This is a genomic window from Dehalococcoidia bacterium, assembly GCA_022451965.1.
Taxonomy (GTDB): domain Bacteria; phylum Chloroflexota; class Dehalococcoidia; order Lucifugimonadales; family Lucifugimonadaceae; genus TMED-70.
On the sequence record JAKUNJ010000008.1, the window covers coordinates 1 to 57,671 of the forward strand.

At 30.2% G+C, this 57,671-nt stretch carries 58 protein-coding genes, 2 tRNA genes and 1 riboswitch; of the genes, 34 read left to right on the forward strand and 26 right to left on the reverse strand.

Annotation, left to right across the window (positions count from 1 at the left end):
* The 3 genes from MK083_05340 to MK083_05350 form a co-directional block, all read right to left on the reverse strand.
* On the reverse strand, positions 1-436 hold a 436-nt coding region (locus MK083_05340), incomplete at its 3' end, for an NADH-quinone oxidoreductase subunit B (GenBank protein MCH2673879.1).
* A gap of 65 nt (positions 437-501) precedes the next feature.
* Positions 502-900, reverse strand: a complete 399-nt coding sequence (locus MK083_05345) for an NADH-quinone oxidoreductase subunit A (GenBank protein ID MCH2673880.1) — start codon at positions 898-900, stop codon at positions 502-504.
* Between the two features lie 50 nt (positions 901-950).
* Complete coding sequence (locus MK083_05350; GenBank protein ID MCH2673881.1) at positions 951-1,223, reverse strand: Rdx family protein; 273 nt, start codon at positions 1,221-1,223, stop codon at positions 951-953.
* Between the two features lie 96 nt (positions 1,224-1,319).
* Here MK083_05350 and MK083_05355 point away from each other — a divergent pair, with 96 nt between their 5' ends.
* Positions 1,320-1,937, forward strand: coding sequence for a GNAT family N-acetyltransferase (locus tag MK083_05355; protein MCH2673882.1), 618 nt, complete (start codon positions 1,320-1,322; stop codon positions 1,935-1,937).
* Here the strand turns inward: MK083_05355 and MK083_05360 are convergent.
* The gene (locus tag MK083_05360; protein MCH2673883.1) at positions 1,934-3,130 is read right to left on the reverse strand and encodes a threonine synthase; all 1,197 of its coding nucleotides are present in this window, start codon (positions 3,128-3,130) and stop codon (positions 1,934-1,936) included. The genes MK083_05355 and MK083_05360 overlap by 4 nt on opposite strands.
* Complete coding sequence (gene lipB, locus MK083_05365) at positions 3,130-3,840, reverse strand: lipoyl(octanoyl) transferase LipB (protein ID MCH2673884.1); 711 nt, start codon at positions 3,838-3,840, stop codon at positions 3,130-3,132. Before lipB ends, MK083_05360 begins: the two co-directional genes overlap by 1 nt.
* Before the next feature lie 43 nt (positions 3,841-3,883).
* Here lipB and MK083_05370 point away from each other — a divergent pair, with 43 nt between their 5' ends.
* Entirely contained in the window at positions 3,884-4,552 is a 669-nt protein-coding gene (locus tag MK083_05370) for a peptidylprolyl isomerase (protein MCH2673885.1), read from the forward strand.
* Positions 4,553-4,554: 2 nt separating this feature from the next.
* Here the strand turns inward: MK083_05370 and MK083_05375 are convergent, their stop codons facing one another.
* The gene (locus MK083_05375) at positions 4,555-6,609 is read right to left on the reverse strand and encodes a hypothetical protein (protein ID MCH2673886.1); all 2,055 of its coding nucleotides are present in this window, start codon (positions 6,607-6,609) and stop codon (positions 4,555-4,557) included.
* Between the two features lie 83 nt (positions 6,610-6,692).
* On the opposite strand from MK083_05375, the gene MK083_05380 reads away from it, so the two are divergent.
* Genes MK083_05380 through MK083_05400 form a run of 5 tightly spaced genes read left to right on the forward strand, consistent with a single transcriptional unit; the run spans position 6,693 to position 11,507 of the window.
* On the forward strand, positions 6,693-7,886 hold the full coding sequence (locus MK083_05380; protein ID MCH2673887.1) for a mandelate racemase/muconate lactonizing enzyme family protein: 1,194 nt from the start codon (positions 6,693-6,695) through the stop codon (positions 7,884-7,886).
* Positions 7,883-9,073 (forward strand): mandelate racemase/muconate lactonizing enzyme family protein, encoded by a 1,191-nt coding sequence (locus tag MK083_05385; protein MCH2673888.1) that lies wholly within the window; start codon positions 7,883-7,885, stop codon positions 9,071-9,073. Before MK083_05380 ends, MK083_05385 begins: the two co-directional genes overlap by 4 nt.
* Positions 9,070-10,227, forward strand: a complete 1,158-nt coding sequence (locus tag MK083_05390; GenBank protein ID MCH2673889.1) for a mandelate racemase/muconate lactonizing enzyme family protein — start codon at positions 9,070-9,072, stop codon at positions 10,225-10,227. The genes MK083_05385 and MK083_05390 overlap by 4 nt, the downstream gene beginning before the upstream one ends.
* Positions 10,221-10,814: a molybdopterin-dependent oxidoreductase gene (locus MK083_05395; protein MCH2673890.1), complete on the forward strand. Its 594-nt coding sequence runs from the start codon at positions 10,221-10,223 to the stop codon at positions 10,812-10,814. Before MK083_05390 ends, MK083_05395 begins: the two co-directional genes overlap by 7 nt.
* The gene (locus tag MK083_05400) at positions 10,815-11,507 is read left to right on the forward strand and encodes an FAD-binding oxidoreductase (protein ID MCH2673891.1); all 693 of its coding nucleotides are present in this window, start codon (positions 10,815-10,817) and stop codon (positions 11,505-11,507) included. It abuts the gene before it with no gap.
* On the opposite strand, the gene MK083_05405 is transcribed toward MK083_05400, so the two are convergent.
* Positions 11,504-12,502, reverse strand: coding sequence for a zinc-binding dehydrogenase (locus tag MK083_05405; GenBank protein MCH2673892.1), 999 nt, complete (start codon positions 12,500-12,502; stop codon positions 11,504-11,506). The genes MK083_05400 and MK083_05405 overlap by 4 nt on opposite strands.
* A gap of 15 nt (positions 12,503-12,517) precedes the next feature.
* A tRNA-Ile gene (locus MK083_05410) sits at positions 12,518-12,593 on the reverse strand.
* 122 nt (positions 12,594-12,715) lie between these two features.
* Here MK083_05410 and MK083_05415 point away from each other — a divergent pair.
* The 5 genes from MK083_05415 to MK083_05435 are packed head-to-tail and all read left to right on the forward strand — an operon-like array spanning position 12,716 to position 16,682.
* Positions 12,716-13,813 carry a mandelate racemase/muconate lactonizing enzyme family protein gene (locus MK083_05415; protein MCH2673893.1) on the forward strand — a complete coding sequence of 366 codons (1,098 nt, stop codon included), beginning with the start codon at positions 12,716-12,718 and terminating at the stop codon, positions 13,811-13,813.
* A gap of 37 nt (positions 13,814-13,850) precedes the next feature.
* The gene (locus MK083_05420; protein ID MCH2673894.1) at positions 13,851-14,978 is read left to right on the forward strand and encodes an XdhC family protein; all 1,128 of its coding nucleotides are present in this window, start codon (positions 13,851-13,853) and stop codon (positions 14,976-14,978) included.
* A gap of 3 nt (positions 14,979-14,981) precedes the next feature.
* A complete protein-coding gene (locus tag MK083_05425) occupies positions 14,982-15,587 on the forward strand; it encodes a nucleotidyltransferase family protein (protein ID MCH2673895.1) in 606 nt (201 codons plus the stop codon).
* The gene (locus MK083_05430) at positions 15,580-15,900 is read left to right on the forward strand and encodes a hypothetical protein (GenBank protein MCH2673896.1); all 321 of its coding nucleotides are present in this window, start codon (positions 15,580-15,582) and stop codon (positions 15,898-15,900) included. Before MK083_05425 ends, MK083_05430 begins: the two co-directional genes overlap by 8 nt.
* A gap of 17 nt (positions 15,901-15,917) precedes the next feature.
* Positions 15,918-16,682, forward strand: coding sequence for a glucose 1-dehydrogenase (locus MK083_05435; GenBank protein ID MCH2673897.1), 765 nt, complete (start codon positions 15,918-15,920; stop codon positions 16,680-16,682).
* A 6-nt stretch (positions 16,683-16,688) separates the two neighbouring features.
* On the opposite strand, the gene thiD is transcribed toward MK083_05435, so the two are convergent.
* The gene (thiD, locus tag MK083_05440; GenBank protein MCH2673898.1) at positions 16,689-17,489 is read right to left on the reverse strand and encodes a bifunctional hydroxymethylpyrimidine kinase/phosphomethylpyrimidine kinase; all 801 of its coding nucleotides are present in this window, start codon (positions 17,487-17,489) and stop codon (positions 16,689-16,691) included.
* Between the two features lie 64 nt (positions 17,490-17,553).
* Here thiD and MK083_05445 point away from each other — a divergent pair, with 64 nt between their 5' ends.
* Positions 17,554-18,429 (forward strand): SMP-30/gluconolactonase/LRE family protein, encoded by an 876-nt coding sequence (locus tag MK083_05445; protein ID MCH2673899.1) that lies wholly within the window; start codon positions 17,554-17,556, stop codon positions 18,427-18,429.
* Between the two features lie 8 nt (positions 18,430-18,437).
* On the opposite strand, the gene MK083_05450 is transcribed toward MK083_05445, so the two are convergent.
* From MK083_05450 to MK083_05460, 3 genes are all read right to left on the reverse strand, one after another.
* Positions 18,438-19,397, reverse strand: coding sequence for an ABC transporter substrate-binding protein (locus MK083_05450; GenBank protein MCH2673900.1), 960 nt, complete (start codon positions 19,395-19,397; stop codon positions 18,438-18,440).
* Entirely contained in the window at positions 19,397-20,158 is a 762-nt protein-coding gene (locus tag MK083_05455) for an ABC transporter permease (GenBank protein ID MCH2673901.1), read from the reverse strand. The genes MK083_05450 and MK083_05455 overlap by 1 nt, the downstream gene beginning before the upstream one ends.
* A complete protein-coding gene (locus MK083_05460; GenBank protein ID MCH2673902.1) occupies positions 20,159-20,905 on the reverse strand; it encodes an ABC transporter ATP-binding protein in 747 nt (248 codons plus the stop codon).
* Positions 20,892-20,992, reverse strand: a riboswitch (TPP riboswitch). (Overlaps the previous gene by 14 nt.)
* Before the next feature lie 103 nt (positions 20,993-21,095).
* Between MK083_05460 and MK083_05465 the strand changes: the two genes are divergently transcribed.
* A complete protein-coding gene (locus MK083_05465) occupies positions 21,096-21,731 on the forward strand; it encodes a hypothetical protein (protein MCH2673903.1) in 636 nt (211 codons plus the stop codon).
* On the forward strand, positions 21,728-23,188 hold the full coding sequence (locus MK083_05470) for an MFS transporter (protein ID MCH2673904.1): 1,461 nt from the start codon (positions 21,728-21,730) through the stop codon (positions 23,186-23,188). Before MK083_05465 ends, MK083_05470 begins: the two co-directional genes overlap by 4 nt.
* Here the strand turns inward: MK083_05470 and acpS are convergent.
* Entirely contained in the window at positions 23,158-23,517 is a 360-nt protein-coding gene (gene acpS / locus MK083_05475) for a holo-ACP synthase (GenBank protein ID MCH2673905.1), read from the reverse strand. The two genes, MK083_05470 and acpS, sit on opposite strands and share 31 nt — an antisense overlap.
* Before the next feature lie 75 nt (positions 23,518-23,592).
* Here acpS and MK083_05480 point away from each other — a divergent pair, with 75 nt between their 5' ends.
* From MK083_05480 to MK083_05520, 9 genes are read left to right on the forward strand one after another with little or no spacing between them, the layout of a single operon-like run.
* Positions 23,593-24,468 (forward strand): bifunctional 5,10-methylenetetrahydrofolate dehydrogenase/5,10-methenyltetrahydrofolate cyclohydrolase, encoded by an 876-nt coding sequence (locus MK083_05480; protein MCH2673906.1) that lies wholly within the window; start codon positions 23,593-23,595, stop codon positions 24,466-24,468.
* 56 nt (positions 24,469-24,524) lie between these two features.
* Positions 24,525-25,538, forward strand: a complete 1,014-nt coding sequence (gene pdhA, locus MK083_05485; GenBank protein MCH2673907.1) for a pyruvate dehydrogenase (acetyl-transferring) E1 component subunit alpha — start codon at positions 24,525-24,527, stop codon at positions 25,536-25,538.
* Between the two features lie 24 nt (positions 25,539-25,562).
* Entirely contained in the window at positions 25,563-26,543 is a 981-nt protein-coding gene (locus MK083_05490; protein ID MCH2673908.1) for an alpha-ketoacid dehydrogenase subunit beta, read from the forward strand.
* 19 nt (positions 26,544-26,562) lie between these two features.
* On the forward strand, positions 26,563-27,852 hold the full coding sequence (locus MK083_05495) for a 2-oxo acid dehydrogenase subunit E2 (GenBank protein ID MCH2673909.1): 1,290 nt from the start codon (positions 26,563-26,565) through the stop codon (positions 27,850-27,852).
* Complete coding sequence (thyX, locus tag MK083_05500; GenBank protein ID MCH2673910.1) at positions 27,849-28,514, forward strand: FAD-dependent thymidylate synthase; 666 nt, start codon at positions 27,849-27,851, stop codon at positions 28,512-28,514. Before MK083_05495 ends, thyX begins: the two co-directional genes overlap by 4 nt.
* 25 nt (positions 28,515-28,539) lie before the next feature.
* Positions 28,540-29,316: a type III pantothenate kinase gene (locus MK083_05505; protein MCH2673911.1), complete on the forward strand. Its 777-nt coding sequence runs from the start codon at positions 28,540-28,542 to the stop codon at positions 29,314-29,316.
* Complete coding sequence (coaBC, locus tag MK083_05510; GenBank protein MCH2673912.1) at positions 29,297-30,484, forward strand: bifunctional phosphopantothenoylcysteine decarboxylase/phosphopantothenate--cysteine ligase CoaBC; 1,188 nt, start codon at positions 29,297-29,299, stop codon at positions 30,482-30,484. The genes MK083_05505 and coaBC overlap by 20 nt, the downstream gene beginning before the upstream one ends.
* 10 nt (positions 30,485-30,494) lie before the next feature.
* Entirely contained in the window at positions 30,495-30,749 is a 255-nt protein-coding gene (locus MK083_05515) for a hypothetical protein (protein MCH2673913.1), read from the forward strand.
* Between the two features lie 7 nt (positions 30,750-30,756).
* Positions 30,757-31,410 carry an RraA family protein gene (locus tag MK083_05520; GenBank protein MCH2673914.1) on the forward strand — a complete coding sequence of 218 codons (654 nt, stop codon included), beginning with the start codon at positions 30,757-30,759 and terminating at the stop codon, positions 31,408-31,410.
* 13 nt (positions 31,411-31,423) lie between these two features.
* On the opposite strand, the gene valS is transcribed toward MK083_05520, so the two are convergent.
* From valS to MK083_05540, 4 genes are read right to left on the reverse strand one after another with little or no spacing between them, the layout of a single operon-like run.
* Positions 31,424-34,051 (reverse strand): valine--tRNA ligase, encoded by a 2,628-nt coding sequence (gene valS, locus MK083_05525; GenBank protein ID MCH2673915.1) that lies wholly within the window; start codon positions 34,049-34,051, stop codon positions 31,424-31,426.
* Positions 34,052-34,098: 47 nt separating this feature from the next.
* Positions 34,099-34,812 (reverse strand): hypothetical protein, encoded by a 714-nt coding sequence (locus tag MK083_05530; protein MCH2673916.1) that lies wholly within the window; start codon positions 34,810-34,812, stop codon positions 34,099-34,101.
* Positions 34,813-34,819: 7 nt separating this feature from the next.
* The gene (gene secA, locus MK083_05535; protein ID MCH2673917.1) at positions 34,820-37,405 is read right to left on the reverse strand and encodes a preprotein translocase subunit SecA; all 2,586 of its coding nucleotides are present in this window, start codon (positions 37,403-37,405) and stop codon (positions 34,820-34,822) included.
* A 4-nt stretch (positions 37,406-37,409) separates the two neighbouring features.
* Positions 37,410-38,357 carry a ribose-phosphate pyrophosphokinase gene (locus tag MK083_05540; GenBank protein ID MCH2673918.1) on the reverse strand — a complete coding sequence of 316 codons (948 nt, stop codon included), beginning with the start codon at positions 38,355-38,357 and terminating at the stop codon, positions 37,410-37,412.
* A 145-nt stretch (positions 38,358-38,502) separates the two neighbouring features.
* Between MK083_05540 and ispH the strand changes: the two genes are divergently transcribed.
* Genes ispH through MK083_05565 form a run of 5 tightly spaced genes read left to right on the forward strand, consistent with a single transcriptional unit; the run spans position 38,503 to position 43,583 of the window.
* Positions 38,503-39,423, forward strand: coding sequence for a 4-hydroxy-3-methylbut-2-enyl diphosphate reductase (ispH, locus tag MK083_05545; protein ID MCH2673919.1), 921 nt, complete (start codon positions 38,503-38,505; stop codon positions 39,421-39,423).
* A complete protein-coding gene (locus MK083_05550; protein MCH2673920.1) occupies positions 39,420-39,968 on the forward strand; it encodes a DUF192 domain-containing protein in 549 nt (182 codons plus the stop codon). The genes ispH and MK083_05550 overlap by 4 nt, the downstream gene beginning before the upstream one ends.
* Before the next feature lie 31 nt (positions 39,969-39,999).
* Positions 40,000-40,674, forward strand: coding sequence for a 2,3-bisphosphoglycerate-dependent phosphoglycerate mutase (locus tag MK083_05555; GenBank protein ID MCH2673921.1), 675 nt, complete (start codon positions 40,000-40,002; stop codon positions 40,672-40,674).
* Positions 40,675-40,732: 58 nt separating this feature from the next.
* On the forward strand, positions 40,733-41,959 hold the full coding sequence (locus MK083_05560) for an MFS transporter (GenBank protein ID MCH2673922.1): 1,227 nt from the start codon (positions 40,733-40,735) through the stop codon (positions 41,957-41,959).
* On the forward strand, positions 41,946-43,583 hold the full coding sequence (locus MK083_05565; protein ID MCH2673923.1) for a formate--tetrahydrofolate ligase: 1,638 nt from the start codon (positions 41,946-41,948) through the stop codon (positions 43,581-43,583). Before MK083_05560 ends, MK083_05565 begins: the two co-directional genes overlap by 14 nt.
* Here the strand turns inward: MK083_05565 and MK083_05570 are convergent.
* Entirely contained in the window at positions 43,580-44,575 is a 996-nt protein-coding gene (locus MK083_05570; GenBank protein MCH2673924.1) for a DUF3500 domain-containing protein, read from the reverse strand. The genes MK083_05565 and MK083_05570 overlap by 4 nt on opposite strands.
* A gap of 92 nt (positions 44,576-44,667) precedes the next feature.
* On the opposite strand from MK083_05570, the gene MK083_05575 reads away from it, so the two are divergent.
* The gene (locus MK083_05575; protein ID MCH2673925.1) at positions 44,668-45,537 is read left to right on the forward strand and encodes a TIGR01777 family oxidoreductase; all 870 of its coding nucleotides are present in this window, start codon (positions 44,668-44,670) and stop codon (positions 45,535-45,537) included.
* Here the strand turns inward: MK083_05575 and acnA are convergent.
* Positions 45,530-48,175, reverse strand: coding sequence for an aconitate hydratase AcnA (gene acnA, locus MK083_05580; GenBank protein ID MCH2673926.1), 2,646 nt, complete (start codon positions 48,173-48,175; stop codon positions 45,530-45,532). The two genes, MK083_05575 and acnA, sit on opposite strands and share 8 nt — an antisense overlap.
* Before the next feature lie 76 nt (positions 48,176-48,251).
* Here acnA and MK083_05585 point away from each other — a divergent pair, with 76 nt between their 5' ends.
* On the forward strand, positions 48,252-49,517 hold the full coding sequence (locus MK083_05585; protein MCH2673927.1) for an MFS transporter: 1,266 nt from the start codon (positions 48,252-48,254) through the stop codon (positions 49,515-49,517).
* Positions 49,518-50,276 (forward strand): TatD family hydrolase, encoded by a 759-nt coding sequence (locus MK083_05590; protein ID MCH2673928.1) that lies wholly within the window; start codon positions 49,518-49,520, stop codon positions 50,274-50,276.
* Here the strand turns inward: MK083_05590 and MK083_05595 are convergent.
* From MK083_05595 to MK083_05615, 5 genes are all read right to left on the reverse strand, one after another.
* On the reverse strand, positions 50,273-50,773 hold the full coding sequence (locus tag MK083_05595) for an EVE domain-containing protein (GenBank protein MCH2673929.1): 501 nt from the start codon (positions 50,771-50,773) through the stop codon (positions 50,273-50,275). The genes MK083_05590 and MK083_05595 overlap by 4 nt on opposite strands.
* Before the next feature lie 31 nt (positions 50,774-50,804).
* Positions 50,805-51,626, reverse strand: coding sequence for a phosphate ABC transporter permease PstA (gene pstA, locus MK083_05600; GenBank protein MCH2673930.1), 822 nt, complete (start codon positions 51,624-51,626; stop codon positions 50,805-50,807).
* A gap of 3 nt (positions 51,627-51,629) precedes the next feature.
* Positions 51,630-52,541, reverse strand: a complete 912-nt coding sequence (gene pstC / locus MK083_05605; GenBank protein ID MCH2673931.1) for a phosphate ABC transporter permease subunit PstC — start codon at positions 52,539-52,541, stop codon at positions 51,630-51,632.
* A gap of 79 nt (positions 52,542-52,620) precedes the next feature.
* Positions 52,621-53,784 (reverse strand): ATP-binding protein, encoded by a 1,164-nt coding sequence (locus MK083_05610; GenBank protein MCH2673932.1) that lies wholly within the window; start codon positions 53,782-53,784, stop codon positions 52,621-52,623.
* A 168-nt stretch (positions 53,785-53,952) separates the two neighbouring features.
* On the reverse strand, positions 53,953-54,669 hold the full coding sequence (locus MK083_05615; protein ID MCH2673933.1) for a response regulator transcription factor: 717 nt from the start codon (positions 54,667-54,669) through the stop codon (positions 53,953-53,955).
* 358 nt (positions 54,670-55,027) lie between these two features.
* Here MK083_05615 and MK083_05620 point away from each other — a divergent pair, with 358 nt between their 5' ends.
* Positions 55,028-55,207 carry a hypothetical protein gene (locus MK083_05620; protein MCH2673934.1) on the forward strand — a complete coding sequence of 60 codons (180 nt, stop codon included), beginning with the start codon at positions 55,028-55,030 and terminating at the stop codon, positions 55,205-55,207.
* Complete coding sequence (locus tag MK083_05625; GenBank protein MCH2673935.1) at positions 55,192-56,478, forward strand: MFS transporter; 1,287 nt, start codon at positions 55,192-55,194, stop codon at positions 56,476-56,478. The genes MK083_05620 and MK083_05625 overlap by 16 nt, the downstream gene beginning before the upstream one ends.
* On the opposite strand, the gene MK083_05630 is transcribed toward MK083_05625, so the two are convergent.
* A complete protein-coding gene (locus tag MK083_05630; protein ID MCH2673936.1) occupies positions 56,461-57,498 on the reverse strand; it encodes a lactonase family protein in 1,038 nt (345 codons plus the stop codon). The genes MK083_05625 and MK083_05630 overlap by 18 nt on opposite strands.
* A gap of 59 nt (positions 57,499-57,557) precedes the next feature.
* A tRNA-Pro gene (locus tag MK083_05635) sits at positions 57,558-57,632 on the reverse strand.
* Positions 57,633-57,671: the final 39 nt, after the last annotated feature.

Genomic DNA, 57,671 nt, shown 5'->3' on the forward strand with positions numbered 1-57,671 from the left:
GACATCCTGGTACATAAACATCTACAGGAACAATATGATTTACACCTGGTACAACCGAATAGCTTTCATAATAAGGACCGCCTGAAGTAGCACATACACCCATTGAAATCACCCATTTTGGTTCAGCCATCTGATCATAAAGTCTTCTAAGAGGAACCGCCATTTTCCAAGTTACAGTGCCTGCAACAATCATAAGATCTGCCTGTCGAGGTGTAGCTCTAAAAACTTCCATTCCAAATCTTGAAATATCAAATCTACTCATTGCAGTAGCTATCATTTCAAAAGCACAACATGCTAGTCCAAATTGAAGAGGAAATAAGCTTGATTTTCTAGCCCAGTTTAGTAGTTGATCGACAGAAGAAACAACTACATTTTTATCTAAATCATCATTATTGATAATAGGTTCAGGGAAAGGAGAAACATGAGTCGATTTCATTGAGTTTATTAGTCCACCCTCTTCTCTATCTAGATCTTTAGTTGATAAATCTAGTGGAACTCTTTCTATTTTATCCATTCTAAACATCCTTTCAACCAAACATAAATAAATGAAACTGTAAGCACTGTTAAGAAAACTAATATACCAACAAAAGGTAATAATCCCCAAACATTAGTTATGTAACCATGACTTACGGCCCATGGAAATATCAAAATGGTTTCAACATCAAAAGCTACAAAAAGAAGTGCATAGTAAAAGTAACCAAAGCTGAATAATGAAGGTTTTTCACTGAATGCAGGATGACCTCCTTCATATGCAGATTTTTTAATCTTAGTTTCTCTACTTGGTGTTACTCCAAACTTTGTACCTAGTTTTGCAGTTGCTAACATTCCTATTGGAACTGCAACTGATAATGATACGAACAAAAGCAACAAACTATATTCAGTTAAATAATGTTGACTCATTTAATGTAAATCTCCTGAAATTTACTAATAAATAATACTTTATTTTATGATTAGACTTTAGATAGAGATTCTAATTTGTTAATTACCTTTGCTTTCAACTCTTTAGCTTCCATTATATCTGGTGACTTTCCTTGAGATTTTTTATCCCACATTACTTCACCATCTACAGTTACCTTAAAAGCTCCGGCTGTACCTGGTTTCAAAGATATTGCAATTGCAGTTCCTGCAGCTTGAAATAGTTCACTTGTCATCCAAGCAGCTAAATTAGCATAACCACATGGTACACAATATTCTATCTCTGCTTCCATTTTCCAATCAGCCATAATTATCCCCTTTAAATCTTTTTTTTTATTTTCTACAATTTACTATAATCTTATAAAAGGTAAATAATAATGCAACACTGCATCTAAGGCAAATTTATGAAAAAAAACGACATTATTAATCTTAGGAACGTAACCAGAGCTGATATACCTAGATTAATTGATTGGCTAGAAGATAAAGATGTATATGAAAATTGGTTTGGAAGATATACTTATAATGAGACTGCACACCTTGGCTATGAACCTAACAAAATGTTAGATGCCACAGAAGCAGAATGGAACGAGGTTTTTCATGATCCTCATCATGAACCTCATAGATCTATATTTTCCATATATTTGAATGATAATCATATAGGAGAAGCTCAATTATCTATTGATGAGTCACTAGGAGATGCTCAGTTATCAGTTCTAATTGGAGATAAATCTGTTTGGCACAAGGGATATGGTACTGAAGCAGCATTAGCTTTGCTAGAGCATAGCTTCTTAAACCTTGGTATGTACAGAGCTTGGGTTGATATTCCAGAATTTAATATAAATGCCGTAAATCTGTTCAAGAAAATAGGTTTTATTCATGAAGGAACTTTTAGAAAAAGTAGACCTAAAAATGGTCAAAGATATAATTCAGTAATTATGGGTATACTTATAGATGAATACTCTTCAAAATATCCAGATGGAATATCAAGTCATGTAATTGAATGGGACGGTAAAGAACCTTAGTCATCCCAAAATTTTTTCTGCATAGCATCTAAATATTTATAAGCAGATCCAGTATTAACTACAACAACCTTATCATCATCCTTAATAAATCCATTATCCCTTAACTTTTTTGTTGCAATAAGTACAGCTCCTCCTTCTGGGGCAGCAAATATTCCTTCCTCCTTTGACAAAAGTGAAACACCTTCAAGCATTTCTTGATCATTAATTCTGATTGCAGTTCCATTACTTTGTTTTAAGATATTAAAAATTATAAAATCTCCTACGGCTAAAGGAACTCTCATACCTGCAGCTAGAGTCTTGGGGTTAACAAATGGCGTGGCATACTCTTCATCTTTTTCAAATGCATCAACTAATGGAGAACAACCTTCTGCTTGTACACATATCATTTTAGGTTTTTTATTATCTATCATACCCATTTCTTCTAATTCATTTATAGCCTTCCATATTCCAACTATTCCTGTTCCTCCACCAGTTGGATAAATAATCACATCTGGTACTTCCCAACATAATTGTTCTATTATTTCTAATCCCATTGTTTTCTTACCCTCAACTCGGAATGGTTCCTTGAGAGTTGAAATATCAAACAAATCATATTTTTCAGCGGCTTCTGCTGATGCTTTACCTGCATCTGAAATAAAACCATTTACTAACTCAACTTTAGCTCCAAATGCTATACATTCCATCTTATTTGCCAAAGGCGCATCCTTAGGCATAAAAACATTAGCAGACATTTTTGATTTTGCTGCATAGGCAGACATAGCTCCCGCAGCATTTCCTGCCGATGGCATAACTATTCCTTCAATACCAAATTCTTTAGCTTTAGATATTGCAGCTGATAAACCTCTAGCTTTGAATGAGCCTGTTGGGTTATTACTCTCGTCCTTGACATAAAGATTGTCAATTTTCAGAAATTTTGAAAGATTATTCATTTTCATCAAAGGTGTGTTGCCTTCTCCTAAACTAACAATATTATGCTCATCGAAAATAGGCAGTATTTCTTCATACTTCCACATATCGTTTCTTCTGCTCTTAAGTACATCTTTTGTCATAGTTTTTTTTGCTTTATCAAGATTGTATCGTGCCAGTAATGGCTTTTGAGAAGAAGGGCTCAATCTTCTTGGAATATCGTTAGAAAAAGTATCTCCAGTTAGAGAGCATTGGAGGTATTCATATGTACTAAGAGTTTTTCCCATTAATTTATTTCTAACTTTATTTTTGAATTTAATAATCTATTCATAGTATCAATTATTTCTAAAGAAATATCCTCTAAATTATATTTTTTTCCTGTGATATTTGATAGAGAAGATATTTCTAAATTTGGCATCCCACAAGGTGTTATTTTCTTAAAAATACTCATATCATTATTGATATTTAAAGCAAATCCATGCATAGAAATATTTTTTATAATCTTTAGTCCTATTGCAGCAATTTTTTGACCTTTAGGGTTTACATCTTCATCATATTTTTCATTGGGATCTCCATTGATCCAAATTCCTCTTCTTTTTTTTACAGTGTGAGCAAATAATTTATACTTAGATAAAGTTTCAATTATTACTCTTTCAAGAAATTCTACATACTCCAAAATACCCGAAAAATAATTTTTTATATTAATTATGGGATAACAAATTATTTGTCCAGGGTTATGAGCTGTAATTTGACCTCCTCTTGAAGATTTAACAAAAAGAATATCATCATAACTTAAGTTTAATCTTTCAATCTCTATTTCGGAAATTTTTTCTTGAGAACCAAAAGTTACTACATTATCATGTTCTAAAAATAAAATATGTTCATTTTGTTCTTTTTTTTGAACTAATAAGTTTATTTTTTCTTGAAGCTTAATTGCTTCAAAATAATCAATCTTACCTAAAAAAGATGCTTGAATATTTTTTTTATTTTTAACCATAATTAAAACTTATAATTTATTATTTATATTATAGGAGTTTGATATGAAGAAAAAAATTACAATGTTTTCAAGAAATATACTTATGACATATTTCATAGTTTTATTTTCAATAATAATCATTTCTTGCTCAGATAATGATGAAACAATAAATTTATCAAAAAGTAGCAATCCTTCTCCTCCATCAGGTAATATAGATCAAACTAAAGAATATTCAGCAATTTTTGATACGGAAGTAGGATCATTTGAAATTTTACTTTTTGACGATAAAGTACCATTTACAGTTGAAAACTTTATTAATTTATCAACTATTGGATATTATGACGATACAACTTTTCATAGAGTAATACCTGGTTTTATGGCTCAAGGTGGAGATCCCTCTGGTACCGGAATGGGTAATCCAGGTTATAAATTTGATGATGAATTTCATGTAGACCTGAGACATAATTCAGAAGGTATAGTATCGATGGCTAATTCTGGGTACAACTCTAATGGAAGTCAGTTTTTTATTACTTTTGAACCCGTGCCATTTTTAGATGCATTTGATGGAAATAATAACCCTAAAGAATGTGTTAATATGAATGTATCTTGTCATGCTGTTTTTGGAAAAGTTATATCAGGAATGGATGTTGTAAAAAAAATAAGATATAGAAATCCTGCAACCGATCAACAAAGAGGGACATCTATTAACACAATTAGAATAATGGAAAAATAAGTTTAGATGTTCATGTAAGGTATTTCTTTCATAAACCTCACTTGCTTTCCTGTTGAACCTATCCACTTTCCATCAGAAATGGAATGCCTGCCTATAATTGGTACAGAGTTTAATCTAATGCTTGGATCTTTTTCAGAAGGAATTACATTTATAAATATTTCGTTTTCAAAAAATTCAAAAAATCCGCCTTGATATGGAAGCTCACTTATATTTTTAAAATATATTCTTTTAGGATGAATCATCTTAAGGATTGAATTTCTCTTTATTTGTGAAAAATCGACTATTATATTATTATCTACATCTGTCATGAAACCATAAATTTTTGCTCTTCTTGTGAAATTTAGAACTAGAATAGAAATAATCACTACGGCTATCAATATTAGGAACCAATAATAGTATCTTAGGCCAAATATATATAGAAAATTTGTATTAGTAGTTATAGAGATAAGAATTGGTTCAGAAGTATATTGTTGATCTAAGAAAATTGTACTGAGATTAATCCCAATCGAAGTCTCATCTTTAGTTTTTATCTCAGATAATGCATAAATATTAAATTCATAAGATTTATCTGAATCTGGTATTTTTATGGGTTCTACTCTAAATTTTAAATGATTTATTGATTCATCTAGACTCAGCTTTATTTCCTCAGGGGTAACTAAAAAAGGATAAGTATTTACAGAAGTTTGTAATTTTAATACTTTTATTTCTTGGTTTGATTTACCAGACAGATCATTAATTTCAGTGATTTTGATTTCAGGATAATATTCAATCTTAATTTGATCTTTCTTAATTACTGGAGTTGAAAGATTTTTCCATTGCAAAATATACTCAATATCAACTACTGATTGTTTAGATATGCTTGGTAATTTTGCAGTATATATTCCATCAGAAGCAACTCTGTCTCCTTTTTGACCAATATCACTCATTATTTGAATAGTTTCAATACCTTCGAAATCTCTAATTCTGACTTGGAGTTCAGCATCTGAAATATTCAACAATTCATTATCTATATAAGCACCAACTTCAAGTATAATTTCAGAATTTATAGGATAAATTTTTTCACCATATGTTCTCAATTCTAGTGGATTTGATGAATCTGTGTAAATTTCATATTTACCTAATGATCCATTTGTTATGATTGTCCATGTTCCTGAATCTGGATTATTAATGTCTAAAAATACTATTTTGTCTAACTCCCAAAAATTATAATCCGAGTTTTCCTCTAATTCGGTACCTGAAGGAGTTATTAGAGAAATTTTTGTTTCAATGTCTTGCCTATAGATTCCTATTCTCAATTTTTCAACTGTAGGAGCGACATTTATAAAATTTGAAAGAGGCTTAGAATCTAAATTCGTATCAACTAAAAGAATAGGCTCATCTAAGAATATCTTTATAAAATCTGTAAAAGATTTATTAGAGCCAAAATCTATAAAATCACCATTAGTTTGAGCTGATATTTTAGAAAAGAATTCTCTATTTTCAGCTAATGAAGATGGCATAGACATTACATTTAATGTAATTTCAGAAGATTGATATAAGTCTGCTAAATTATTTAACTTTATATTTGATGAATCCTCTAGAGTTCCTGTTTTCAGTGGAGATATTAAATAAAATTTTGAGTTAGAAACATTTTTATTTTCTGCTATTTGTGTAAAACCATCAGATATTGCTAGATAATGATTAGGGTTATCTGAATCTAACTTTTTATCTATTCTAAATAAAAATTCTTCTATAGATAAATCTACATTTTCTTCATCAATTTTTAATCTTTCACCATTCATAGAACCATAACTTTGAATAATTACAGATACGTTTTCTTTAATTGAATAGTAGTTAGCTATTTGAAGAATAATATCTTTTGAAGTCTTATAATCTTCATTATCATTTAAGTTATCTGTATCATAAGCAATAAATATCGTGGTATCAGTTTCTTCCTCAGCAAAAATTTGAGATGTATTGAGAATGTAAAATAAAATGGCAAAAAAGACCAATCCAAGAAAAAAAATCTTACTTAGTATGTCATAATAATTTATATATATTTTTAGAGAATTGTTCATTTTTAAATAATATACATTTTCATTCTAAAATTCCCTAAATATTTGAATCAAGATAATACTAAAACTTATAAAAAAATATTCAAATGAAAATAAAAAAACTAAAAACTACATTGATTGAGTATAATTTAGACAGAATTATGGGAGATGCTAACTCTCCAATGGGTAGAAAAAAAGCAAGTAGCTGTGTAGTTGAAATCATTACAGACGAAGGGCTTAGAGGTATTTCTTTAGGTGGTCAAAATTCAATCCCCCAAATTAATTCAATTTTTGAAGAAATTCTTATAAACAATGATCCAAAAGCAGTAATGAGTACATGGAAAAAAATGATTGAAAAATTTTTTAAGGGCGGCCATGATGGAATAGCTAATGAGGCAATATCTGTTGTGGATGTTGCATTGTGGGATCTTAAGGCAAAGATAAACGGTGAACCTCTGTGGAAAACACTAGGTGGCAATAATGAAAAAGTTAATGTTTATGCCTCAGATATTGCCCTTCCAATTAGTGATGATGATTTATTTGAGTGGTATACAAAAATGTCAGATGAATTTGGCTTTAAAGCAGGTAAATTAAAAGTTGGACTTGATCAAGACTCAGACCTTAGGAGGCTTGAATTAATGGAGAAAGCTCTATCTAAAAATTGTGATAATCCTATTCTTTATGTCGACTCTAATGAGTATTGGTCACCTAAGCAAACAATAAGAAAAATATCAGAAATGGAAGAAAGGTTCTCATTAGGATGGATTGAAGAGCCTGCTCGAAGATGGGATTTCTTAGGCTTGAAAAAAGTTTCAGATTCAATCAAAACACCTGTATGTGCTGGGGAGAATCTTGATACTCTAGGAGATTTTCTTCCTTATTTTCATCATAGATCTGCAGATGTAATTCAAGTTAGTCATGGCATGACTGGAATTACAGGTGCAATGCAAATAGCTGATGCAGCTTATGCACTTGAATTACCTGTTACATTAGGAGGTTCATATGGAATTATTCATGCACATATAGCCAATGCTATTCCAAATTGCATTACAATTGAAGTCCCTCATCCAGAGCCAGAAACAAAAGTTTTTTCATCTGATGTAATAATCAAAGATGGATATGCACTAGTTGGTAATAAACCCGGTTTAGGTGTTGATATAAATTATGAAGAACTTACTAAGCACAAAGTAAAATCTGTGTCACAAAAAGCTGGCCCAAGTCCATTTGGAAGAAGACTCGGAGCTGGACTCTACGAAATACCTCCCTCTAAGGAAGAAATAATTAAGGGACAATCAAAATGAAGATTATTGATTATAAATTAGAAAAATATAAAGAAATCATGGATCGTCCATTGGGTGATTCTAATGGTCCATCAGGAGATGACTTAATATATTCGAATATATTAAGAATTGAAACTGATGAAGGTATAACTGGTATTGCACCATTAGGAAGTGATCGTGTAAAAGAATTTTTCCCATTATTAGAAGGAAAAGATCCTAGAGAAGTTTTTTCAATTTGGAAAAAGATGATAGATTTTGTGTTTAAACAAGGAGATGAAGGAGAGGCTCATTCTGCGTTATCTGCAATAGATATCGCACTTTGGGACCTAAAGGCAAAAATAAATTCTGAGCCGTTATGGAAAACACTCGGTTCAAGTGATCCAAAATGTAAAATTTATGCCTCTGATATTGGATATAATCTTACAGATGAAGAACTTTACACTTTTTTCTCTAAAATGGCAGATAAAGGGGTTGATTCAGCCAAAGTAAAAATTGGAATTTCATTAAAAGATGATCTAAGAAGGATTGGAATTGTCTATGATGCCTTATCTAAAATTACAAAAAGACCTAGAATTATGATTGACTCTAATGAATATTGGTCTGTAAAAAAAGCTATTCAAAGTATTAATAAAATTGAAGAAAAGTTTGATATTTTCTGGGCAGAAGAACCTGTAAGAAGGTGGGATTACAAAGGGCTCAAGATGGTTTCAGATAATATTAAAGCAGCTGTATCCACTGGGGAAAATCTGAATAATGTAGGTGACTTTTATTCCTTGATCAGTAATCAAGCTGCAGATATATTAAATGTAAGTAGTTATCAATCAGGAGTTACAGGATTAAGGCAAATAAGTAACCTAGCTTACGCATACGAAATTCCTGTTACAACAATGAATTGTATTGGAAATTATAATGCTCATATTGCTACATCAATTCCTAATCATGTGATGATGGAAGTGGTTGATCCTGGAAGAGAAAAAGCATATTCTAAGTGGAATGATAATATTTCAGATGGTTATTTATTTCTAGATGATACACCTGGAATTGGTTTAATTATTGATGAAAAATCATTATCTGAACTAAAAAATCAAAAAATCAATAGAATACCTAAAGCCCCATGGGGTAGAAGAAAAGGCGCAGGATTATATATTCATGATTTTGAAAAAAATGAGGTAAAGTGGAAAAATCAGAAAAGGAAAATTAGAAATTGAAAGTAACAAAAATAACAAATATTCCCATTATGGATGAAGAAGGAAAAGTTTATTTTTTCGTAAAAATTGATACAGATAAGGGCATTCATGGTCTAGGTGAAGTTGGAATTGCAAGACAAGGAAACGCTATTGGTAAAGCTATAGATCATCTTAGCGAAATAGTGATAGGTTCCGATCCATGGGAAACTGAAAGATTATGGCAAATAATGTTTCGTTCCTCATTTTTCCCTGCTGATAAAGTTTACTCATGTGCAATTTCTGCAATTGATATAGCTCTTTGGGATATCAAGGCTAAATCTGTAGATATGCCAGTTTATAAATTGCTTGGTGGCCCCTACAGAGAAAAGGTTATTTGCTATCCACATACTCAAGGAAATTCTATTAAGGAATTTCTAGAGGAATGCGAAACTCACTTAAATAAAGGCTGGAAATTTCTAAGATGGCATCAACCTAGTAACTTTATCAATGATTTAGAATCTGAAATTTTAGAACCAAGAAAATCAATAAAAGTTGCTGTTGAAATAATGCAGAAAGTTCGAGAAAAATTTGGATATGAGCCAGAGATAACCTTTGATGTCCATACCAGGCTAGACCCACCTGAAGTTATAGAAATGTGTAAGGACCTAGAACCCTTGAAGCCTTTCTTTATTGAAGATCCAATAAGATCTGAAAATCCTGGATCCTATCATCATATAAGAAATAAATTAAATCTCCCAATTGCGGCAGGTGAACAATGGTCTTCTAAATGGCCTTTCAGAGAAGTTATAGAAAATGAGTTAATTGACTATGCTAGGATTGATTTATGTATTGTTGGAGGATTAACTGAGGCATTAAAAATTACTCATTGGGCTGAAACACACTATATTAATATTGTTCCACATAATCCTCTAGGTCCAGTATCAGCCGCTGCATGTGTCAGTTTATGTATGGCATCAAGCAATGTAGGTGTACAAGAAATGCCTAAAGCACCTGGTACTTATGCGCAGAATCTTTTTCCAAAACAAATAGAATGGCAAGATGGCTATTCCTGGTGCCCAGATACGCCTGGTCTAGGAGTAGATATAGACATGGATGTTGCTGAATCAATGAGAGTTGATCCAACAGCATTCTCACCAAGATTATCGAGGGAAGATGGGAGTTTTACAAATTGGTAACAAGAGGTTTTTTTGGTAAAAAAGAAAATAATGATAGAGTACCCCCTGGTCAATACATTGAAAACAGATTCCCTGTTTTATCAGCTGAGCCAACTCCTAAAATAGAAATTGAAAATTGGAACCTAACAATTCTTAATAAAAATGAAGAGTTAGCTAAAATTGACTGGAATTTATTAAAAAGCTTAGAACAAAAGAAAATAACTGAAGATATACATTGTGTCACAAGATGGACTAAGTTTGACATGAATTGGTCAGGAGTTTCTGTAAAAAAATTATTTGAAGAAATTGATATCGTTCCTCCGACAGATTGGACTATGACTGGATCTTCGACTGGATATACAACAAATGTTCCAACTAAAGATCTTCTCTTAGAAAATACAATTATTTCTTATTCTTATGATGATGAACCAATATCTCCTGAACATGGAGGTCCAATAAGATTGATAGTCCCTCATTTGTATTTTTGGAAATCTGCAAAATGGTTCGATAAAATTATTTTCATGGATTCTGATAAAGCTGGATTTTGGGAAAATTACGGATACCATATGTATGGTGATCCATGGAAAGAGCAAAGATATTCAGGATAAATGAATAATAATTACTTTCATCAATCCAAGATTATTAATAAAAAAATAATTAACTCTGAGTTGTGCTTTGTAGAATTTAAAGTTGAGAATTGGAATAGTCATGTACCCGGTCAATATTCTGAAATTTGCTTAACTGCAGATAATGGATATCAAGCAATTCGGCCTTACTCAATAGCTTCAGAACCAAACTCAAATTATGTTAGATTTCTAATTGAAAAAATTTCAAATGGCGAAGTTTCAACCTTTTTCTTTGATCATTCAATGATAGGAGATAAGGTTCTTATATCAAGACCAATAGGATTAAGATTCATATTAAGAAACGAATCGCTTCCGATTTTTATTTGTTCAGGTTCTGGAATTGCCCCCTTTTTATCAATGACTAAATTCCTAGATTATGAGAAAAAAAATTATAAATTATTTCATTGGTCTAAGACTTTTGATGGTCTAGTAAATTACAGTGACTTTTCAAAGCAAAATAATTCTGAATATCATCCTTTTGTAACTAGAGAAAAATCAGGTATAAATGGAATTGGAACTGAAAGAATATCAAAAAAAGATTTTAATAAATTAGATGAATTATTAAAATACGAAATCTATATATGCGGCTCAGATTATTTTGTTGAAAATGCATCAGAAATAGTTCAAAAAATATTTCTAAATAGTAAGATTTACACTGAAAGATTCGGGTCTTAGGGATTAAATCTAACTACATTTTTAATTACGTTATTTTTTTGTTCAGCATATTCTTCAAAGGCCTTTTGAAGATCTTTTAAGTCTGAGACTCCAGTTTTCAAAGATTTAGGATCCCACCATCCTCTTTCAGCTAGAGCAACAAGCTCTCTAATTTCAGCAATAGGCTCTGGAGTTGTAGCAATTTGAGTAGAATGTATATCTAAATTTTTTCTCAACATCAAACTATGTTCAAACTCAACCATATCATCAGTAACTATGCTAAATGTAATAAATTTTCCTTCATTCTTTATTATATTTAGACATGTATTAAATCCAGCTTCATTTCCTGAAGCATCAACAACAATATCAAATAGTTCGCCATTTGTTACTTCTTCAGATCTTTCAATTAGATTTTCCAAAGATTCATATTTTATAGATTTTGTAGCTCCAAGTGAAATACTTTTATCTAATCTATAATCATGTTTGTCTATGCCAACAATTTCAGAAGCCCCCTGTTTAGAGGCAAGCATAGTAAATGAAAGACCAATTCCCCCTTGACCTAAAATTGCTATTGATTTACCAAATATATTACCCCAATGTTTGGCTGAATAAAGCACAGTTCCTGAATGCTGAAGCATAATCCAATCTTCTAAATCTCCCCAATCCGGAAGCTTAATTATTCTTTCATGATTTTGGTCTAAATATTCAACTGCTCCCCCTGTCCCAATACTACCATCTGGCTTTCTATAATTTGGTATTATAATTGCCCTTGTCCCAACGGGATATCTTTCATCTTTAGATTCAACTGCAACTCCAGCAACTTCATGAATAGGCATTCCAGGCGGTAGCGGGTAGTCTTCTTCAGGTAAAACTTTTTCAAAAGAACTATGTATATCTGATCCGCAGACTGATATACAATCGGTCTTGAATCTTACTTCTCCATCCTTTAATTCACCTAAATCAGGAATATCAGTAATTTCAACTTTCCTGAATCCTGTTATTTGAGCTGCTTTCATAAATCCCCCTATTTATGGTGGGTCCGGCAGGATTTGAACCTGCGACCAATCGGTTATGAGCCGACTGCTCTGACCACTGAGCTACGGACCCCTTATTTTAAATTCTTCTCTTTACTTCAATGAAATTTATATTACACATTTACGTGACGTAAGAAAAGGTTTAAACTTTCTAAAATAATTATTTCATAAAAAACTAATAATGGGACAAATAAAATGAAAATTACTGATGTAAACCTAAAAATTTATAGGTGGGAAAGAGCTACTCCCATAACAAATGGTCTATATACATACACACATAATGTACTCAATATTGTTGAAATCAAGACTGATGAAAAAGATATTACAGGTATTGGTATAGCAGCCAGCATTGATGTCTCTCCAAGTGTAGGAAGAGAGCTAATAGATCATTTTAAAAAAGGAATAATTGGTTTAGATCCTCTTGATAATGAAAGAATATGGCATGAAATGTGGAGACCTAAACTTGTAGGTAGAAGAGGAATAACTACTAGAATTATTTCTGGAATAGATATAGCACTTTGGGACATAAAAGGAAAAGTTTCAGGGCTACCTGTTTATAAACTTTTAGGTGGTTTTACAAATAAAGTCGATACATACATAGCTGGTGGATATTACGAAAAAGGTAAAGGATTAAAAGAATTAGCTAAAGAAATGGAAGATAATGTAAAAATTGGTGCTAGAGCAGTAAAAATAAAGGTGGGAGCACTTCCTGTAAATGAAGATATAGAAAGAATTAAGGTTTGTAGAGAAGTTATTGGGAATGATGTAAAGCTTATGGTAGATGCAAATAATGCTTATAGGCACTATCAAGCTATAGAGTTTGCTAGAAAAGCTGAAAAATATGACCTTTTTTGGTTTGAGGAACCTGTTGAGCCAGATGATTATATAGGACAAGCCGAGATAACAAGATCAACCTCAATTCCAGTAGCTGCTGGAGAAAATGAATATACTAGATATGGATTTAGAGATATGATTAATCATAGGGCTGTAGATATACTTCAACCTGATTGTTTAATTCTAGGTGGAGTTACCGAATTTATGAAAGTTTGTGCACTTGCTCAAAGTAATGATTTAGATATTGCTCCTCATGGAGCACAAGAAGTTCATATTCATCTAGTATCAGCTATACCAAATGGACTAATTTTAGAATATTACAGAGATACCGTAAATCCAATGCACGGTAAAATATGGGATAATGAATTAGTGATTAAAGATGGTTTTGTTTACGCTCCTGATATTCCAGGATTTGGTCTTAATCCTAAGTGGAAAGATCTAGAACCATATAGAGTTTAATTAGAAGAAATTATATAATTATTATTAGAGGAATTATATGAAAGATGTATTTGACGCAGCAATAGAAGAAATTAAAAATAAGAGAAAATTTGTAATTTCAACAGTAACTAGAACTCAAGGATCTACTCCCCAAAAACCAGGTGCAAAATTACTAGTTAGAGAAGATGGTTCAGGAGTAGGGACCTTAGGTGGAGGTTGTGTTGAAGGAGACATATGGTTCGCTTCAAGTGAGAAGATCAAGCGTGAAGAAAACGCTGAAGTAAGACCTTATGAGCTAAATGAAGACCTAGCGGCACAAGATGGATTAGTCTGCGGCGGGACTATGCATTTTTTGATAGATCCTATAGAAGATAAACTTGAATTCGAATTCTTTCTAGATGAAATAGATAAGGCATTTAATGGAGGTAAACCAGTTGCATTAGTCCAAATTCTTGAATCAGAAATCAAAGAACAGGTAGGAAATAAAATCCTAGTTAGAGAAAATGGTGATCAAACAGGAATTTTATTTAATAAAGACTTAGATAAAAAAATTGTGATGGAAGCCAGAAAATTAATGGCATTAGGTAAAAATAAAACAATTCAGTACGAAAATTGTAGAATATATATCGAAGCTTTTACTACCCCTCCTAAACTTGTAATTGCTGGTGGAGGCCATATCTCAAAAGCTCTCGGAGATTTAGCTAAACCACTTGGTTTTGAACTTAATATTTTTGATGATCGAGAGGAATTTGCAAATGAAGAAAGATTCCCTCAAGCTGATGAAGTAAAAGTTGCTTCCTATAATGATGGATTTGATAAATTTCAAATAAATGCAAATACATTTATAGTCATTGCAACAAGAGGTCATCAACATGATGATTCAGCAACAAAAGGAGCTCTGGCAACTAATGCTTCATATGTAGGCCTACTAGGATCCAAAAGAAAAACAATATTAATTATTGAAAAATTATTGTCCCAAGGAATTGATGATGACTCTTTCAGTAAGCTAAGGGCACCTGTAGGATTAGGCATAGGTGCAAGGACACCAGAAGAGATAGCTATCTCAATAATGGCTGAAATTTTATCCTTTAGATTGGGTGGAGATAATAATTCTATGATGCTTGATAAAAAATTTATTGATAAGATTAAGGCTAAAATCTCAAAGTCTCAAAAAATAAATTACTAAAAAATGAAATCCGATATTGCAGCCTTGATTCTTGCTGCAGGCAAATCAACAAGAATGGGCACAACTAAATCTCTACTTATGTGGCACGGAGACTTCTTAGTAAATTATCAAATTAATTCACTGATAAAGTCTGGATGTAAAGAAATTTATTTAGTTATTGGTCATAATGGAGAAAGAATTCGATCTAAGGTTTCGAATTCTAAAGTTAAAATAATAAATAATCCAGATTATGATTCGGGGAAATCTTCATCAATTATAAAAGGTATTAAGTCCTTAGATATAGGTATAGAAAATCTAATTATAGTTGGAGTAGATCAACCTAGACCAATTTGGTTCTATAAAAAAATAATTAAGTTTCATAATAAATATTCATCAGTTATTTCTTCACCTATAAATAATAAAAAAAGAGGGCATCCCTTAATTTTCAGAAAAAGTTTTTTTAATGAAATCTTAAAAATTTCAAATTATAAAAATGGCTTAAAAGACTTATTTAGAAGAAATGATGATTTAGTAAAAACTTTTGAAATAAATTCTGAGTGGACTCACCTTGATCTCAATGATAAAGAGTCATTTGAAAGAAGCCTTAAATTAAATCTTGAAGATGAATAATAAATTAGAAAAATATGGGGATGAATTAATAAATGAAACCTTAGTTTTCATTAAAGAAAATATAAATTGGAAAATTACTGAGCATGACTTATTACAATTCATAAACGGTAAAATTCAAATGAATAATTATGATCTGAATATAAAAAATAATGTTTCATTTGAAGAAAACACTAGAAATAAAAACTATGTTCCAAATCCAGAAAATTCAAAAATAATTAGAAAAAAAGGAAAGATTAAACTTGAATTATATTTATCAGAAAAAGAAACAAAAAGTGTTCACATAATTAAAGAAATAATGATAGAAAATTTATAATTATAAAGGAGTTAAAAATGAGTAGTTCTATTTTAAAGGATAAAGTTGCGATTGTTACAGGTGGTAATGGAGGGATTGGTTTAGGTATTTCAGAAGGATTTGCTGAAGAAGGTGCAAAAGTTATTATTGCTGCAAGAAATGAAGAAAAAAATAAAGCAGCAATTGAAAAAATAAAAAAAATAAGTCAAAACAGCGAAACTTTTAATTTAGATGTGAATGACCAAAATTCTATAAATAAACTCATGCAATTTACAATAGAAAAGTTTGGGAAAATAGATGTACTGGTAAACAATGCTGGTATAAGTAGAAGAAGTGATGAGCCTCATCTATTACCTAAAAATGATTGGGACGATGTTATTGATACCAACTTAAATTCAATTCATCATATGACTTCTGCTGTTTTCCCACACTTAAAGAAAAATAAATCAGGAAAAATCATAAATATAGGTTCAATGATGTCTATTTTTGGGAATGCAAATTCTGCAGCTTATGCAGCAAGTAAAGGTGGAGTAGTGCAATATACAAAAAGCTGTGCAATTGCTTGGGCTAAATATAATATTCAAATCAACACTATACTTCCTGGTTGGATCGTGACAGATATGACAAATGAATTCAAAAAAGTAAATCCAAAAAGATACGCTACGATTGCAGGGAGAACGCCAGCCGAAAGATGGGGATTACCTGAAGATATGGCAGGAACTGCTATTTTTCTTTCAAGTAAATTTTCAGATTTTGTAAATGGAGTATCTATTCCTGTAGATGGTGGTTATAGTGTAATGTAAGAAGTATTAAAAAAAATGATTTAATGGGCCATTCCCCTTGCCTATTTTATATGCTTTATTAATAGCTTTAGTAACATATTCTTTTGATAATTTTACTGAATCTTTTAGATCTTCTCCCCTAGCAAGAAATGCTGTTATTGCTGCTGAAAAAGTACAACCAGTTCCATGAGTTGAAGTTGTATCTATTCTTTTTACACTGAATGATTCAAATTTATTTCCATCATAAAATACATCTTCAGACACATCTGATTTAAAAAAATGTCCTCCCTTGATAACTACAGATTTTGGGCCATAATTTTTTAAGATTTTACACGCTTTATAAATATCTTCTTTAGTTTTTATTTTCATTTCAGTCAACTCTTCAGCTTCTGATAAATTTGGAGTGATAATAGTAGCTAATGGAAATAGTTTTTGCTTTAATGCTTTTATAGCCTTTAAGGAAATCAGGACATCCCCTGATGTAGCAACTATTACCGGATCAATAACTAATCGAAGATTAGACGATTCACCTAACAAATTTGCAATATCAATTACTGTAGACTCTTCAGGAAGCATCCCTGTCTTAACTGCATCAAATCCTATATCTTTTATGATTGAATTTATTTGATTCTTCAAAACAGTGTTAGGAATTATATGAATGTCACTGACGCCTACAGTATTTTGAGCTGTTACAGAAGTAACTGCAGAAACTCCATAACAATCTAATGATCCAAAGGTTTTTAGGTCAGCTTGAATACCTGCTCCACCTCCAGAATCAGAACCTGCAATGGTCATACAAATAGGAAGTGGTTTTGCATCTGGTTTCATAGTTTTACTTTTCTTAAGATTAAGTTATAAATATTTATAGTAAATATTCTAACAGAGGTTATAAATGTCTTGGATTTTCAAAAATGTTATACCAAATATTGGGACTATTACTGAAGGGCCTTGCTGGAACGGTAAAGAACTTCTTTTCTCAAATATTTCTCACAATAGAGTTCTTTCATACAATCCAAGTAACAACAAAGTTTATGAATTTATATCTGATACTGGAGGAGCAAATGGACTAAATTATAATAAAGATCAAGAGCTATTTGCATGTGAAGGATCAAGAAGAAATATTTCAAAATATAATATAGACGGTTCAAAAGAAATAATTGCTGATTCATTAGATGGTAAAAAACTAAATGCCCCAAATGATTTAGCTATAAATAGCAAAGGGTCCATTTACTTTTCAGATAGGGTTGAGGACATAAATCCAGAGATGGGAATAGGTTTTTCTGCAATAATTTCCGCAGATAAAAATTCGGATGGAACTTACACAACTAATAGAAGGACTTTTGATACTTCCATGCCGAATGGTTTATTATTCAATGAAGAGCAAAATATTTTATATGTAGCTCAATCAGATTATAGAGCAGACAGAGAAAGAGAACTAAGGTCATATTCAGTTGAATCTGATGGATCTCTAAGCAATATGAAAGTTTTACATGACTTTGGTCCTCACAGAGGAATAGATGGCATGACTTTAGCTTCTTCTAATAGCAATGAAAATTATATTGTCGCTGCTACTGGATGGGAGTTATCTGGACCAAGTGGGAGCATAGTTGTATTTGACCAAGATGGTAAAATTGTCGAACGCCATTTAGCTCCTTGCGAAAGGCCGACAAATTGCACATTTATAAATAATAAAATATATGTCACAAGTATCGAAGGGCATCTTTTAGAAGCAGAAACAGAATTATCTGGAATTTTACTTTGGCCTTAAAATAAATATTAATTTGAAAAGTTGGTATAAACTAAATCCTCAATATTAAGAGATTTATCCAAAAATTTATTTTCATTCATCCAATTATACGTATCATACCATTTACTTAAATCTTGATATCCAAAATTAACACCTTCAGATTGCCACATTGGTATTAATAACTTAATTCCTGCTCTCTCAACCTCTTCTTCAACAATTTCTTTTCCAGCTATGTTGATTAAGCTATCAATTGATTTTTCAGGATTTAATATAGAGAATTCGTAACCTTTTTTAATTGAACTTACGACTTTTTTCAATTCAGGATTTTTTTCCTTTAAAAATGTTGAATTAGTAATTAACAGTAGTTCATAATAATCTGGGACACCCCATTCTTCTAATCTCATAATTTCTATATCGTAACCTTGAAGCTCCATAACTATTGATTCATGGGTCCAATAAGCTCCTATTATTGCATCAACTGAACCTGATACTAAGGCCTTAACTAGTTCAAATCCGACATCAATCGTATCAACATCTTCAATATTTAAGCCTTCGTTATTTAGTACAGTTTCCAACATTGCTTTATTTGATGGAATTCCAGGATAACCAATTGTTTTACCTTTTAAGTCACTAGGAGTTTGTATATTTTTTTCTTTGAGAGTCATAATAGAATTTAATGGATGCTGGGAAATACTTAAAACTGAAATCACATCTAGCCCCGCAGACTGAGCTTGTAAAATATCTGGATGATATGATAGTCCAAGATCGTCACGACCACTTGCAACTGATGATATTATTGCAGTAGGATCAGAAGGAGTATAAACTTCTAAATTTATATTTTCTTTTTCGAAAAATCCTTCATCAATAGCTGAATATATTCCTGAGTGATTAGAATTTGGATACCAATCTAATGCTATGGAAACAGATTTGTCATTTTGACAACTTATAAAAGATATTCCTAAAATTATTCCTAGTAATATTTTTTTCATTAATAAACTCCCTTGATTAATTTTTTTTCTATTATTTTTACTGATAAAAAAAGAACTGATGCAAATAATGATAATAAAAAGATTGAAGCAAAAACTCTTTCAGTTTGAAATAAGGGTCCAGATACTTTCATAATCCAACCTAAACCTGCTTTCGATCCAATCCATTCTGCTACAACAGCTCCTATTACTGAGCTTACAGCAGCAACCTTAAGACCTGAAAAAAAGCTTGGTAAAGCTAATTTAATTTTTAATAATGAATAAATTTGATAAGTTGATGCTCCCATAGTTTTCAGCATATTTTCCATTTCATTATTTTTTTTATTAAGCCCGTCAAAAACTCCTATGCATATAGGGAAAAATGATATTAAGAACACCACTATAATTTTAGATAATAATCCAGCTCCAAACCAAACAATAAGAATAGGTGCAAGAGCAAAAATAGGGATCACTTGAGATGCAATTACATATGGCAATATAGATCTCTCTAAAACTTTCGAAAGAGTCATTGAAAAACCTAAAATTATTCCTAGAATCACTGCTAGTGCTAAACCTAATATAATTTCATATCCTGTCACTGACATGTGATATAACAGAAAACTTGTTGAGTTTAAGAATTCCAAAAAAATAGCTGATGGAGATGGTAAAAGCCAAGGTTCAAATAAATTCATAATTGATAAGATTTGCCAAATCGCTATGATAAAAATAAAGGCAAGAATTGGTAAATACCAATTTATTAATTTATTATATAAATTTTCTAACAATTACCTTACCTCTTCTAATCTACAATAGAGATCTTTACGAATCTCAAGAAATTCACCAGACATATTAATATTTGAGCTTCTAGGATGGGGCATAGAAATATCTTTTTGAAACCTAAAATTATTTTTGCCTGAACCCATGATTATAACTTTATCTGATAAAAAAATTGCTTCATCGATATCGTGAGTGACTAAAATTATTGATTTTTTTATATATTTCTTTAATTGCTCTAACCATATGTATAGTTCCATTCTAGTTATTGCATCGAGAGATGCAAAAGGCTCATCTAATAAAATAAATTCTGATTTTTGTATGATAGTTCTAAGAAAAGCAGCTCTTTGCTTCAATCCTCCAGACAATTCATTTGGATAGAAATCAATATATTCATTTATCCCAAGAATTTTAGACTTTTCAATTACATCATCATAACTTGATTGACTTTTATCACCTAGAATTTTCAATGGTAAAAGAACATTTTCTTTTACAGTTAACCAAGGAAATAGTAGGTCATTCTGCTGCATGTAAGAAATATTTCCGAGTAAATCTTTGTTGTTATCTATCGTAATATTGCCAGAAATAGGTTTTAGTATTCCTGAAATCATTTGAAGTAGAGTGCTTTTACCACATCCACTGTGTCCTAAAATTGCAATAGTTTGACCACTAGGAAATTCGAAAGAAAGATTATTAATTATGGGAGCTTCGTTGTTGAAGCTATAATAAATTTTTTCTAAGATTATATTTTTTTTCATTCTTCCCTCCGCTAGAATTATCTAGTTCAGGTTTTATGGGTCGGTTTTATACCCTCTCAGCCCTTATGAGCTCCCCAAGTAAATGTTAATGTTAAATATACAATAGTTTTCAAATTTAAAAAAACAAGTGACAGACAAAATAAATAAATTAATAAATTATACTAAGAATTTTTTTTTACTAATGTTACTAATGTTAATAGTTTCTTGTTCAAAAAATGTTTCAATCGAATCTTTAAGTTCTGAAGAAATAATATCTTTATCACAAAGTAAAATAGTAAATTCTAAATCTTTTTCTTTTGATTTAAAACATAAAAATGGATCAACTGAATTACCTGGAAATTATAATATTTCTAGAGCAAATGGTGATATTCAGAAACCAAAAAATATCATGATAGATGCAGAAATAATCTCTAATAATTTCCTTATAAAACTATCATATTTATCTCTAAACGATCAGTATTGGATTACTAATCCAATATCTTTTGATTGGATGAAAACTCCAGAGGAAGATAATCCATTTAGAAATATTGATCCTATAAATATTTTGGGAGATATTTATTCAGAAATAGAATCGATTAGGTTGGTTGAATACAAAAATAAAGAGTATCTATTGAGGGCAAATATTAATTCAAATAATCTAACTTCTTTAGTCGGAGATATAATAATTCCTGATAAAAATGTGGATATTGAATTGTTTATAAATGATGAAGGATTTGTAAGAAAAATTTTAATTTTTGGAGAAGTCCAACCCAATGACTTAAGTAATACCATAAGAGAAATTTCATTTTCTAACTGGAATGTTGAAATAGAATGGGATGAGCCTTGATTCTAGATAAAAAAATATTCTATATTTCTATTCTTTGCTTAGCAGTTTTTATAGCAGCTGATGATCAAACTGTAATTGTCACACTATTACCCAGTATGGTGTTAGATTTACGAATATCTATAGGTGAACTAAATAAAATTTCATGGACTATAACTTCCTACCTTCTAGGTTTTACTATAATTATGCCAATTGCAGGCAAGATATGTGATAAGTTTGGCTACAGATCTACCTTAATATTTTCTCTAATCATTTTTTCATTAGGTTCTTTACTAATTGGAATCACAAACTCAATACCTGAAAATTCTTATTTCCCTTCAAAATTAATGTGGATGATTATATTTAGATTTTTACAAGCTATGGGTGGAGGTGCCATAATACCAATTTGCATAGTAGGAGTGTCTTTAATTTTAGAAAAAAAATATTGGATATATGGATTTGGTTTAATTGGAGCTTCTGCAGAGTTAGGTGGAGTAATTGGGCCTCTGTGGGGGAGCCTAATTATAGAATATTTTAATTGGGAAACCGCATTTTTAATTAACATACCTATATCAATTTTGATAATATTTCTTATGTATTTTTTACCTAAAAGTAGTATTTCTCAAATCAAAATAAAAATTTTTGACATAATGATTTTTTCTGTAATTATAATTCTTTCTACTTATTTAATATCTGAGTATAATGGAATTGATTTTTCTGCTTTAATAATAATTTCAACTCTATTAGTTTTGTCATCATTATTTGTAATAAGAATTTTGAAAAAACATCAGAACTTTTTACCCAATGAACTCCTGAATAATAAATCATTTATGACATCGTCATTTATTCATTTTTTTGTAGGAGCTAGCTTAATTGTTATTATGGTAACTATTCCACTTTCAGCATCTACTATTCATCAAATGGAAAATTTAGAAATAGGATTGTCTTTATTAAATCTAACTTTATTTATAGGAGTTGGTTCAATTTTAGGAATATTTATATCAAAATTAAGTAATTTTATGGCATTAATGATTGCAGGATTTATATGCTCTATAGGAATTTTTCTTTACTCACTAAATATATCTGAGCCACCAGATGAATTGTTTTTTATTTTCATGATAATTGGATTAGGATTTGGAATTTATATAGTCCCAATTCATAATGCTGGACTTAAAAAAATACCTGAAAAAATCAGAGGTATTTCGTCATCAATGATTTCTTTTTCTAGAATGATTGGAATGATTTTTGGATTATCTATAATGACAACTTTTGGTACTGCAAAATTTTCTGAATTAGTTTCTGGCACACAAATATTTACTTCAAATGTCAATGATCAGCAAGAAATGATCGAATCTATAAATTTAGCAGGTTTATCTGTTTTTGAGGAATTAATTTTAGGTGCCTTAATATTTTCATTTATAGCACTTTTCATAGCAGTTTTATCATATTTTTATACTGAAACAACAGATGCAACTGCGTAATTTCTTGAATGACTAATAGATAATGCAATTTCTTTTATGCCAAGTTCATTTGCTTTCTTTTTTGCATTTCCATGAAGAATTACTTTTGGAGCTTTTCCTCTAGCTCTATATACTTCTATCGACTTCCATGGTACTCCCCTAATTCCGGTGCCTAATAATTTCATAACGGCTTCTTTTGTTGCAAATCTAGCAGAAATTTGAGGGAAACGACCTCTACAGTATTCAATTTCTTGTTTGGTAAAAATTTTATTCATAAATCTTTCCGGATATCTTTCACAGACTTCTTTTATTCTATAAATTTCTATAATATCTATACCTGTAAGGAGCATTTTTTAAATTTCAATAATATATATATTTAGTATAAGGTTATTTTTTTTTTTTGAAAGGAAAAAACAATTTCAAATTTGATTGACGGAAAAAAAATTAGTACTTCAATTCAAGATTCGCTTAGAAAAGATATATCAGAACTAATAATCAAATATAAAAAAGTCCCAAAACTAGTAGTAATTCTAATTGGCAAGAATCCTGCTTCAATATCTTATGTAAAAGCAAAAGAAAGAGCTTGTAAAAAAGTAGGAATATTTTGTCATGTGGAAAGATTAGAGGAAAATATTTTAGAAAGTGAATTAATTAACTTTATTAATAAAATCAACTTAGATACTGAAACTCATGGAATAATAGTTCAACTCCCTTTACCAAAAAGTTTAAATGATGAAAAAATAATTCAGTCTATTTCTCCAAGTAAGGATGTAGATGGATTAACTAATGAAAACTTGGGTTTACTAGCTTCTGGTAATCCCAGGTTTGTTCCAGCAACACCATTAGGCATTCAGATATTACTTCATGAAATAAATGCAAAAACTGAAGGATCTAATATAGTTATAATTGGTAGAAGTAAATTAGTTGGCATACCATTAGCTTTACTTTTGTCATCTAAATCTGAATTAGGCAATGCCACAGTCACAGTTTGTCATAGTAGATCAAAAAATATAAGAATGCATACTATCAAGGCGGACATAGTTATAGTTGCAACAGGATTTCCTAACACATTAACAGCTGATATGGTAAAAAAAGGATCAATCATAATTGATGTGGGGGTAAATAGAATAGAAGATAAAACAAAAAAAAATGGATATAAATTAATAGGAGATATTAAATTTGATGAATTAAAAGATTTAGCTTATAAAATAACACCTGTACCAGGTGGAGTGGGTCCAATGACAATATCTATGATACTAAGAAATGTAACTAAAGCATTTTCACTTAAAATGAAAAAATAATGTAAATGTTTACTTAAAAGCTAGATGTAATATAAAACTTCATTTAAAATTTGCTTATGGCGACATTAAAACGAGAAAATAATAAAAAAACTTTAAGAACTTCTAAAATTTCATTAGAAAAGAGAGAAATGCTAGAGCTTTATAAGAAGATGTTTCTTATTAGGCAATTCGAATTAGCATGTGGTGAAAATTACACTAAAGGCAACATAAGAGGTTTTCTTCATTTATACATAGGTCAGGAAGCCACAGCTGTAGGATCAATTTCTAATTTAATAGATGAAGACTATATTGTTACCCATTATCGTGATCACGGCCATGCAATTGCTAGAGGATTAGATATTAATAGATCTATGGCTGAACTATTTGGAAAGAGTACAGGATTATCTAAAGGAAAAGGTGGCTCAATGCATCTTTTTGATTCTGGCAAGAAATTTATGGGAGGACATGCAATTGTAGGGGGTCAATTCCCTCTTGCCACAGGGCTAGCCTTAGCATGTCAATATAAAAAAACTGGCGGACTAGTAGTTTGCTTTTTCGGAGATGGTTCTACAAACCAAGGAACTTATCATGAAACCCTAAATTTAGCTTCTGTTTGGAAGCTACCTATACTTTTCATACTTGAAAATAATAAGTATGGAATGGGTTCATCTATAGATAGAGTAAGAGCCGGTGGAGAAGATTTTTATACAGCTGCAAGCACTTATGATATTCCTGCAGCACAAGTCAATGGTATGGATGTATTAGCGGTCAAAGAGGCTACAAAAATTGCAATTGAAAAGGTTCGTCATAATGGCGGACCTTTTTATTTAGAATGTAAAACTTTTAGATTTGTCGGGCATTCTCTTGCCGATGGTCAAAAATATAGAAAGACAGATGAAATAAAAGAATGGGAAAAACAAGATCCAATAGTCAGGTTTCCTGAATGGCTTCTATCTGCAGGTATTGCCACAAAAAAAGATTTAGATAAGATACATAATGAAGTAAATATCACCGTAAAAGAATCTGTTGAATTTGCAGATTCAAGTTCAGAACCTAAAAATTCTGAAGTTTATAATGATATATATAAATAGAACTAAAATGAAGAGTTAAATATTATGCCTGAATTAGTAATGAGAGAAGCTATAAAGAAAGGACTTGAAGAAGCTCTTCAAAATGATCCAAATGTTCTTATCATGGGTGAAGATATTGGTGCTTATGGTGGTGCTTATGCCGTGACTGATGGTTTCCTTGATAAATTTGGTCCTGAAAGAATAAAAGATACTCCTATTTCTGAGGCAACATTCATAGGAACGGGGATAGGAGCAGCTAGTGCTGGTCTTAGACCAATTATTGAACTCATGTCAATAAGTTTCTCACTTGTAGGTTTTGACCAAATTGTAAATATGGCTGCTAACATTAGGTATATGTCGGGAGGACAAATTAATGTACCTATGGTTATAAGAGCACCTACAGGGGCAGGTGTTCAGCTTGCAGCAACACATTCTCAAAGTTTTGAAACTTGGCTTGCTGAAGTTCCTGGTCTATATTGTGTTTGCCCTTCAAATCCACGAGATGCGTTAGGTTTATTAAGATCTTCAATAAAAAATAATAATCCAGTGATATTTGCAGAACCTGCATTGCTATATGGAGTCAAAGGAGAAGTTCCAGACGAATACTATGAAATACCTTTGGGATCTGCAGACATAACAAAAAAAGGAGAAGATCTTACATTATTATCTTACGGAGCTGGCATTAGAATTATTAATGAAGTATCTGATATTCTAGAAAAAAAAGGAATAAATGCTGAAATAATTGACCTTAGATCTTTAAATCCTATTGATTATGCCACAATTGGAGAGTCTATAAAGAAAACCAATAAAATGCTTGCTCTAGATACTTCAAGAAGAAATGGTGGAATTATGGCTGAAATTGTTGCAGATGTCCAAGAAAACTTCAATGATTGGCTTGATTCTCCTATAATTAGAGTAGGAGCAAAAGATGTGCCGTGGCCTTATAATAAAAATCTTGAGAGCAATGCATATCCAGATTCTAGTGAAATTGTTGAAGATATTCTAAGTAAGATGATAAATAAATAGCAGTTATTAGGAGTTTGTTTTGGCTAATGAAATAACAATGCCCTCAATGGGAGCTGATATGACAGAAGGAACCATAGTCAAATGGTTAAAAAATGAAGGAGATAAAGTATCTAAGGGTGATAAATTAGCAGAAATTGAAACCGATAAAACTGTAGTTGAAATGGAAGCTTACGATGAAGGATTTCTTAGAAAAATAACTTCAATTGAAGGATCAGTTGTCCAAGTAGGAAAAATTATTGGCTATATAGGAGATATGGATGAAGATATCCCTGAAAAAGCAGAAGAATCTAAAGAGACAGTTATTACTGAAGAAACTTCAAATAAAATAGCAGATTCTACCTCAATTAAAGAGACTAATTCTAGTGACTCAGGTGAAGAAGTTCATAATTCCACCAAAGATTTACAAAAAGTAGATATAACTTTAAGTTCTGATTCAATAAGAATAAAAGCTTCTCCCATGGCAAAGAGATTAGCTAATGAAAAAAATATTAATTTAGCAGACATTAAAGGGTCAGGACCTGATGGAAGGATTACAAAAGATGACGTTGAGAAACACGTTCCTGGGCCTTCATTAGTTTCATCCAATCAATTGGGTAATAGTAAAAATATAAATCTAGATAGCTCTGATATTCAGCTAAACACTATGAGGCAAGCTATTTCTAGAGTTACAGTTAAATCAAAAACCGAAATACCTCATTTTCAAGTTACGGTAGAAGTTGATATGACTGAAGCAATGAAAATGCGCTCTGACATAAATGAAGATATTGAAAAGAATGGAATTAAAATATCAGTTAATGACCTAGTTTTGAAAGCAACTATAAACTCTTTGCTAAAATATCCAAAATGGAATACTTCATTTGATGGAGACAAACTAATTTCTTACTCAAGTATCAATCTTGGTATTGCGATTGCTCTTGAACAAGGTTTGATAGTACCAGCAATTCTAGATGCACAGAATTTAGATTTAATATCTCTTGCTTCTAAATCTAAAGATTTGGGAAATAGAGCGAGAGGAAATGGAGATCCTCTATCAAATCAAGAATTAACCTCTGGAACTTTTTCTACATCTAACTTAGGTATGTTTGGTACACATGCCTTCACTGCAATAATAGTTCCTCCTCAAAGTGGAATTATAGCCCTAGGTGAAGTAAAAAAAGAGGCAAAAGTCATAAATGATGACATTCAAATTAGGCAAATAATGTATGCCACTTTATCAGCAGATCATAGAGTTGGAGATGGAGCTGAAGGAGCTCTCTTAATGAAAGAATTTAAAGAACTCTTAGAAAAGCCTTCCAGGCTATTATTATGACACCAACGGTTAAATTAGTAAGTTATTCACAAGCCTCTAATGAATTTGAAAACTTAGGATTAACCGATGTTCAAGAATTAATAGCATTTTGTGCAAGAGTTTCAAATCCTTCTAATCAGCTAAATTCTGAAACAAGTGAAAAACTTATAAATTATCTTATAAAAAATTATCATTGGTCTCCCTTAGAGATGGTAAATGTATGTTTAGAAATTGAAACCACTAGAGATATTGCGAGACAGATATTAAGACATAGAAGTTTTAGTTTTCAAGAGTTCAGCCAAAGATATGCAAATCCAACAGAAGATCTAGATTTTGTAATAAGAGAAGCAAGATTACAAGATAATAAAAATAGACAAAATTCTATAGAAAATCAAAATTCAGAGCTAGAAAATGAATGGTCAAAAAAACAAAAAAAAGTTATAGAAAATGCAATTAAGACATATGAATGGGCTATAGAAAACGGTATCGCAAAAGAACAGGCAAGAGTAGTTCTTCCAGAAGGTAATACAGTTAGTAGATTATATATGAATGGTACCCTAAGGAGCTGGATACATTATATTGACTTAAGAGCTTCTCATGGAACACAAAAAGAACACATTGAAATAGCTAAAGCATGTGCTTTAGTAATTTCAAAAATTTTTCCAATGGCAGATAGTTTATAATTAAATTTTTGAAATTATAAATTATATGAATAATCTAATAACAATAGACATTGGTAATAGTAATGTAGATCTAGGTTTATTTGATAATAATAAATTAATTCATAGTGCTAAAATTTCTACTCAAGACAACAAATCAGAGTTTGAAATAGCAACATCAATAAAACAATTACTCAATATAACAGATAAAACTGCTCAGAATACTAAAACAATAATTAGTTCAGTTGTACCAAACAAAACTCAAATTGTATCAAAGGCGTCTGAAATTCTAACAAATAAAAAACCTCTAGTCTTGAGTCATGATAATAATTTACCAATTATAAATAAATATAATCCACCTGAAGACGTTGGTATAGATCGATTAGTAGATAGTATTGCAGCTGTAAAATTATATGGAAAGCCAAATATTATACTAGATATTGGTACTTGTTTAGTATTTAACGCAATTACTAAAAATAATGAGTATATTGGAGGTTCAATTCTTCCTGGCTTGAACATGGCATCAGAAAGCCTTGCAAATTCTACTGCGTTGTTAAGACCAGTGGAATTAAGAATTCCTGAAAATATAATTGGAAATAATACTACTGAATCAATTCAATCAGGAATAATTCTTGGATATGTAGAATTAATAAAAGGTGTATTCAATAAATATAAAAAAATAGTTTCTAAAGATCATGATATAAAGCTTATTATCACTGGCGGTGGTGGTGAATTAATAATACCAAAATTAGATTTTGAATATATCTATAACGAAAAATTATCATTTATTGGGTTAAAATACATATATGACTTACTTGAAAAATAAAAATATTGTTCTTTGTGTAACAGGATCTATTGCAGCATACAAGTCTGTTTTTCTTGCATCTGCATTAGTTAAGGAAGGTGTAAACCTAAGAGTAATTATGACAAAATCGGCAAAGGAGTTTGTAGGTGAATCATCATTCTCTGGGATAAGTCACAACCAAGTAATAACAGGTTATTACGAAGGAAAAACTGATCTGTCTATAGATCATGTGAGTATTGCAAAAGAAGCGGATCTGATTGTCGTAGCTCCAGCTAGCGCTAACTCTATTGCAAAAATTGCGCTTGGAATTTCTAATGAACCAATTGTAGGCACTATTTTGGCTTCAAATGCTCCAGTTATTATTGCCCCTGCTATGGATGGGAATATGTATAACTCTAAACAAGTTCAATCAAATATAAAAACATTGATAGAATTAAATATGAAAATTTCTGGACCAACAAAAGGAAGATTAGCATCAGGAATAAATGAATTCGGCAGAATGACTGAACCCGATATCCTTATAGAAGAAATCAAATCTATTTTAAAAAAAAAAAAAGACTTTAAAAACTTAAATGCAATAGTCACAGCTGGAGCAACAATTGAACCAATAGATCCTGTAAGATTTATATCAAACTGGTCTTCAGGTAAAATGGGTATTGCAATAGCAGAAGCATTAAGAGAAAGAGGAGCAAAAGTAACTTTTGTACATGGAAGAATTGATGATAATTCAATTAACGGTATAAAAAAAATCCCTATAAAAAGTGCGATAGATATGAGAGATCAAGTATTAAGAAATATTGATGATAATGACTTAATTATTATGTCAGCCGCGGTTTCTGATTACAGAGTAAAAGAATTTTCTAAACATAAAATAAAAAAAGAACTACTAAGCTCAATAAAATTAGAAAAAAATCCTGATATTTTATCCGAAATAGATAATAAAAAAATTATTAAGGTTGGCTTTGCAGCTGAATCAGAAAACTTGATAGAAAATGCTAAAAAAAAACTGCTATCAAAAGATTGTAATTTGATAGTTGCAAATGATATAACCTTAGAAGGAAGTGGTTTTGGTTCAAATAATAATAAAGCCACATTAGTTGATAAATATGGGTGTGAAGATTTACCACTTATGAAAAAATCAGAGTTAGCTCATAAAATTCTAGATAGAACAATACAATATATAGATTAGGAGATATAAATTGAGACTCTACTGGAGAACACGAAAAAATGGGTTGGATTTAGTTGTTGAAAATGATGATAAGGATATTTTCATAGTCGGAGGAGTTAGGGAAACTAAAAGAGGTATTGAAGCTCTTGCTAAAACAAATGGTTATGATCCATCTAGAGCAATAAAAGGTTTAGAATCAGTTGAACAAGGAAAAATATTTGTGGAAAACTTTCAGCCTTGGTTAGAATTTTTTCCAGGCGAAGATCTTAATATAGAATTAGAATAGGAATATTATGAACCTAAAAGAAATTATTAAAGGATTAATAGAATATGATTCTGCGACAGCTCAAAATGCTCTTATGACTATGGATGAATATGATAAAGAGCAAATTGATTATTCTAGCCCAGATCTAAAATCATATTACTTAGGATCTAAACCTGTAGTTGGTATAGCTGTTACATGCAAGGTTACACCTTTGTACGAACCCAAGAAAAAAATCGATTGGGACTATTATTATAATGAAATTGAATCTTCAGAATTACCAGTTATAGGCGTAATAGTAGATATTGAAAAAAATAAAGGCAGAGGGGCAGTTATGGGAGACGGTATGGCTCTAAAGCATAAAGCATTAGGTGCTGTAGGTGTAATAAATGGTGGATCAATAAGAGATCTTCCAGGGATTGCTGCAGCTGAAATGCCAGTTTGGGCTACAGGTAGAGTTCCTGGTCATGGGCCTTTTAACTTAATAGAAGCACAAACTAGAGTAGAAGTTGGAGACTTAATTATTAATCCAGGTGATCTTATAATTGGTGATAGTGATGGAATAACAAGAATTCCTATGCATTTAGCGGAAGAAACATTAATTCGCTGCAAGCAAGTCAGAGAATTTGAATCCAAAATATTTGATGAATTAAAAAAAAAGATTTCAAGTATAGAGGAAAAGTAGGCTATAGATCACTCTAAAATTCAGTTTCCTTAATTAGTATTTTAGTTATTATTTCTTCTTTAAGTGATGTTTCCTCGACAAAATCTTCACAACCAGAGGCATTACTGAAGTCTTCTATTATATTTTGAATAATATTAATATTATGTTTATTTGATTGAATCATTATTTGTTTTACTGGCTTACCCAAACCAACACCTTCAGATGTTTTTGTTTGTCTTACAGACCTAATCGCCTTAATTGCAACTTCTAGTGTGTCTTCGAATTTCGGTTTATTATAATTTTGAAATTCTTCCTTTGATGGCCATTTTGATTGATGAATTGATCTTATTCCATAATCATTCTTAAAACACCAAGACCATATTTCTTCTGTAATTGTAGGCAGGACAGGAGATAAAAGTCTTAGAAGAGTTGATAGACCTATTCTCAAACAAGTTACAGCTGATGCTTTGTCATTACCTTTAGAATTAAAAACTCGTTTCTTTACTAATTCTAAATAATTATCAGTATAGGTATTCCAAAAAAATTCTTCGGTAATTTGAAGAGCTTGGGCAAACTGAAATTTATCATAATTATCAGTTACATCTATGACCATTTTTTCTAAATCATTTATAAACGAAGCATCAATTTCATTTAATTTTTCAGTATGAAATGACTCATGCGATAAAACAAATTTTGCGGCATTATAAAGCTTAGTAACAAGTTTATTACCTACAACAAATACATTTTCATCATAAGTCGTATCGGTCCCTAATCTGGCAGAAGCAGCCCAATATCTTACTGCATCAGCTCCAAATTTCTCAATAGTTTCAATTGGAGTTATAACATTTCCTTTAGATTTACTCATTTTTTTTCTATCGGGATCAAGTATCCACCCAGAAATCACTACATTCTTCCAAGGTATTGAGTTACTATGAAGATAAGATTTTACAATTGTATAAAAAGCCCATGTTCTAATTATTTCATGACTTTGAGGCCGTATATCCATAGGAAAAATTGACTTCATTTCGTCTTTATCAGGCAAGCCCCATTTAGCGATTATTTGAGGAGTCATAGAAGAGGTAAACCAAGTATCAAAAACATCTTTCTCGCCAATAAATCCGTTAGGCTTTCCTCTATCTTTTTCTTGATAATTATCAGGGATATCTATCTCTGGATCAATTGGTAAATTAGAAATATTTGGTAGGATTACGTCATTATAGTCAACTTTACCTTTTTCATCTATCTTGTACCAAACAGGTATTGGAACCCCAAAAAATCTTTGTCTGCTTATACACCAATCTATTGCTAAATTTTGCGTCCAATTCTCAAATCTTTTGGACATATAATTAGGATGCCAATTAATATTTTTACCTATTTCTAAAAGATCATCTTTCTTATCAGTAATCTTAACAAACCATTGCCTTGAGGATATATACTCTATTGGAGAATCTCCCTTTTCGTAAAATCTTACAGGATGTAAAATTTTCTTTGGATCAGATACCAATGGGACTATATTATCTAAAGAATTTTGAGAATCTTTGAGCATTTCAATTATTAAGTTTTTAGACTGCTTTAGAGTCTTATTATAAAATTTATAAATATTTTTATTAGCTTTTTCAGCATTTACACTTATCCATTCATTTTTTTCTTTTTTATGGTCAAAATTTATTTCTAAAACTTTACCGTCAGATCCAAAAAGTTGTCTAAGAGGAAGTTTGTTTTCTCTCCACCAAACTACGTCCGTTTGATCTCCAAAAGTACAAACCATCAAAATACCAGTCCCCTTCTGCATATCAACAAGTTTGCTGGGGAAAATAGGTACTGGAGCAAAAAAAACAGGAGAAATAGCAGTTTTATTAAAAAGATGCTTATATCTTTCATCATCTGGGTGAGCTGTAATTCCTACGCAAGATGCTAGTAATTCAGGTCTCGTTGTAGAAATTATTAAATTTTCTTTAGAGTCTTGAATATTAAATCTTATATCATGATAAGCTCCATCAATATCTCTGTCCTCGATTTCAGCTTGAGCAACAGCAGTTTGAAAATCTATATCCCACATTGTAGGTGATTCATATTGATAAATATGTTTTTTTTCATAAAGGTCTAAAAAAGAACTTTGAGATATACTCCTTGATCTATTATCTATGGTTGTATATTCATCTTGCCAATCAATTGAATATCCCATTTTTCTAAATAAATCCTTAAAAACTAATTCATCTTGCCCTGTAACAATATGACACATTTCAATAAAATTTTGACGATTAATTTTTAGCAAAGAGCTTTCTTTTAATCCTAAGCGTTTCTTTTCATTTTCAACACTTAAATTTTTAATATATGGGATATTATTATCAATTCTAACTCCAAATATATTCTGAACTCTTCTTTCTGTAGGTAAACCATTATCATCCCAACCCATTGGATAAACAACATTAAATTTTTGCATCCGTTTATATCTAGCTATAATATCTTGATGAGTATATGAGAAAATATGACCTACATGTAGAGATCCAGAAACAGTTGGTGGAGGTGAATCAATAACAAAAGATTTATTTCTTGAGAGATTTTTTTCCCTAGAATATATTCGATTTTTTTCCCATTCATTTCTCCAAAAAGCTTCTTTTTCGAGATATTCAAATCTTTTAGGTAAATTTTTAGGATTTATATTTGTAAAATTTTTATTAATTTCTAACCTCCATAGATATAAAATTATTAATAAGCATAATCTATATTTTTTTTTCTACTAGATAAATTATTTTTTTTATTATTGATATTTATTCTTTTTGACTCAGAATCTAATAAATTGAATAAAAAAGAAGTACCTTTTTTTGTATCAGAGGCTAATTTTGAAGGTTCAGAAAAATCTACTCTTTTCTTGAAACACCAATATGTAAATCTTTCATCATCTAATTCAGAGTAATCATTAATATCTATCTTAAATTTTTCAGTAAATTCCATGAACAATTGATCATACGTAAAATTATAAATCTTCAAAAAAGCATCGTCTAACCTAAATCTTACAAAATTTCCATAAGAAGTTTGTCTCTTAGTTAGCTCTTCTTCTACGTTAGTGATTAAACATCTTTCAATAGTAACTCCATAAAAATAAGAAAGATGAGCAGAATATTTTTCATAACCTAACAATTTCTTAAACTCTGTCTCTGAGAAACCACCATATAAGTGAGGTTGAACAATCCAATCCAAAATTTTATCTTTTAGGAAATTATCAACTAGAAGGTTATCTAGAATAAGATTAGCTAATCTTTTCCAATTAAAAGCTTGATTAAATATTATAAAATCATATTTTTTATTTTTATGAATCTTCCAAGAATTAATTATTTTTAAGATATTTGACTTATAATTTTCTTCATTTATATCTGAAAATTCTTGAATTAATTTTTTTTCATAAGCATTAATTTCAGACATTAGATCTTTATCTTCTTTTCTTATTTGTTTTCTTATTCAATCTTTCAATTCTTCTTCTCTCTTTTCTAGAAAGATTATTAGTAGAACCTTGTTTTACACTATTTGAAGCAATTGTCATATTTTGTCTAGTTTGTTCAAAATCTTCCTTTTGAGTTTTATAATTATTATTTGATTTACTTTGAATTGTACTGACTCTCATAGAATCACTAACAATTTGAGATTTAATATTTTGAACTAAAAGAGAGAACATTTCAAATCCCATTTTTTTATATTGAATCAAGGGATTTCTTTGACCTATAGCCTCGAGTCCAATCGACTGTCTCATATTATCCATAATAGTTAGATGTTCAACCCATTTTGAGTCTATTGAATGAATAAAAATTGAACTATCTAGTCTCTTAGAAATCTCTTCAGTTAAGCTTTCTTTTCGCAATTTATAAATATTTTTAGCATCATTAAGTAGTAAATCTTTATTTATCTGTTCCAGATCTAAGTTACTCAAGTATTCATCAGGAAAAAGATTTCTTAAAAAAGAAATTTTATTAATATTATCTTGATCATCAAACTCATCATAATTAATAAAGAAAGAGTCTATTTCCTCTTCAAGATAGATATAAATTTCATTATCTAGATTTTCATTCATTAGACCTTTATCTCTTAATTTATAAATAACATCGCGTTGAGTATTCATTACATCATCATAGTCTACTAATGTTTTTCTAATTTCAAAATGATATGCTTCCACTTTTGATTGAGCCGATTCAATTGACCTAGAAATCATTTTATTTTCAACAGCCTCATTTTCGTCCCAATTGAAAGCAGACATTGCAGACTTTATTCTATCTCCACCAAATCTTTTTACTAGATTATCTTCCGTAGAAATATAAAATTGGGTTGTTCCAGGATCCCCTTGCCTCCCCGACCTACCTCTTAGCTGATTATCTATTCTTCTTGATTCATGCCTCTCTGTTCCAATAACATAAAGTCCACCATTATTAATTACTTTATCGTTATTGGATTCCCATTCAGCTTTATTTTTATAATTACTAGGATTTCCTCCAAGAATAATATCAGTTCCTCTTCCAGCCATATTTGTGGAAACAGTCACTGAAAATGGAGCACCTGCTTGAGAAATAATAGATGCTTCAGATTCATGTTGTTTTGCGTTAAGAATATTACACTTAATACCTTCAGATTTTAATAAATTTGACAGATATTCTGATTTTTCTATAGTTGTAGTTCCAACTAAAACTGGAGAGCCTTGATGATTTAAATCCTTAATTTTATTACTAACAGCTCTCCATTTTGCTTCCTCAGTCATATATATTTGATCCGGTAAATCATTTCTAAGTGAAGGTTTGTTTGTAGGAATTTCTAAAACTTCTAAATCATAAATTTTTTTTAATTCTTCTGCTTCAGTTGCAGCAGTACCTGTCATACCTGATAATTTTTTATATATTCTGAAGTAATTTTGAAGAGTTATAGTTGCATAAGTTACGGATTCTCTCTTAATAGATACTGATTCTTTAGCTTCTATTGCTTGATGTAAACCATCTGAATATCTTCTTCCTTCCATTAATCTCCCTGTAAATTCATCAACTATTATCACCTCAGAATCCCTAACTACATATTGCTGGTTTTTTATATAAAAACTTTCAGCTTTGATAGAATTTTCAAGTAAATGTGAAAAAATCTGATTTTCTTCAGAATATAAATTATCAATTGATAATTGTTTTTCTACCTTATCAATACCTTTTTCAGTAAGTGCTATTGATTGCCTTTTAGAATCAATTTGGTAATCTTCTTCAACTTTTAACTTAGAAGCAATATTAGAAAATCTTTTGTAATCTTGAGTTTTATCTGGTGCAGGACCTGAGATAATTAAAGGTGTTCTGGCCTCATCAATAAGTATATTATCAACTTCATCAACTATCGCAAAATTTAGATTGCCCTGAACTTTTTCATTTTTATTTTGAGCCATATTATCTCTTAGATAATCAAATCCAAACTCATTATTAGTCCCATAGATAATATCAGATTTATATACTTCAGATCTAGGAGTATCAATAAGGGTATATTCATCAGAATTTTCATTTTTTTCTAAGAGTAACGAACCATTATTTTGTATACAACCTACACTTAATCCTAAAAATTTATAAATTTTCCCCATCCATTCAGAATCTCTTTTGGCTAGATAATCGTTAACAGTTACGATATGGACTGGGTCTCCAGATAAAGTATTTAAGTAGGCAGCTAAAGTAGCTATAAGAGTTTTACCTTCACCTGTTCTCATTTCAGCTATTTTCCCTTGATGAAGACAAATACCTCCTATCATTTGAACATCAAAGTGTCTCATACCCAAAGATCTTTTTGATGCTTCTCTCACTAATGCAAAAGCTTCTTCTAGAACTGAATCTAATGAATTAAAACTTTTATATTTCTTCTTTAGTTTATTAGTTTGAGATCTCAAATCTTCATCACTAAGATTTATAAAGTTTTCTTCAAGTGAATTTATCTTATCAACTATTTTTTGTAGTTCTTTGATATCTTCATCATTAGAATTACCTATAATTTTTTTTAGAATATTTAACATTTAATCAAAGGAAAAGTGCGCCTACAGAATCACCTCTATTAGTTCTCTTTATGGCTTCACCAAATAATTCAGAGATTGACAAAATCTTAAGCTTTTTATTTGTGTAATTTATTGGGAGTGAATTTGTTACTACAACTTCTTTTATCTCTTTAGAATTTACTATTTTTTCTAAAGAATCTTGGGGGAAAACACCATGTGTAGCTGCTACATAAACATCCTTAACTCCATTTTTTCTTAATAGTTCTGACCCAGCTATCATTGTTCCACCAGTATTTATTTCATCATCAAAAAGTACAGCAGATTGGCCTTTTACATCTCCAATAATACTAAGAGATTCGACTGTATCCTTATTACCTACTCTTCTTTTCTCTATAATTGCCAAAGGAGCTCCTAATTTTGTAGCAAAATCTCTAGCTCTTTTTGTTCCTCCAATATCAGGAGAAACAACTACTAGGTCATCTAATTTTTTATCAATAAAATATCTTGCAAGGATAGGAAGAGCTGTTAATTCATCAACTGTAGCTGAGAAAAAACCTTGAACTTGTCCTGCATGTAAATCCATTAGCATTACTCTATCAGCTCCAGCAGTGGTTACTAAGTCTGCAATTAGCCTTCCAGTAATAGGAACTCTTGGTTGATCTTTCTTATCTGTTCTAGCATAAGAAAAATAAGGTATTACAGCCGTTATTCGACCTGCAGAAGCTCTCTTAGCAGCATCAATCATTATTAATAATTCCATTATATGGTCATTTACTGGGTAAGATGTAGGTTGAATTATAAAAACATCTCTCTCGCGAACATTCTCTAAAATTCTTACAAATGTATTATCATTAATAAACTTAAATACTTCAGATTTTGTGAGATCTTGACCTATATAAGTAGCTATATCTTTAGCTAGCTGATTATGAGCATTTCCACTAATTATTAATGGACCTTTTTGTAAATTTTTCATAAACTAAATTCTTTCTTATAAATAATTTATCAAAAATTAAAAATAATAATAATAACTTTTGAGAATATATAAAGAGTAAAAATTTCGAAAATTTTCTAATGAAATTATAAAAAAAGTTTATAATTTAAAATAAATAATTTTTTTTATGGAAATTTATCTAGCCAGCCCAAGAGGATTTTGCGCAGGAGTTGTACTTGCTATAGACTTAGTTGAAATAGCTATTGAGAAATATGGTGCACCAGTTTATGTTAAGCATCAAATAGTACATAATCCTGTTGTTGTTTCAGAAGTTGAAACAAAAGGTGCTATAACTGTAGAAAATGTATCAGAAATACCAAATGATTCAGTTGTAGTATTTTCAGCTCATGGTTCACCTCCATCTGACTATGAACTTGCAGCCAAAAAAAATCTGAAAGTTATAGATGCAACATGTCCCCTTGTAACTAAAGTGCATAATGAAGCAAAAAAATATTCAAGAGAAGGGAAAAAAATAATTCTGGTAGGTCATAAAGGGCACCAAGAAGTTATAGGAACTTCTGGTCAAGCTAAAATGGAAATTATTGACGACAGAGAAGAATTTAATCTTGATAACAAAAACTCTGTCAATGACAAAGATGTTATTGTGCTTTCACAAACAACGCTTTCTGTAAGAGATACCGAAAGTACAATTGATAAAATTAAGAATATTTATCCTAAAGCATCTATTAGAAACGATATTTGTTATGCGACTACAAATAGACAAGAAGTTACTGTAAAATTAGCAAAAAAAGTTGATCTGATTCTAGTTGTTGGAGCTTCAAATTCATCGAATTGTAATCGTCTAAGAGACGTTTCAATTCAATCTGGAACAAATGCATACCTAATAAATTCATTTAAGGAAATTGATAATAATTGGCTAAAAGGAATAAAAAAATTAGGTATTACATCAGGTGCCTCAACTCCAGATAAATTAGTTTATGAAATAGTAAAAGAATTAAATCCAAAAAAATTGCTAAGATTCCATGATATTGATGAAGAAATAAAATTTGAAATACCAAGAAAAGTAAAACAGTTACTTGATGAATGAAAAAAGTCAGTATAATCTTTATAATTTTTTCAATTTCAATAATAATTTCATGTAAGAATTATATCGAATATGCAGATTCAAATTTTTGTAAAAATAAAGAAATCACATACCCAAATATATCTTTGATTCTATTAAGTAATGAAAAAGAATATAACTTAAATCTTTTTTACGCCGATGAAAAAGAAGAGTACCTAAGTGGTTTGATGTGTATAAAAAAAATACCAGAAGATATTGATGGTATGTTATTTGAATATAAAACAGAGCAAAAATCAAGCTTCTGGATGTATGAAACTTATATTCCTCTAACTATTATTTACTTTGATAATAAAAAAGAGTCAATAGATCTTTTAGAAATGAATATATGTAGAAGAAATAATATTAAATCAGATTTAGAATATAGAAAAAAATGCTCTGATGAAGCTCAAAAATATTTACCTTCAAAAAGTTATACATTTGCATTAGAAATACCTAGTAATCACAAATATATTGAAGAAATAAAATCAAATTTAAAAGATCAAAAGCTTAAACTAATTATTAATAATTGATAAGATATCAATATCTAAGTAAGGACACAATTTGAGCTTCATTATTTTAGTTAGACATGGAAAAAGCCTTTGGAATGAAGAAAATAGATTTACAGGCTGGACAGATATAGATCTATCAGAAAATGGTATCCAAGAGGCTAAAGAAGCTGCAAAAAAAATAAAAAATAGAAATCTAAGAATACACTCTGCATATAGTTCAATTTTCTCAAGAGCATATAATACTGGAAAAATAATTCTGGAAAAACTAGGGCTAAATCAATTAGAAATAAAAAAAGACTGGCGAATAAACGAAAGACATTATGGTAATTTACAAGGATTAAATAAAAAAGACACTTCTGATATATATGGAAAAGATCAAGTTTCAAAATGGAGAAGAAATTATTCTACCAAACCACCTATTTTAGATAAAAATATTTACCTAAGAGATAAATCCTTACCAATATTTAGCGTAATACCAAAAGAAAAATTCCCAAGAAGTGAATCTCTAAAAGATACATTGTATAGAGTTCAAGAATTCTATAATGAAATTATTTACAAACAGCTACTCGAAGAAAAAAATATACTAATATCTGCTCATGGAAATAGTATCAGAGCAATGATTAAAATTTTTGAAAATATAGACGATAAGTCAATTGAGAAGGTAGAAGTTCCTACTGGAGACCCTATATTTTACGAATTTTCAGATGGAAATATAATGAAAAAATAGTTACACGCATTAGTGTACATGTATACAGGTAGTCGAATACGTGTACACGTATATAAATATGATTTCAAAAATAAAAAAAACTTATTATGGATGGTGGATCAGCTTATCTGGTGGCCTTAATACTGCTATTTCAAGTATTCCTACATTTAGTGGAGGAAGCATAATATTTAAAGCAATTGAAGATGAATTTGGTTGGTCAAGGGCAATAGTATCTGGAGTTTCATCATTTGGAAGATTTGGAGGAGCATTACTTGGACCAATTGAAGGCTTTCTAACTGATAGATTTGGTGCTTGGAAAATGATTTTTATTGGTTTTATTATTGCAAGTTTGGGTTTATTTTGGCTAAGTACTATCAACTCAATAATCTTTTATTATTTATCCTATTTAGTTGTTTCAATAGGAGTTAGCATAGGGGGTTTTGTTCCATCAATGTCTGCAGTGAATGTATGGATGCCTCATAGAAGAGCCACTGCAATGAGTTTAGTCATAGGGGGGAGTTCTTTTGGGGGCTTTTTTATGCCTTTTATGGTTTTATCTATAGAAAATTATGGTTGGAGAATAACTCTTATTATAATTGGAATATTATTCATGGTTTTTGGGCCCATTATAGCCTCAGTAATTAGAAAAAAACCTAATTTAGAAGTAATAAATAAACTAGTATCTAATCCAAATGTTATACCTAATAGTAATATTACAGCTAAAAATGCTATAAAAACTCAACCTTTTTGGATATTATCCTTATCTCATTTATTTGCTAATATTTCTGTGGGAGCCTTATCGGCTCATATTTTTATGTATATGACAGATGACAATGGAGTTGGTCTAGATATTATTACAGCTGGTACAATACTACCATTTATGTCTGTTCTTCAATTTTTTGGACATATTTCAGGTGGTATAGTTGGCGACATGTATAATAAAAAAATTACTCTACCAATATTTTTTATTATTCAAGCCTTATCCTTAATAATCCTTGCATATGCAAATAGCTATTTCGATGTTATGTTTTGGTCGGTACTTTGGGGAATTGGTTTTGGAATGAGAACTTCAACTTTTCATGCTTTTAGAGGTGATTTTTTTGGAGGTAGGCATTATGGCACTATATTGGGAATAAATGCATTACCTATGGGAATTGGCATGATGGTTGCACCAGTTATAGTTGGATATATTTATGATTTATATGGAACTTACTTTTATTCATTATTGGTCATGTCGGCGCTTTGCATTATATCTTGTTTACTTATAATTGTTATAAATAATCCAAATAAATATGAAAAAAATTAAACCAATTGAACAAATAGCTGATGATTTAGGTTTAGAATCCAAAGATTTAGAATTATATGGAAAATTTAAGGCTAAGATACCCTTAGAGAATATAAAAAATAATAATAAAAGTTCTAAATTAGTAGTTGTAACAGCGATTACACCAACTCCACTAGGTGAAGGAAAGTCTACAACCGCTATAGGCCTAACTCAAGGCCTGGGAAAACTAAATAAAAATGTTGCATTGACTCTCAGGCAACCTTCTCTAGGTCCAGTTTTTGGACATAAGGGAGGTGGAACAGGCGGAGGGAAAGCTACAGTAGAACCGGCTGTTGATATTAATTTACATTTCAATGGTGATTTTCATGCAATGGAATCAGCTCATAATCTTTTAGCTGCAATGGTTGACAATAATGTATATAGAAGTGCTATAAATAATTTCCTACCCGAAAATGTCACTTGGAGAAGAGTTACTGATGCAGAAGATAGATCACTAAGATCAATTGTATCTGGAATAGGTGGATCTTCAACCTCACCTCTTAGAACAACTGGATTTGATATTTCATCTGCATCTGAAATTATGGCCATTTTAGCCCTTACAGATTCTTATGAAGACCTAAGACTTAGATTAGGAAATATAGTAGTAGGTTGGAAAAAAGATAAAACTCCTGTTTTAGCAAAAGAAATTAATGCAGTTGGTTCAATGATGGCACTTCTAAAAGATGCCATTAAGCCAAATCTAGCTCAAACGGTCGAAGGTCAGCCTGCTATAGTTCATATGGGCCCATTTGGAAATATTGCCCACGGTTGCTCTTCTATTTTGGCAGATCACTTAGCTACATCATATGCAGATTATGTAATAACTGAAGCGGGTTTTGGTGCTGATCTTGGATTTGAAAAATTTATGGATATTAAGGTTAGACAAGGTGGACCAAAACCATTTTGTGCTGTTATTGTGGCTACAATAAGAGGCTTAAAATGGCATGGTGGAGTAGATATAAAAAATCTTTCTGAAAAAAATGAAAAAGCTATCATAGATGGATCAGAAAATCTAAAGAATGCTATTCAAATCGTATCTAAATATGGTCTTAATTCAGTTATTGCAATCAATATGTTCCCAGATGACTCTAAAGAAGAAATAAATTTAGTAAAAAAAATATCTCAGGAAAATAACTCTTTAGCAATTCCATGTTATGGATTCTCTCTTGGAGGAGATGGAATGACTGAATTAGCTTCTTATATATCAGAAATTGAAAAGAATTCTGATGAGATTAATTTACTTTATGAAGATAAAGAATCCCCAATAAAAAAGGTTGAAAAATTAGCATATGAAATATATTCAGCAGATAAAGTTTCTTGGGCACCAATGACTAGAACAAATCTAAGATTATTTGAAAAGCAGGGGTGGGATTTCCCTATATGTATGGCTAAAACACATCTTTCAGTATCAGCTGATTCAAAATTAAGAGGTGCTCCAAAAGGTCATACATTACCTATAAAAGAAGTTAGAGTTCTAGGTGGTGCTAGACAAATTGTAACCTTAGCAGGAAATATAATCACTCTTCCAGGATTACCTAGTAGTCCAAATGCATTCGACATTGACCTAAATGATCAGGGAGAAATTATAAATATATTATCAACTTAAGTGTGACTAATTTTATAATGTTCAGATAATATATCTTCTCCATAATCTCCATTAAAATCTCTTAATACAGAATGAATATGATTAGCATTATTCTGAGTATTATCGTACTCAATTAGAAAAGAATCATGCTTAATTGTGTAGTAATGCCCTTTACCTAATTCAACAGAACCTGCCCAAGAAAAATAAGTGTTTTCAAAACCCTTAGCTAATATTTTTTTCATATAAGACTCTGAGATTTCTAAATTAAATCTATCTACGTAAACCTTAATTAATTCCACTAAGTTTTTTCTTTCTAAATCACTGAATTGATCAAATTTTATTCCATTATTAAAATCACTATCATCAAAGTTTCTATAATTTGCAGTGAGTATATCTGGATGAGCTACATTAGATAAAATAGCTTTAGATTTTTTATCTGGTGATAAAGAAGTTATTAATTTTCTAGCCAGATCTTCTTCTTCAGCCAAAGCTCTAAATCCTTTATGTGGTCCATCTAATACCTTTGCAGGATTTGATCCAAAAAATAATGGATGCATTGAAAATTTATTGCCAATAACATTTACTGTAAGTCCAATATGATGCCCACCAAATCTAAAGCCCCAAGGTTCATTATTCATATTAGGTTCTCCAAATAGTGCTAACCAATATCTCTCGGTAGATCTTACCCATTGACCAGCTCCACCATCGTAACTATTAGAATGCCTTGCTTCGTAATCACCTAATATTTGTTCTAAATTTATTATAGATTTAGCTTTATTATAACCATCTTTTGAATAAGAAATTTCTAGAAGTTCATATACTAATTTCCTTTGAAAGGGTTTCATATCAAAAACAAGTAAACCATTTTGAGGATGAGGAGTGTAGTACCAAACATATCTTTCTTGATCCTCAAAATTGAACTTCAATTTATTTTTTTGTTTTGTGTCAAAAGAATTTAATATTTCTTGTACTTTTTTTGATATCTCAAAGATTTTATCGGTATTTGGTTTCATATTTATATTGGATCTAATTTGTATACTATCAATTATTTTTTTAGTTAAAATAATTGATAGTATAGCATCAAAAAAATAAAAAATATGAATCTATGAAAATTCTAATAACTGGCTCAAGAGGGTATATAGGAAAAAACTTGATTGATTTTTTGAGCGAAAAAAATTTTAATATTTATAAATTAATCAGAGAAAAAAAACAATCGACAAACAATTTATTTTGGGATCCAGTAAATAATATTTTTGATCATAAAATTATCGATGGTTACGATGTGATTATCAATCTCAATGGTCAAAGGATAATAAAACCAATAATTCCAGAAAAAAAGACAGAAATTAGAGATAGTAGAATTAATCCAACTAAACTCTTAGTTGATGCTATAAATAAAGCATCTAAGCCTCCAAAATTATTAATTTCAGCCTCTGCGTCTGGTTTTTATGGAAATAGAAATAATGAAATTTTAGATGAAAATTCACCTAAAGGTAGAGGATTTTTATCTAATTTAGTCGAAGAGTGGGAATCAATACAAGAAACAAAAAAAACAAGAGTTATACATTTAAGACTTGGAACGGTAATAGGTAAAAATTCTCCAATGATAAATATGATGAAAAAATATAATAGTATAGTTGGTGTAAGTAGTTTAGGAAATGGTAGAAATTACTTTCCTTGGGTTGGATTAGATGATGTATTGGGATCAATTGAGCATATTATAAATAACGAAAATATTCATGGACCAGTAAATATTACTTCATATAAACAATATATTTTGAAAGATGTATTAGATGACATTAACCTGAGATTGAAACCAATAATAAAATTTAAAATACCCAAAAAGATAATTAAGTATGCATTAGGAGAACTAGGAGTAGAAGTTATTTTGAATAATCAAAATATTAAACCCAAAGTATTGCTTGAATCTAACTATAAGTGGATAAACTCAACACCATTTTCTAGTATTAGCTAGATTCTCTAACCATTTTTCGAAGTACGTATGGTAGTAGACCACCATTATAATAGTACTCGGCCTCAATATCTGTATCTATTCTTATCAAAGTTTGAAAATGAAACTTTTCTCCATTATTTTTAGTAACATTTACCTTGATTTTAGAATTTGGTACTATAGTTTTTTCTAATCCTTCAAAGTCATAAATCTCAGATCCATCAAGTTTCAATTTTTCAGAACTATCACCATCAATAAACTGCAAGGGAATAATGCCCATTCCAACTAAATTAGAGCGGTGTATTCTTTCAAAACTTTCAGCTATAACAACTTTTACACCTAACAGCGCTGGACCTTTTGCAGCCCAATCTCTAGATGATCCTGTACCATATTCCTTTCCTGCTAAAACAATTAATGGAGTTTTAGACTCTAAATACTTTTCAGAAGCTTCAAAAATTCTCATTTTTTCACCTGATGGAAAATATACTGTCCAATCACCCTCTTCCTCAACAATTTGATTTCTTAATCTTATATTTCCAAAAGTACCTCTTACCATTACATTATGATTTCCTCTTCTTGATCCATAAGAATTAAACTCAAACCTGGGAACGTCACTTGAAATCAACATTTGTCCCGATGGTGCTGATTGTGGAATAGAGCCAGCAGGTGAAATATGATCTGTCGTAACTGAATTTGATAACTTAACCAGACATCTTGAACCTAAAATAGGATTTTTTTTCGAGGGTTGAATATTAAAATTTTCAAAATAAGGAGGCTTTTGAATATATGTTGATTGCTTTTCCCAATTAAACCTATTACCGCCTGAAGAATGTAATTTTATCCATTCTTCAGGGCCTTCAAAAACAGATCTATATTCATCAATGAACATATCTGAATTCAGTGATTTACTTATAGTTTCTTCGATTTCATTTGAAGAAGGCCATAAATCTTTTATAAAAACTGGCTCACCAGACTTATCATATCCAATGGGCTCAACTGAAAAGTCTATATTTACAGTTCCTGCTAAAGCATATAATACTACCAACATAGGAGATGCCAAATAATTAGCTTTAACTTGAGGATGTACTCTACCCTCAAAGTTTCTATTACCTGATAAAACCGCTGAAACAGAAAGTTCATCATTTTCTACTTTTTCAGCAATTTCAGTAGGTAAAGGACCAGAGTTACCAATACAAGTTGTACAACCATATCCCACAGTTTGGAATCCTATTTCATCTAAATATTTATTCAATCCAGATGCTTCAAGATACTTACTTACAACTTTAGAACCTGGAGCCAAAGAGGTCTTAACCCATTCTTTTGGTAAAATCCCTTTATTATATGCATTCCTAGCTATCAATCCTGCACCGATCATAACATTTGGATTTGATGTATTAGTACAGCTTGTTATTGCAGCAATAACAACTGAAGCATTATCTAATTTATTATTATTAATTTGTTTTTTTGAAATTGAAAAATTCTCATGAAAATTTTTCTTGACATCTGAAAGTAATAATCTATCTTGTGGCCTTTTGGGTCCTGCTAGAGAACTTTGAACTGAAGATAAATCAAAATCAACAACTATGGAAAATTCAGGATTAACTCCGTTATAAAACAATCCATTAGATTGAGTATAATTTACAACTCTATCGATTATTTTCTCATCCCTACCAGTCAATCTGAGATAATCAATTGTTCGGTCATCAACTGGGAAAAATCCACAAGTTGCTCCATACTCAGGTGCCATATTAGAAATAGTTGCTCTATCAGTTAATGATAACTTGGATAAACCTGTACCAAAAAATTCTACAAATTTCTCTACAACACCTACTTCCCTTAATTTTTCTACAATCGCTAAAACTATATCTGTCGCAGTTGTACCTTCACTAATTTCTCCAAATAGATTTACCCCAACAACTTCAGGGACTTGCATATAATATGGTTGACCCAGCATAACAGCTTCAGCTTCAATACCACCAACACCCCATCCTAAAACACCTATAGCATTTATCATGGTAGTGTGGGAATCGGTACCTACACAAGTATCTGGATAAATATAATTATCTTCATTAGATTGCAATATTACTTCAGCAAGATTTTCTAAATTTACCTGATGCACAATCCCTGTACCAGGGGGAACTACTAAGAAATTAGAGAAGGCATTTTGAGCCCATTTCAATAATTTATATCTTTCTTGATTTCTTTCAAATTCTCTTGAAATATTCATAGTTAAGGAATCGTTCTGTGCAAATGAATCAACTTGAACAGAATGATCTATTACTAAATCTGATCTTACAATTGGGTTAATGATTGAAGGGTCAACATCTAAATCAGAGACTGCATCTCTCATAGCAGCAAGATCAACAACAACAGGGACTCCAGTAAAATCCTGAAGAACTACTCTACCTGGCATATAAGGAAATTCTTTATCAGGTACACTATCTTTACTCCAACTTAATAATTGCTCTAGTTGACTTTCATTAGATATTTTTTTGTCAAAAGATCTCAAAACATTTTCAATTAAAATCCTAATAGAAAATGGAATTTTTTCTAAGTTTACTTTATTAGCTTTAGCAAGCGATTTTATATTATAAAATTCCTTCTTACCCTCTAGTAAACTCAGCTCACTTAAGTAATTTTTATTATTAAACTTTAAAGACAATATATCTCCCCCAAACTGAAAACGATTTTGTTATTTTAATGTTACATTCTATTATCAGAATAAATAAATAGATAGAATGAATCAAATAGCAAAATTTATTCAAAAAAGCGTCCCTTTTTATTATGGATGGATTATTGTAGCTGGATCAGGATCTACTATGTTTGTTAGAAATGCAGCTGCAACTCTGACAATAGCAGTATTCGTTTATCCAATGAGTGAAGACTTGGGATGGTCAAGAACACTAATTGTAGGAGCATCCTCATTAGCAGGAATTTTATCTGTATTTATTTCACCTTTATCTGGATTCTTGATACAAAAATATGGATCAAAAAAAATACTTTATTCATCTGTTATTGTTTTAGGCCTAACCACGTTATTAATAAGTCAATCTTTTTCTCCTATAACCTTTTATATTTTATTTGCCACTGGAAGAATAATTTTTAGTTCTCCAATACAAATAGGGGCCTCTACTGTAGTAACTAAATGGTTCGTAAATAATAGAGGTAAAGCAACAGGAATATTAGGTCTATTACATTCATTAGGAATGGGCTTATTTCCACTTTTCGCACAATTAATTATGGATATTGATGGTAATAATTTAGATTCATGGAGATTAAGTTGGCTTTGGCTGGGGATAATCGTTTGGATAATTTCATTTCCATTAGTTTTTTTCACCATGATAGATGATCCAAGTAAATTAGGAATTAAGGGAAAAAAATATTTATCACAAGAATCAAAGAGATCACAAGTTAGAAATGATAAATCTATTTCACTAAAAAGTGCATTTAGATCGAAAGCGTTCTGGTTATTATCAATTGTTGGATTTTTGACCTATTTTATTCATACAGGGGTTAATATTCATCAAGCAGCTTATCTTATAGATAAAGGATTAAATCCATTAATTGCAGCATCTGCACTAACAATTATGGCTCTAGGGACTGGATTTGGAAGTATTATAACAGGATGGGCAACAGATAAATTTAGTTCTAAAACAGTCTATTTTTTTGGATCTTTATGGCTAGGTATTAGTGCTATTTTATTTCTACTAGTATCATCGGTATTATCTGCATATATAGTAGCATTTTTATTTGGTATGGCTCTGGGTGGTTTATTAGTAATACCTCCAGTTTTATTAGCTGATATTTTTGGAAAAGATAATATTGGAGCAATAAGAGGTTATACAGAACCTTTTGTAAGTGGTGGTCAAGCAATAGGTGGAATTTCTGCTGGATTAATTTATGATATATCAGGTTCCTATCAAATGAGTTTTCCGCTTTTTGGAATTTTGGCTTTTATAGCTTGTGTTCTTATTATTTTTTCTCCAAAAATAAAGAATAATTAGATGTTTATTGATATACATACTCACGTTCAGCAATTTATTGAAAATGATTTAGATTTATTAATAAATAACTCAATAAATTCAAAAATTGAAATTATTATTGCTGCAGGAACAACTATATCAGATTCAAAAAAAACTATTGAACTATCAAAGAAATATGAACTGATTTACTCTGCAGTAGGTATTCACCCTCAAAATATTTTTGATGAAAATACAAATGATTACATAAATATTTTGGAAGGGTTACTAAGTAATAATAAAACTATTATGATTAGTGAAATTGGCTTAGATATTCAACCAGATTCACCTGATATAAATATCCAGAAAGAGTTTTTTTCGAATCAAATAGGTTTAGCTAGAGATTTTAATCTCCCGATAGCATTTCATGTAAGAAATGCAGAAAAGGAAGCTTTAGACTTATTAGAAACTGAAAATATTAAAGATCTTATATCTGTAGCTCACTATTTTCTTGGAGATTATGAATATGCAAAAAGATTACTTGATAATAATATATATATCTCAGTAGCTAAACCTTTTCTAAGAGATAATAACTTAGCAGAAGTTATTTCTAAACTACCTCTAGATAAATTAGTTATAGAAACAGACTCATATCCTCAATATTTTAAAAAAAATAGGATGAGGTGGACCGAGCCTAAAGATCTTATAATTATTGTAAAAAAACTTAGTGAAATATTTAATAAAAATGAAGATGAGGTAAGAGAAATTATTTTATGTAACTCAAAAAAAATACTAAAGGTCTAAGCTTTTTTCTTTTTCTTATTTCTCTTATTTTTATTTTTTTTATAAGATTTAGTTTTCTGATCTAGGCTTCCAAGACTTGAAGAAATTATAGAAAAATCAGTCTGTGAAATAACGTGTACAGGAGATAATAGTGCTAAATACCAGTCCTCTGGTGCCCATTTTTTTATATAGCTCAAAGATGGAGCAACATGATATCCGCTAACAAAATTACTGTCATTTAAAATCTTAGGATTTCTTAGTTTGACTCTGTAAGGTAATTTTTCACTGGAATTTTCACCCCAAATATCTTTCTTATCATAGAATTTCTTAGAATTTATTTTGGCTTGACCAACAAAAGATCTAAGATCAGAAATATAGAAAATAACATTATCATTAATGTCTATTTTGTTAGTTAATTTATTATCTTTTTTGGAAAAACCTAATATATCAAAAGATCTCTCTTTCAAAATCTTAAAATTTTCTGAAGATAAATTTACTAGCCAATAAGTATTTGCCATGATAAAAATTATATCAGCTATTACTTAAAAACTATTTCTGAGATCTGAATCTAACATAAATAGCAATAGAATTCATAGTTATAAGTATAAATAAAAGTACAATTATTCCTGTAGAAGCAATAGCTCTAAAGTCATCACTTGGAAATGCAGCCCATGTATATATCTGCAATGGCAAAATAGTAAATCTATCTAAAGGTCCAGAAGGAACCATAGTAATGAATACCAAAGAACTAATAATCAAAATTGGGGCTGTTTCACCTACTGCCCTAGACATAGCTAAAATTATACCACTCATTATGCCACCTATTGAATGAGGTAAAATAACTCTTTTCGAAACTTCCCATTTGGTAGCCCCCAAAGCATATGCAGCATCTTTTAGGGATGGTTGAATCGTTCTGATTGCTTCTTGTGAGGCAATTATTACTATTGGAAGAATAAGCAGTGTCATAGTTAATGCTCCAGCAATGAGACTTTTCCCTAAATTCAAAGTATAAGTAAAGAAAGCTAATCCAAGAAGGCCATAAATAATTGATGGAACACCTGCTAAATTAGCAACATTAATTTTTATTAGCTTTGTAAATAAATTATCAGATGCAAATTCTTCTAAATAAAGTGCCGTAGAAATTCCTATAGGAACTGTAAAAAGTGCAGTTAATGTGATGAGCCAAAGCGTTCCAGCTAGAGGTGCAAGGATTCCAGATTTTTCAGCTTTTCTTGAAGCGTAATTAGTAAAAAAATCCCAAGTTAGGTGCTTATACCCATCCATTGAAACGTCAATTAATAGAACTACTAATGAAATCAATCCAACTAAAACAGCTATCAAAAATATTATATTAAAAAATCTTTCCTTCATAATCTACTCATAATTTTGTGCATACTTTGTTACTATAAATCTACCTATAATATTCATAATAAAAGTTATTATAAAAAGTAATAAACCTACAGCAAAAATACTATAATACTCAACTGAATCTTGCTGAGTTTCTCCTTGACTTACAGTTACTATAAATGCTGTCATTGTTTGTATTGCATCCAATGGATTAAGTGTAAGAGCAGGTTTCCCTCCAGCAGCTAAGCTGACTATCATAGTCTCTCCAATAGCTCTAGAAATAGCAAGGATAAATGAAGCAACAATCCCTGAAATGGCAGAAGGAAAGATTACTCTTAGAGCTACCTGGTATTTTTTTGCACCCAATGCATAAGAAGCCTCTCTCAAACTCATAGGAACGGCAGACATTGCATCTTCAGATAAAGTACAAACCATAGGTATTATCATTATTCCCATAACTAATCCAGCACTCAATGCATTAAAAATAATAGTTTCAGGAAAGAAAAATTGGATTACTGGTGTCACAAATGTTAGTGCAAAATATCCATATACTACAGTTGGAATCCCAGCTAAAATTTCTAGCATAGGCTTTATTACTCTTCTCACCTTAATTGAAGCATATTCTGAAAGATAAAATGCACTACCTAAACCAAAAACTAAAGCCGTAACAGCTGCTATAGAAGCTACAAGAAAAGTCCCATTTACAAGAGGAAGGATACCAAAATTCTGAGGAATAAAAAGAGGTGTCCATTTTAATCCTGTAAAAAATTCTACGAATCCGACCTCATCAAAAAATGGAATAGAATTTACAGCTAAAATAGAAATAATTCCAAGAGTAGTAAAAATAGAAAGAGCACCGCTTAATCTTAATAAATTAACAACAATAATTTCTTCTTTTTTTCTATTTTTAAGACTTGTTGAATCTTCTTGATTTTGCATTAGAAAATTAAATTTTATTTGAATTCAAATTTAGAATATTACAGGTATGATTTAAAGTGTTAAGTAAATGTTAAATAAATTATCTAAAAGGTATTTTTATCTTTATCAATAATCCTTCATTTATGCTACTTTCAGCAGCAATATTACCATTATGAACATCAACTATTTGCTTAACTATAGATAACCCAATTCCAGAATGTCTTTCACTTCTTAAGCCATCAACTCTGTAGAATCTTTCAAAGATATGTGGCAAGTCTTTATCAGATATACCAATACCAAAATCTCTCAAATTGAAATAAATGTTTTCATCATCATAAATACATTTCAGTTCAATTTTGGAATCTTTTTGGCTATATCTAATTGCATTTGAAATAAGGTTTTCTAGTGCCGTCTTAAACATGCTTTTATCAATTTTTATTTTAGGAATTTTTTTTTGAATAGAATATTCAAATTTTATTCTTTTTGAATCTAAAATAGTTGAAAATTCTTCGTGCAATTCATTAATTAGATCACTTATTTGTATGTCTTCAAGATTTACTATAAGCTCTCCTGATTCTATTGCATGAACATCAATTATATCTTTTGAAATTTTTTCTAGTCTATTTGAATCTTCCTTTATCTTTTCCAAGAAAAATTCGTAATCAGAGTCATTTCCCTTAATTTTACTGTTTTGAAGAGCTTCAATATTTAATTTCATTGAAGTAATTGGGGTTTTTAACTCATGAGAGGTATTTGCAAAAAATTCTTTTCTAGTTTTGTCTAAAGAAATAAAATCTGTAACGTCTTTTATAACGACTAACAAATATTGATTTATTAGTTCAGATTTTATGCTGAAGTATCTAGTAGGAAACGATAATTCAATTATCTTTTCATTATGGTTTTTCGATACTGATTCAGTACAAAATTCAATGATATCTAAATTTTTAGTAATATCAGTAACTTTATTATTTTTGCTCAAATATAATTCTGAAGAATCAAGCAAAGAAATTAATTTATTATTAAAATTTAATATATTCATATCAAAATCTAAAAGCATAATCCCATCATCTAGTGAATTTTTAGAAATTTCGTACAATTCTAAAACTGATTTTGAATAATCAATCTCATCTTTAATATCATTTATTTTACGAGTAATTAAATTCATAAATCCATAAAATTCTGGCACTATTTTTTCATTAGAGCTATTTTTATTCAAAATATCAGAAAGAATAATCTTAAAGCTCTGAATCTTGATTCTAATCATTATTAAAAAGAATGAATTCAACAAAAAAATAATTAATAATATCAAAATAAAATTAAAACTTATGGAACCTAGTATTATCCAGATAAATAATATAAGAAAAAAATTAAATATCAAAATAGATATAAAAAAAGGAATTGTAGAAATATAATTTTTTAGTCTTAAGATAAACTACTCCACATTAATTTTGTAGCCAACGCCTCTTAACGAAATTATTTTTGTAGGTTTTTTACTGTTTTTTTCAATCTTTTCTCTGATCCACCTTATATGAACATCTACTGTCCGTGTGTCTCCAAAATACTCGAAACCCCAAATATCTTCAACTAATTGTTGTCTTGTAAAAACTTTACCTGGGTTAGACATTAATTTATGTAGTAGTTCAAATTCTTTTGGTCTAAAAAATATTTCATTACCTTCATAAATCACTTGTCTCTTATCAGTATTTATACTAATTCCCAAATGAGTAATTTGCTTCTTAGATAAAGAGTGAGAGTCTTCAAATAATTTTTTAGTTCTTCTTATGTTGGCCTTAATTCTAGCTAATAATTCTGGCATACTAAAGGGTTTTGAAACATAATCGTCAGCGCCAAATTCTAATCCAAGGACTTTATCTATTTCGGTATCTTTAGCAGTAATCATAATTATCGGAGTGTTATTATTTTCAAATCTAACTCTCTTACAAATATCTAACCCACTAATTCCTGGCAACATAATATCCAACAAAATAATATCAAATTCTTCAGAAAGAATAGTGTCTAAGGCATTAATTCCATCTTCCTCATAACTAACTGTATAATTTTCTGCTATGAGATTATATCTAAGGGCTTCTCTAATATTTTTATCGTCTTCAACAATTAATACTTTTAATTTTTCAGTTTCTGTTGTCAATAAACTAACTCATAAATTTTTCTTAAATTTTATATCGCTAATATTAACTTATAGTTAAAATTATTCTTAAACAATAGTTATGAAATTTTAGTTTTCTTGGAAATCTTAGTTGAAGATTGAGAATTTTTATTGAATCCACATATTAAGCAGCTTATGTATTTACCATCACTATTTTAAGAGTATTCAAATTTACTTTTTGACGTTAAGGACATCAATTTAAAATAAAGTATTAAAATTTTCTAAAAGAATTATTATTTTTATATTTTTTTGATTACTATTTCCAATACAACATTTAATTATTTATAGCATAATGAATTAGATAATAATTTTTTATCTTATGAGGGATAAGTAAAATAATATGTTCTCAGGAAATATACCTAAAAAAGGAATTTCGCTTTTCTTAATAACAGTAATATCGTCTTTTGCTGTGATTATTTATCTTTATGCTTGGGACTATCAAAACAAAATGAATGAAAATAGTAATTATCAGCCATCATGGTTACAAGAAAGTAGCTTTTATATATGTCCACTACACTAAGATTAGTAAAAAGTTTTTCTAATGTAGATTGGAAACATTATGGATGGGTTATAGTTGCAGTTGGAGCAATTGCCCAAATGATTGGGTCTGCAATAAGAATGGCTTTTGGTATTATTATAGATCCTCTTGTAGAAGAATTTTCCTGGGATCCTAAATCTATTGGAATAGCATATGCGATAATGTCAATTGTAACTGCTATTTCCTCTCCAATGGCAGGATTCTGCTCAACCAAAATAGGTGCTAAAAAAACTATGTATATAGGATTAGTTCTATTCTTGATAGGAATGCTTTGGACAGCTCTTGCAACAACAATTATTGAATTTTATATTTCTTATGGAATAATTTTTGGATTCGCTCAATCTATGTTTCTTGTTCCAGTTATACCTGCTGTTGCGATTTGGTTTAAATCACGACTAGGACTTGCTACTGGACTAATTATTGGTATGTGGAGTCTAGGACCAGCTATAGTAATTCAAATTATGGGAATAATGTTGGATTCATTAGGTTGGCAAACAACATTCATAATTAGTGGGGTTGTAGGAACCTTAATAATGATAATTGCCTTAGGTTTTTGGAAAAATACTCCTGAAGAAAAAGGAGTATTACCTTATGGAGCAGAGTTAATTGAAAAAATAGATGAACAAGAGAGTTTATCTAAAAAATATTCTAAAAATCTACAAAAAATAGTATATGGAACAGATGCATTTTGGAGCTTAATGAATATTCATTTTTTAGGATGCGTTGGTCATGCTGTAATTTTGATAGGATTGGTTCCATTAATGATTAGTAAAGGTATTGGATATACTGAATCAGTATTATGTTTAACCTTAATTATGGTCGTCTCAATTTCTACAAGATTTCTAACACCTATCATTGGAGACTCTATAAACCCCAAAATAATAATGTTCCTTTCATTTTTAGGTCAGGGTTTGTTTGTAATTCCATGGGCGTTTACTACAGATAAATGGATGTTTTATTTAGTTGGTATTTTATGGGCAATTCCTTATGGTGGAGAAGGAACTTTATTCCCGATAATGAATAGAAAATACTATGGTTTTTTTAGAATGGATACAACATATGGATGGCAGATACTAGCTGCAAGTTTGGGTATGGCCTTAGGAGGATTTATCCCGGGATTAGTTTTTGATGTAACCGGTGGATATGTTTACGCAATATGGATATCTGCTTTTTTTTCATGCTTTGGTGCTTTTGTTATTCTAACCTTAGAAACCACTAAAAAAGTTATTCGCCCCTCATTCAATAATCTCTAATAAACAAACTGGAGCAGGAATAGAAATCTTTTCACCTGTGGGTATCAAATCTCCGTGCTCATCAATTCTGAACATGAATATATCATCTGAGTTTTCATTTGCTACTAAGCAATACTTACCGGAATTTGATATAGAAAAATTTCTAGGAGTTTTACCTTTAGTAGAAAAGTGTTTATCAAACACAAGATTACCATTATCAGAAATAATAAATTTTGATATTGAATCATGCCCTCTATTAGAACCATATAAATAATTTTTATCTTTGGAAAAATGTATATCAGCAGTTGTGGTTTCTAAATCATAATTTTTTGGTATTGTAGAGATTATTTGATTTGAAATCAAATCAAAATTTGAATTTATTTCAAAAAAATTAATTGTTGAATCGAGTTCATTTATACTATAAGCTCTTCTATTTTTTTTATCTATGACGAAATGCCTTGGACCAGACCCAGGATCAGTTTTAAAAGACTTTGAAGATACTATTTTATAATTATTTTTATTTATTGAATATCTTATAATTTCATCAATCCCAAGGTCACAAACATAGAAGTTTTGATCATCAAGAAAATTTATTGAGTGTGCATGAGGTTCATTTTGCCTAATTTTATTTAAGCTTGATCCTTCATGAGAGATTTTTTCAATAAAGGAAATTTTGCCATTTTCAAGTTTATATGTTGAAAAATCACCTGAACTATAATTAACTACAACTAAAAAATCATTCTTACTATTTACAGCAACATGACAGGGATTATCTCCAAAAGAAAATTCTTGATTGATTTTTTCTAGTTGATTATTGTTAATAAGATTGTAGGAAACTATTAATCCAGGATCAGAAGAACTTGATTCTCCCACAGCATATACATTCTTATAACCACTATCAATAGCTAAGAAAGAGGGATTTAGGGGGCTTATTTCAGGAAAAGAATTTACTAATTTAAACTTTTCACGATCTTCATCAAAGTCTAAAATATAAATTCCCTCACTTTTTCTTTTAGAATATGTTCCTACTAACCAATTCATAAAATAACCTCTTATTTATAAAATATATTGATATAGTTTAATAGATAAATAATAAAAAATGGTCGGGGTGACAGGATTTGAACCTGTGACCCCTCGCTCCCAAAGCGAGTGCGCTACCGCTGCGCCACACCCCGTAGTTATTTATTTTATACGTAAATTCTAATCAAAGTCTT

Coding starts and splice junctions, on each gene's coding strand:
- MK083_05345 (MCH2673880.1), bottom strand. CDS start 900: ATGAGTCAACATTATTTAACTGAATATAGTTTGTTGCTTTTGTTCGTA.
- MK083_05350 (MCH2673881.1), bottom strand. CDS start 1,223: ATGGCTGATTGGAAAATGGAAGCAGAGATAGAATATTGTGTACCATGT.
- MK083_05355 (MCH2673882.1), top strand. CDS start 1,320: ATGAAAAAAAACGACATTATTAATCTTAGGAACGTAACCAGAGCTGAT.
- MK083_05360 (MCH2673883.1), bottom strand. CDS start 3,130: ATGGGAAAAACTCTTAGTACATATGAATACCTCCAATGCTCTCTAACT.
- lipB (MCH2673884.1), bottom strand. CDS start 3,840: ATGGTTAAAAATAAAAAAAATATTCAAGCATCTTTTTTAGGTAAGATT.
- MK083_05370 (MCH2673885.1), top strand. CDS start 3,884: ATGAAGAAAAAAATTACAATGTTTTCAAGAAATATACTTATGACATAT.
- MK083_05375 (MCH2673886.1), bottom strand. CDS start 6,609: ATGAACAATTCTCTAAAAATATATATAAATTATTATGACATACTAAGT.
- MK083_05380 (MCH2673887.1), top strand. CDS start 6,693: ATGAAAATAAAAAAACTAAAAACTACATTGATTGAGTATAATTTAGAC.
- MK083_05385 (MCH2673888.1), top strand. CDS start 7,883: ATGAAGATTATTGATTATAAATTAGAAAAATATAAAGAAATCATGGAT.
- MK083_05400 (MCH2673891.1), top strand. CDS start 10,815: ATGAATAATAATTACTTTCATCAATCCAAGATTATTAATAAAAAAATA.
- MK083_05405 (MCH2673892.1), bottom strand. CDS start 12,502: ATGAAAGCAGCTCAAATAACAGGATTCAGGAAAGTTGAAATTACTGAT.
- MK083_05415 (MCH2673893.1), top strand. CDS start 12,716: ATGAAAATTACTGATGTAAACCTAAAAATTTATAGGTGGGAAAGAGCT.
- MK083_05420 (MCH2673894.1), top strand. CDS start 13,851: ATGAAAGATGTATTTGACGCAGCAATAGAAGAAATTAAAAATAAGAGA.
- MK083_05425 (MCH2673895.1), top strand. CDS start 14,982: ATGAAATCCGATATTGCAGCCTTGATTCTTGCTGCAGGCAAATCAACA.
- MK083_05430 (MCH2673896.1), top strand. CDS start 15,580: ATGAATAATAAATTAGAAAAATATGGGGATGAATTAATAAATGAAACC.
- MK083_05435 (MCH2673897.1), top strand. CDS start 15,918: ATGAGTAGTTCTATTTTAAAGGATAAAGTTGCGATTGTTACAGGTGGT.
- thiD (MCH2673898.1), bottom strand. CDS start 17,489: ATGAAACCAGATGCAAAACCACTTCCTATTTGTATGACCATTGCAGGT.
- MK083_05445 (MCH2673899.1), top strand. CDS start 17,554: ATGTCTTGGATTTTCAAAAATGTTATACCAAATATTGGGACTATTACT.
- MK083_05450 (MCH2673900.1), bottom strand. CDS start 19,397: ATGAAAAAAATATTACTAGGAATAATTTTAGGAATATCTTTTATAAGT.
- MK083_05460 (MCH2673902.1), bottom strand. CDS start 20,905: ATGAAAAAAAATATAATCTTAGAAAAAATTTATTATAGCTTCAACAAC.
- MK083_05465 (MCH2673903.1), top strand. CDS start 21,096: ATGTTAATAGTTTCTTGTTCAAAAAATGTTTCAATCGAATCTTTAAGT.
- acpS (MCH2673905.1), bottom strand. CDS start 23,517: ATGCTCCTTACAGGTATAGATATTATAGAAATTTATAGAATAAAAGAA.
- pdhA (MCH2673907.1), top strand. CDS start 24,525: ATGGCGACATTAAAACGAGAAAATAATAAAAAAACTTTAAGAACTTCT.
- MK083_05490 (MCH2673908.1), top strand. CDS start 25,563: ATGCCTGAATTAGTAATGAGAGAAGCTATAAAGAAAGGACTTGAAGAA.
- thyX (MCH2673910.1), top strand. CDS start 27,849: ATGACACCAACGGTTAAATTAGTAAGTTATTCACAAGCCTCTAATGAA.
- MK083_05505 (MCH2673911.1), top strand. CDS start 28,540: ATGAATAATCTAATAACAATAGACATTGGTAATAGTAATGTAGATCTA.
- coaBC (MCH2673912.1), top strand. CDS start 29,297: ATGACTTACTTGAAAAATAAAAATATTGTTCTTTGTGTAACAGGATCT.
- MK083_05520 (MCH2673914.1), top strand. CDS start 30,757: ATGAACCTAAAAGAAATTATTAAAGGATTAATAGAATATGATTCTGCG.
- MK083_05530 (MCH2673916.1), bottom strand. CDS start 34,812: ATGTCTGAAATTAATGCTTATGAAAAAAAATTAATTCAAGAATTTTCA.
- secA (MCH2673917.1), bottom strand. CDS start 37,405: ATGTTAAATATTCTAAAAAAAATTATAGGTAATTCTAATGATGAAGAT.
- MK083_05540 (MCH2673918.1), bottom strand. CDS start 38,357: ATGAAAAATTTACAAAAAGGTCCATTAATAATTAGTGGAAATGCTCAT.
- ispH (MCH2673919.1), top strand. CDS start 38,503: ATGGAAATTTATCTAGCCAGCCCAAGAGGATTTTGCGCAGGAGTTGTA.
- MK083_05550 (MCH2673920.1), top strand. CDS start 39,420: ATGAAAAAAGTCAGTATAATCTTTATAATTTTTTCAATTTCAATAATA.
- MK083_05560 (MCH2673922.1), top strand. CDS start 40,733: ATGATTTCAAAAATAAAAAAAACTTATTATGGATGGTGGATCAGCTTA.
- MK083_05565 (MCH2673923.1), top strand. CDS start 41,946: ATGAAAAAAATTAAACCAATTGAACAAATAGCTGATGATTTAGGTTTA.
- MK083_05570 (MCH2673924.1), bottom strand. CDS start 44,575: ATGAAACCAAATACCGATAAAATCTTTGAGATATCAAAAAAAGTACAA.
- MK083_05575 (MCH2673925.1), top strand. CDS start 44,668: ATGAAAATTCTAATAACTGGCTCAAGAGGGTATATAGGAAAAAACTTG.
- MK083_05585 (MCH2673927.1), top strand. CDS start 48,252: ATGAATCAAATAGCAAAATTTATTCAAAAAAGCGTCCCTTTTTATTAT.
- MK083_05590 (MCH2673928.1), top strand. CDS start 49,518: ATGTTTATTGATATACATACTCACGTTCAGCAATTTATTGAAAATGAT.
- MK083_05595 (MCH2673929.1), bottom strand. CDS start 50,773: ATGGCAAATACTTATTGGCTAGTAAATTTATCTTCAGAAAATTTTAAG.
- pstA (MCH2673930.1), bottom strand. CDS start 51,626: ATGAAGGAAAGATTTTTTAATATAATATTTTTGATAGCTGTTTTAGTT.
- pstC (MCH2673931.1), bottom strand. CDS start 52,541: ATGCAAAATCAAGAAGATTCAACAAGTCTTAAAAATAGAAAAAAAGAA.
- MK083_05610 (MCH2673932.1), bottom strand. CDS start 53,784: ATGATTAGAATCAAGATTCAGAGCTTTAAGATTATTCTTTCTGATATT.
- MK083_05620 (MCH2673934.1), top strand. CDS start 55,028: ATGTTCTCAGGAAATATACCTAAAAAAGGAATTTCGCTTTTCTTAATA.
- MK083_05625 (MCH2673935.1), top strand. CDS start 55,192: ATGTCCACTACACTAAGATTAGTAAAAAGTTTTTCTAATGTAGATTGG.
- MK083_05630 (MCH2673936.1), bottom strand. CDS start 57,498: ATGAATTGGTTAGTAGGAACATATTCTAAAAGAAAAAGTGAGGGAATT.